The 57,671-nt window shown below is 42.6% G+C and carries 60 protein-coding genes (1 of these 60 running past the window's edge); 56 read left to right on the plus strand and 4 right to left on the minus strand.

Features of this window, described 5'->3' with window-relative positions:
- The first annotated feature begins 280 nt into the window (after positions 1 to 280).
- From E5329_RS14995 to E5329_RS15020, 6 genes are all read left to right on the plus strand, one after another.
- Positions 281 to 1,579 carry a S1C family serine protease gene (locus tag E5329_RS14995; RefSeq protein WP_135990320.1) on the plus strand — a complete coding sequence of 433 codons (1,299 nt, stop codon included), beginning with the start codon at positions 281 to 283 and terminating at the stop codon, positions 1,577 to 1,579.
- A gap of 47 nt (positions 1,580 to 1,626) precedes the next feature.
- Positions 1,627 to 2,574 carry a 3'-5' exoribonuclease YhaM family protein gene (locus E5329_RS15000; protein WP_135990321.1) on the plus strand — a complete coding sequence of 316 codons (948 nt, stop codon included), beginning with the start codon at positions 1,627 to 1,629 and terminating at the stop codon, positions 2,572 to 2,574.
- Positions 2,575 to 2,789: 215 nt separating this feature from the next.
- Complete coding sequence (gene rlmD / locus E5329_RS15005; protein ID WP_135990360.1) at positions 2,790 to 4,394, plus strand: 23S rRNA (uracil(1939)-C(5))-methyltransferase RlmD; 1,605 nt, start codon at positions 2,790 to 2,792, stop codon at positions 4,392 to 4,394.
- Positions 4,395 to 4,513: 119 nt separating this feature from the next.
- On the plus strand, positions 4,514 to 5,473 hold the full coding sequence (locus E5329_RS15010; protein ID WP_135990322.1) for a hypothetical protein: 960 nt from the start codon (positions 4,514 to 4,516) through the stop codon (positions 5,471 to 5,473).
- A gap of 12 nt (positions 5,474 to 5,485) precedes the next feature.
- A complete protein-coding gene (locus E5329_RS15015) occupies positions 5,486 to 6,298 on the plus strand; it encodes a hypothetical protein (protein WP_135990323.1) in 813 nt (270 codons plus the stop codon).
- 511 nt (positions 6,299 to 6,809) lie between these two features.
- On the plus strand, positions 6,810 to 7,730 hold the full coding sequence (locus tag E5329_RS15020) for a penicillin-binding transpeptidase domain-containing protein (protein WP_022113188.1): 921 nt from the start codon (positions 6,810 to 6,812) through the stop codon (positions 7,728 to 7,730).
- 146 nt (positions 7,731 to 7,876) lie between these two features.
- On the opposite strand, the gene E5329_RS15025 is transcribed toward E5329_RS15020, so the two are convergent.
- From E5329_RS15025 to E5329_RS15035, 3 genes are all read right to left on the minus strand, one after another.
- Positions 7,877 to 9,679 (minus strand): BlaR1 family beta-lactam sensor/signal transducer, encoded by a 1,803-nt coding sequence (locus tag E5329_RS15025; RefSeq protein ID WP_135990324.1) that lies wholly within the window; start codon positions 9,677 to 9,679, stop codon positions 7,877 to 7,879.
- 1 nt (position 9,680) lies between these two features.
- A complete protein-coding gene (locus E5329_RS15030; RefSeq protein WP_004059103.1) occupies positions 9,681 to 10,067 on the minus strand; it encodes a BlaI/MecI/CopY family transcriptional regulator in 387 nt (128 codons plus the stop codon).
- 191 nt (positions 10,068 to 10,258) lie between these two features.
- Positions 10,259 to 10,606, minus strand: a complete 348-nt coding sequence (locus E5329_RS15035) for a helix-turn-helix transcriptional regulator (protein ID WP_135990325.1) — start codon at positions 10,604 to 10,606, stop codon at positions 10,259 to 10,261.
- Positions 10,607 to 10,867: 261 nt separating this feature from the next.
- Between E5329_RS15035 and E5329_RS15040 the strand changes: the two genes are divergently transcribed.
- The 13 genes from E5329_RS15040 to E5329_RS15100 all read left to right on the plus strand — a co-directional run bounded on the left by E5329_RS15040 (position 10,868) and on the right by E5329_RS15100 (position 22,004).
- Positions 10,868 to 11,749 (plus strand): DUF3825 domain-containing protein, encoded by an 882-nt coding sequence (locus E5329_RS15040; RefSeq protein WP_244092970.1) that lies wholly within the window; start codon positions 10,868 to 10,870, stop codon positions 11,747 to 11,749.
- A 213-nt stretch (positions 11,750 to 11,962) separates the two neighbouring features.
- Complete coding sequence (locus E5329_RS15045; protein ID WP_330572195.1) at positions 11,963 to 12,301, plus strand: HTH domain-containing protein; 339 nt, start codon at positions 11,963 to 11,965, stop codon at positions 12,299 to 12,301.
- A gap of 39 nt (positions 12,302 to 12,340) precedes the next feature.
- Complete coding sequence (locus tag E5329_RS15050) at positions 12,341 to 12,670, plus strand: DUF7768 domain-containing protein (protein ID WP_243095801.1); 330 nt, start codon at positions 12,341 to 12,343, stop codon at positions 12,668 to 12,670.
- Entirely contained in the window at positions 12,667 to 12,999 is a 333-nt protein-coding gene (locus E5329_RS15055; protein WP_118412313.1) for a hypothetical protein, read from the plus strand. Before E5329_RS15050 ends, E5329_RS15055 begins: the two co-directional genes overlap by 4 nt.
- Positions 12,999 to 14,129, plus strand: coding sequence for a DUF2800 domain-containing protein (locus E5329_RS15060; protein WP_135990326.1), 1,131 nt, complete (start codon positions 12,999 to 13,001; stop codon positions 14,127 to 14,129). The genes E5329_RS15055 and E5329_RS15060 overlap by 1 nt, the downstream gene beginning before the upstream one ends.
- A complete protein-coding gene (locus E5329_RS15065; protein ID WP_135990327.1) occupies positions 14,130 to 14,672 on the plus strand; it encodes a DUF2815 family protein in 543 nt (180 codons plus the stop codon).
- 45 nt (positions 14,673 to 14,717) lie between these two features.
- A complete protein-coding gene (locus E5329_RS15070; RefSeq protein WP_135990328.1) occupies positions 14,718 to 14,981 on the plus strand; it encodes an NUMOD4 domain-containing protein in 264 nt (87 codons plus the stop codon).
- Positions 14,969 to 16,921 carry a DNA polymerase gene (locus E5329_RS15075; RefSeq protein WP_135990329.1) on the plus strand — a complete coding sequence of 651 codons (1,953 nt, stop codon included), beginning with the start codon at positions 14,969 to 14,971 and terminating at the stop codon, positions 16,919 to 16,921. Before E5329_RS15070 ends, E5329_RS15075 begins: the two co-directional genes overlap by 13 nt.
- A gap of 13 nt (positions 16,922 to 16,934) precedes the next feature.
- Positions 16,935 to 19,328 (plus strand): virulence-associated E family protein, encoded by a 2,394-nt coding sequence (locus tag E5329_RS15080; RefSeq protein ID WP_275443310.1) that lies wholly within the window; start codon positions 16,935 to 16,937, stop codon positions 19,326 to 19,328.
- A gap of 177 nt (positions 19,329 to 19,505) precedes the next feature.
- Positions 19,506 to 19,832 (plus strand): VRR-NUC domain-containing protein, encoded by a 327-nt coding sequence (locus tag E5329_RS15085; protein WP_334295744.1) that lies wholly within the window; start codon positions 19,506 to 19,508, stop codon positions 19,830 to 19,832.
- Positions 19,813 to 21,174, plus strand: coding sequence for an SNF2-related protein (locus E5329_RS15090; protein ID WP_135990330.1), 1,362 nt, complete (start codon positions 19,813 to 19,815; stop codon positions 21,172 to 21,174). The genes E5329_RS15085 and E5329_RS15090 overlap by 20 nt, the downstream gene beginning before the upstream one ends.
- Positions 21,152 to 21,637, plus strand: coding sequence for a hypothetical protein (locus E5329_RS15095; protein ID WP_275443311.1), 486 nt, complete (start codon positions 21,152 to 21,154; stop codon positions 21,635 to 21,637). The genes E5329_RS15090 and E5329_RS15095 overlap by 23 nt, the downstream gene beginning before the upstream one ends.
- A gap of 4 nt (positions 21,638 to 21,641) precedes the next feature.
- Positions 21,642 to 22,004, plus strand: a complete 363-nt coding sequence (locus E5329_RS15100; protein WP_135990331.1) for a type II toxin-antitoxin system PemK/MazF family toxin — start codon at positions 21,642 to 21,644, stop codon at positions 22,002 to 22,004.
- A gap of 52 nt (positions 22,005 to 22,056) precedes the next feature.
- Here E5329_RS15100 and E5329_RS15105 read toward each other — a convergent pair whose 3' ends face one another.
- Positions 22,057 to 22,356, minus strand: coding sequence for a hypothetical protein (locus tag E5329_RS15105; RefSeq protein WP_135990332.1), 300 nt, complete (start codon positions 22,354 to 22,356; stop codon positions 22,057 to 22,059).
- Between the two features lie 308 nt (positions 22,357 to 22,664).
- Here E5329_RS15105 and E5329_RS15110 point away from each other — a divergent pair, with 308 nt between their 5' ends.
- The 37 genes from E5329_RS15110 to E5329_RS15295 all read left to right on the plus strand — a co-directional run.
- Positions 22,665 to 23,018 carry an HNH endonuclease gene (locus tag E5329_RS15110; RefSeq protein WP_135990333.1) on the plus strand — a complete coding sequence of 118 codons (354 nt, stop codon included), beginning with the start codon at positions 22,665 to 22,667 and terminating at the stop codon, positions 23,016 to 23,018.
- A gap of 279 nt (positions 23,019 to 23,297) precedes the next feature.
- A complete protein-coding gene (locus tag E5329_RS15115) occupies positions 23,298 to 23,759 on the plus strand; it encodes an RNA polymerase subunit sigma-70 (protein ID WP_135990334.1) in 462 nt (153 codons plus the stop codon).
- Positions 23,725 to 24,990, plus strand: coding sequence for a site-specific DNA-methyltransferase (locus E5329_RS15120; RefSeq protein WP_135990335.1), 1,266 nt, complete (start codon positions 23,725 to 23,727; stop codon positions 24,988 to 24,990). The genes E5329_RS15115 and E5329_RS15120 overlap by 35 nt, the downstream gene beginning before the upstream one ends.
- Complete coding sequence (gene dcm, locus E5329_RS15125) at positions 24,968 to 26,362, plus strand: DNA (cytosine-5-)-methyltransferase (protein WP_021869619.1); 1,395 nt, start codon at positions 24,968 to 24,970, stop codon at positions 26,360 to 26,362. Before E5329_RS15120 ends, dcm begins: the two co-directional genes overlap by 23 nt.
- Positions 26,363 to 26,434: 72 nt before the next feature.
- Positions 26,435 to 27,193, plus strand: coding sequence for a phage terminase small subunit P27 family (locus E5329_RS15130; protein ID WP_135990336.1), 759 nt, complete (start codon positions 26,435 to 26,437; stop codon positions 27,191 to 27,193).
- Between the two features lie 162 nt (positions 27,194 to 27,355).
- On the plus strand, positions 27,356 to 28,297 hold the full coding sequence (locus E5329_RS15135) for an amidoligase family protein (RefSeq protein WP_135990337.1): 942 nt from the start codon (positions 27,356 to 27,358) through the stop codon (positions 28,295 to 28,297).
- A gap of 84 nt (positions 28,298 to 28,381) precedes the next feature.
- Positions 28,382 to 28,885, plus strand: a complete 504-nt coding sequence (locus tag E5329_RS15140; protein ID WP_135990338.1) for a gamma-glutamylcyclotransferase family protein — start codon at positions 28,382 to 28,384, stop codon at positions 28,883 to 28,885.
- 1 nt (position 28,886) lies between these two features.
- Positions 28,887 to 29,120 carry a DUF4314 domain-containing protein gene (locus E5329_RS15145; RefSeq protein WP_135990366.1) on the plus strand — a complete coding sequence of 78 codons (234 nt, stop codon included), beginning with the start codon at positions 28,887 to 28,889 and terminating at the stop codon, positions 29,118 to 29,120.
- A gap of 2 nt (positions 29,121 to 29,122) precedes the next feature.
- Complete coding sequence (locus tag E5329_RS15150) at positions 29,123 to 29,299, plus strand: DUF5049 domain-containing protein (RefSeq protein ID WP_135990339.1); 177 nt, start codon at positions 29,123 to 29,125, stop codon at positions 29,297 to 29,299.
- A gap of 73 nt (positions 29,300 to 29,372) precedes the next feature.
- A complete protein-coding gene (locus E5329_RS15155; RefSeq protein ID WP_021869614.1) occupies positions 29,373 to 29,852 on the plus strand; it encodes a phage terminase small subunit P27 family in 480 nt (159 codons plus the stop codon).
- Positions 29,852 to 31,399, plus strand: a complete 1,548-nt coding sequence (locus tag E5329_RS15160; protein ID WP_135990340.1) for a terminase large subunit — start codon at positions 29,852 to 29,854, stop codon at positions 31,397 to 31,399. Before E5329_RS15155 ends, E5329_RS15160 begins: the two co-directional genes overlap by 1 nt.
- Positions 31,400 to 31,480: 81 nt before the next feature.
- On the plus strand, positions 31,481 to 32,791 hold the full coding sequence (locus E5329_RS15165) for a phage portal protein (RefSeq protein WP_135990341.1): 1,311 nt from the start codon (positions 31,481 to 31,483) through the stop codon (positions 32,789 to 32,791).
- Positions 32,788 to 33,504 (plus strand): head maturation protease, ClpP-related, encoded by a 717-nt coding sequence (locus E5329_RS15170; protein WP_135990342.1) that lies wholly within the window; start codon positions 32,788 to 32,790, stop codon positions 33,502 to 33,504. The genes E5329_RS15165 and E5329_RS15170 overlap by 4 nt, the downstream gene beginning before the upstream one ends.
- Positions 33,505 to 33,518: 14 nt before the next feature.
- Positions 33,519 to 34,715, plus strand: a complete 1,197-nt coding sequence (locus tag E5329_RS15175; protein WP_135990343.1) for a phage major capsid protein — start codon at positions 33,519 to 33,521, stop codon at positions 34,713 to 34,715.
- A 17-nt stretch (positions 34,716 to 34,732) separates the two neighbouring features.
- Positions 34,733 to 35,008 (plus strand): head-tail connector protein, encoded by a 276-nt coding sequence (locus E5329_RS15180; protein ID WP_021869609.1) that lies wholly within the window; start codon positions 34,733 to 34,735, stop codon positions 35,006 to 35,008.
- Positions 35,008 to 35,322, plus strand: coding sequence for a phage head closure protein (locus E5329_RS15185; protein ID WP_135990344.1), 315 nt, complete (start codon positions 35,008 to 35,010; stop codon positions 35,320 to 35,322). Before E5329_RS15180 ends, E5329_RS15185 begins: the two co-directional genes overlap by 1 nt.
- On the plus strand, positions 35,322 to 35,753 hold the full coding sequence (locus E5329_RS15190; protein WP_135990345.1) for a hypothetical protein: 432 nt from the start codon (positions 35,322 to 35,324) through the stop codon (positions 35,751 to 35,753). Before E5329_RS15185 ends, E5329_RS15190 begins: the two co-directional genes overlap by 1 nt.
- A complete protein-coding gene (locus tag E5329_RS15195; RefSeq protein ID WP_135990346.1) occupies positions 35,750 to 36,103 on the plus strand; it encodes a hypothetical protein in 354 nt (117 codons plus the stop codon). Before E5329_RS15190 ends, E5329_RS15195 begins: the two co-directional genes overlap by 4 nt.
- Positions 36,104 to 36,119: 16 nt before the next feature.
- A complete protein-coding gene (locus E5329_RS15200; protein WP_021869605.1) occupies positions 36,120 to 36,734 on the plus strand; it encodes a major tail protein in 615 nt (204 codons plus the stop codon).
- A gap of 35 nt (positions 36,735 to 36,769) precedes the next feature.
- Complete coding sequence (locus E5329_RS15205) at positions 36,770 to 37,183, plus strand: hypothetical protein (protein ID WP_135990347.1); 414 nt, start codon at positions 36,770 to 36,772, stop codon at positions 37,181 to 37,183.
- Entirely contained in the window at positions 37,180 to 37,359 is a 180-nt protein-coding gene (locus E5329_RS15210; protein ID WP_009320836.1) for a hypothetical protein, read from the plus strand. Before E5329_RS15205 ends, E5329_RS15210 begins: the two co-directional genes overlap by 4 nt.
- A 12-nt stretch (positions 37,360 to 37,371) precedes the next feature.
- Complete coding sequence (locus E5329_RS15215; protein ID WP_135990348.1) at positions 37,372 to 39,999, plus strand: phage tail tape measure protein; 2,628 nt, start codon at positions 37,372 to 37,374, stop codon at positions 39,997 to 39,999.
- 14 nt (positions 40,000 to 40,013) lie between these two features.
- Positions 40,014 to 40,787 carry a distal tail protein Dit gene (locus E5329_RS15220; RefSeq protein WP_135990349.1) on the plus strand — a complete coding sequence of 258 codons (774 nt, stop codon included), beginning with the start codon at positions 40,014 to 40,016 and terminating at the stop codon, positions 40,785 to 40,787.
- On the plus strand, positions 40,787 to 43,330 hold the full coding sequence (locus tag E5329_RS15225) for a phage tail spike protein (RefSeq protein WP_135990350.1): 2,544 nt from the start codon (positions 40,787 to 40,789) through the stop codon (positions 43,328 to 43,330). The genes E5329_RS15220 and E5329_RS15225 overlap by 1 nt, the downstream gene beginning before the upstream one ends.
- 12 nt (positions 43,331 to 43,342) lie before the next feature.
- Entirely contained in the window at positions 43,343 to 43,543 is a 201-nt protein-coding gene (locus E5329_RS15230; RefSeq protein ID WP_135990351.1) for a hypothetical protein, read from the plus strand.
- Between the two features lie 2 nt (positions 43,544 to 43,545).
- On the plus strand, positions 43,546 to 44,127 hold the full coding sequence (locus E5329_RS15235) for a hypothetical protein (RefSeq protein WP_135990352.1): 582 nt from the start codon (positions 43,546 to 43,548) through the stop codon (positions 44,125 to 44,127).
- Entirely contained in the window at positions 44,124 to 46,592 is a 2,469-nt protein-coding gene (locus E5329_RS15240) for a glycosyl hydrolase family 18 protein (protein WP_330572199.1), read from the plus strand. Before E5329_RS15235 ends, E5329_RS15240 begins: the two co-directional genes overlap by 4 nt.
- A gap of 71 nt (positions 46,593 to 46,663) precedes the next feature.
- Positions 46,664 to 47,083, plus strand: a complete 420-nt coding sequence (locus tag E5329_RS15245) for a phage holin family protein (RefSeq protein ID WP_135990353.1) — start codon at positions 46,664 to 46,666, stop codon at positions 47,081 to 47,083.
- A gap of 1 nt (position 47,084) precedes the next feature.
- Positions 47,085 to 48,572, plus strand: coding sequence for an N-acetylmuramoyl-L-alanine amidase (locus E5329_RS30730; protein WP_275443312.1), 1,488 nt, complete (start codon positions 47,085 to 47,087; stop codon positions 48,570 to 48,572).
- A gap of 113 nt (positions 48,573 to 48,685) precedes the next feature.
- Positions 48,686 to 49,426: a DUF5986 family protein gene (locus tag E5329_RS15260; RefSeq protein WP_081021313.1), complete on the plus strand. Its 741-nt coding sequence runs from the start codon at positions 48,686 to 48,688 to the stop codon at positions 49,424 to 49,426.
- A 24-nt stretch (positions 49,427 to 49,450) separates the two neighbouring features.
- Positions 49,451 to 50,635, plus strand: coding sequence for a helix-turn-helix domain-containing protein (locus E5329_RS15265; RefSeq protein ID WP_135990354.1), 1,185 nt, complete (start codon positions 49,451 to 49,453; stop codon positions 50,633 to 50,635).
- Between the two features lie 170 nt (positions 50,636 to 50,805).
- Positions 50,806 to 51,222 (plus strand): recombinase family protein, encoded by a 417-nt coding sequence (locus E5329_RS15270; RefSeq protein ID WP_135990355.1) that lies wholly within the window; start codon positions 50,806 to 50,808, stop codon positions 51,220 to 51,222.
- A complete protein-coding gene (locus tag E5329_RS15275; RefSeq protein ID WP_135990356.1) occupies positions 51,213 to 52,493 on the plus strand; it encodes a recombinase family protein in 1,281 nt (426 codons plus the stop codon). Before E5329_RS15270 ends, E5329_RS15275 begins: the two co-directional genes overlap by 10 nt.
- On the plus strand, positions 52,438 to 53,772 hold the full coding sequence (locus tag E5329_RS15280) for a recombinase family protein (RefSeq protein WP_135990369.1): 1,335 nt from the start codon (positions 52,438 to 52,440) through the stop codon (positions 53,770 to 53,772). Before E5329_RS15275 ends, E5329_RS15280 begins: the two co-directional genes overlap by 56 nt.
- A 125-nt stretch (positions 53,773 to 53,897) precedes the next feature.
- Positions 53,898 to 55,064: an SEC-C domain-containing protein gene (locus tag E5329_RS15285; protein WP_117485830.1), complete on the plus strand. Its 1,167-nt coding sequence runs from the start codon at positions 53,898 to 53,900 to the stop codon at positions 55,062 to 55,064.
- 81 nt (positions 55,065 to 55,145) lie between these two features.
- Positions 55,146 to 56,846 carry an NACHT domain-containing protein gene (locus tag E5329_RS15290; RefSeq protein ID WP_135990357.1) on the plus strand — a complete coding sequence of 567 codons (1,701 nt, stop codon included), beginning with the start codon at positions 55,146 to 55,148 and terminating at the stop codon, positions 56,844 to 56,846.
- On the plus strand, positions 56,843 to 57,671 hold the 5' portion of the coding sequence (locus E5329_RS15295) for a hypothetical protein (RefSeq protein ID WP_117921335.1). 560 nt of this gene lie beyond the right edge of the window; the window shows 829 of its 1,389 coding nt (coding positions 1-829); it begins with the start codon at positions 56,843 to 56,845; its stop codon lies off the right edge, out of view. The genes E5329_RS15290 and E5329_RS15295 overlap by 4 nt, the downstream gene beginning before the upstream one ends.

Genomic DNA, 57,671 nt, shown 5'->3' on the forward strand with positions numbered 1-57,671 from the left:
GGGTAAATGCTGGGTCCCTCCTCAGGGTAAATGCTGGGTCCCTCCTCAGGGTAAAGGCTGGGTCCCTCCTCAGGGTAAATGCTGGGTCCCTCCTCAGGGTAAATGCTGGGTCCCTCCTCAGGGTAAAGGCTGGGTCCCTTCTCAGGGTAAGCCTTAGGGTAAATTATACCTTATAAATAAAAATCTTGCAACAAGGCGGGGAAAAACGTATAATAGTCATAGTTAGGTTTTATGAAGGGGAAAGGCGTGGACGGAACTGTAATTTATAGGAGGGCGTGCCATGAAGCAACAGGAGAAGAAGGAGCAGGAATTTGATTTTATTAAAGAGAAAATAAAAGATAAACCGATCAACAGGCGGCGGCTGCTGGTTCGTGCAGGATATAACCTTCTCTGTGCTGTGATTTTCGGGATTGTGGCCTGTTTTGTTATTGTGCTGCTGAAGCCTTATTTGGAAGGATGGCTGTACCCGGAGGAGAAATCTACTATCAGTATTCCGAAGGATGATATACCTCAGGATGGGGAGAGCCAAGAGCAGGAAGCGGAGGCGACTCCCAGCCCCGTTCCGGCAGAACCGGAAACGGAACCCGTTGTAGTGCAGGCGGAATTGGAAATTGAAGATTATCAGGAACTGCAGAATAAGCTGTATGAAATTGGAAAAGAGGCTAATAAATCCATCGTGACTGTCACAGGCGTAACAAGCGGCATGGACTGGTTTAATACGCCTTATGAAAATGAGAACCGGGCAGCGGGAATCGTGATTGGAAATAATGGCCAGGAATTGTTAATTCTCACAGAAATTAAGGTAATTAAAGATGCTCAGGCAATCAGCATAACATTTATTGATGAAACAGTTGTTTCCGCTTTTCTGAGAAAATATGACGGGAATACAGGAATTGCCATTATCAATGTTCCGCTGACAGAAATACCAAAGGAAACCATGGAGCATATTGCAGTGGCTTCTCTGGGAAATTCTTACATGATTCAGCAGGGAACAACGGTGCTTGCCATTGGAAGTCCTCTGGGAGCAAATTATTCTATTCTATGCGGAACCATTACCTCCTTTCAGAATGAGGTTTCCACTATAGATAAAAATTACACAATATTTACTACGGATATCGTAGGGAGTGCAAATGGAAGCGGTGTGCTGATTAACCTGAAAGGGGAAATTGTGGGGCTGGTGCTGCAGGGCTACAGCAGTCAGAGTGACCGGAATACCATCACAGCATTATCCATTTCAGAACTGAAGCAGATTATAGAGGATTTGTCCAATAACAGAGATGTTCCTTATGTGGGGCTGCGTTTAAGTACTGTGACAGATGATATCGCAGGAGAATACAGTATACCCAAAGGCGTTTATATCAAATCCGTGGAACTGGATTCTCCGGCAATGGCGGCAGGTCTGCAAGAAGCGGATGTGATTGTCAGAATCAATGGGGAAGAGGTTGCCACAGTAGAGCAGTATAATCAGAAAATCTATGCGCTGAATCCGGAGGATACGGTGACTGTGACTGTCAAGAGACAGAATGGAGAAGAATATGCAGATCTGGAATGTGCAGTAGTGGTCGGTGTGCTGAAATAGTCAGGGTAATAAACAGCTAATATTGAAAGGGAAGAAGGAGTAAAGTTATGAAATATATAGAGGAATTGAGAGAAGGAGAGCGCGTCGGAAGCATCTACCTGTGCAAAGTAAAGCAGACAGCGCTGACAAAGGCGGGAAAACCTTACGAGTCACTGATTCTGCAGGATAAATCAGGAACCCTGGATGCCAAAATATGGGACCCCAATTCTCAGGGAATTGATGAATTTGAGGCATTGGATTATATTGATGTGGTGGGGGATGTCACAAGTTTTCAGGGGGCGCTGCAGTTAAATATTAAGCGCGTCCGCAAAGCACGGGAAGGAGAATATGATCCAAAGGAATATCTGCCTGTCAGTGAGAAGAATATTGATGAAATGTATCAGGAGCTTGTGGGATTTATCCAGGAGATGAAGAATCCTTATCTGAAAAAATTATGTGGTGTTTTTTTTCTGGAAGATAAACAATTTGAAAAAGATTTTAAATTTCACAGCGCTGCAAAAAATGTCCACCATGGCTATGTAGGCGGTCTGCTGGAGCATACCTTAAGCGTGACAAAGTTATGTCATTATTATACCCAGGCTTATCCTGTTTTGAATAAGGATTTGCTGTTGGCAGCGGCCATGTTTCATGATATCGGAAAACTTAAGGAGCTGTCTTCCTTTCCAGAAAATGACTATACGGACGCCGGACAGCTTCTGGGGCATATCATTATTGGAGAAGAATGGGTGGGAGAGCGAATTCGCACTATTCCGGGATTTCCGGTGAAGCTGGCCAATGAATTAAAGCACTGTATACTGGCGCACCACGGAGAACTGGAATACGGTTCGCCCAAAAAGCCTGCTATTGTGGAAGCGGTGGCTCTCAGCTTTGCAGATAATACGGATGCAAAAATGCAGACAATGAAGGAAGCTCTTGCTTCGGCCGGTGAAAATAACGGCTGGCTTGGGTACAACCGGCTTTTTGAATCAAATATACGAAAAACCAGCGGAGAATAGGGAAAATGCCCATGCACAAAAATGGCTGCATGGGTGTTTTTGATAAATAATTGTTTTTTAATTGCGTTCTGGCTAATACACTATCATTTTAACCAGTAGCTTAAGGAAGTTTTAGAATAATCGCAGTAAGGAATCAGCATATGAAAAATAAACAGAAAAAAAACGGGAAACAGAATTTTTCCAGGCAGGAAGAGCAATTCCTCTTTCAAAAAGATATGGAACTGGAACTTCTGATAGAAGATATGGGAACAGCAGGAGAAGGAATCGGAAAAAAAGACGGTGTAGCATTTTTTGTAAAGGATGCAGTGTTGGGCGATCTGGTTCTGGCAAAAGTTATGAAAATGAAGAAAAATTACGGATATGCCCGGCTGATTCAGGTATTGAAGCATTCTCCTTTTCGGACAGAACCCCGGTGTCCCTATTACCGTCAGTGCGGAGGCTGCCAGATTCAAGCTTTGGATTATCGGAAGCAGTTGGAATTTAAGGAAAATAAAGTGAAGAATAATCTGAAACGAATTGGCGGGTTTCGAATGGCGGAGGATCTTTTTCAGGAAAATAAACCAGAGAACAATCTGAGACGGACTGAAGATTCTCGGAGGAAGGAAGGTTTCTCTCAGAAAAATAACCGGGAACAGTTTGACGGTTTAAGAATGGAGGCGGGTTTTTCCCAGGAAGCAAAAAGGAAAAAGGAGGATGCAGTTTCAGTGGAAGAGCAGGACATTCCAGTGCTGCATCCCATTATTGGTATGGAAGAACCCTATCATTACAGGAATAAAGCACAGTTTCCCATTGGAACCGATAAAAATGGAAACATTGTCACAGGATTTTACGCGGCCCGCAGCCATACCATTATTCCAAATCGAAAATGTTATCTTGGCGCAGAAATTAATGAAAAAATACTTAATATCGTGATTTCATTTATGGAAGAAAATGGGATTTTGCCTTATCAGGAAGCAGCAGGTATAGGACTGGTGCGGCATGTGCTGATTCGCTGCGGCTTTGTGACAGGGGAAATCATGGTTTGCCTGGTGCTCAATGGAAGAGAATTGCCCTTTGCCGGGAAGCTGGTAGATAAACTACGAAATCTTTCAGGCATGACAAGCATTACATTTAATGTTAATGAGAAAGATACGAATGTGATTCTGGGGGATGAAATTATTACTCTATGGGGACAAAATTATATTACTGATTACATCGGAAATGTGAAATACCAGATTTCTCCCCTTTCTTTTTATCAGGTTAATCCTATTCAGACCCGTAGATTATATGAAACGGCTCTGGAGTATGCAGGACTTACCGGTACCGAAACTGTATGGGATCTGTACTGCGGAATCGGGACTATTTCATTGTTCTTAGCGCAGAAAGCGAAGCAGGTGTATGGAGTGGAGGTTGTGGAGCCTGCCATCTGGGATGCCAGAAATAATGCCAGAATAAACGGGATTGAAAATGTGGAATTCTTTGTGGGAAAGGCGGAAGAAGTACTGCCGGAATTCTATGAGAAAGGGTTCTCAGAGACAAGAGGAGGGAAGCCGGAAGGAATGATTGCTCTGGAAAGCGGGAAGGAATATGGAATGCGGCATCCAGATGTGATAGTGGTAGATCCGCCGCGGAAGGGCTGTGATGAGAAGTGCCTGGAGATTATCGTAAAAATGCAGCCGGAACGGGTGGTGTATGTGAGCTGTGACCCGGCTACGCTGGCCAGGGATTTGAAGTATTTGTGTGGGAGAGGCTATGAAGTGAGGGAGGTGCAGCCGGTGGATATGTTTCCGCAGGGGGTGCATGTGGAAACAGTCTGCCTTCTGTCGAGAAAAGCCCAATAAATCAAAGGATTTCGCCATTTTGGGAATAAAATAGATGTGTGTTTCTGTTTCCGTAGAGTGATGATATAACCGGATGTTTACCCCAGGGGATAGGCTTTGGGAAATGGGAGATATACATTTTGGCGAAAGGATACTTTTTCGCAAAAGTTGTTTCACGTCATGAGGATGAGAAGATGAGTAATGATTTTGAGAATTCACAGGAGTATAGGAAAGCACTTGAGATAGCTAAGAAGCAGGAAGAATTATATAAAAATGTTACGAAAGCGATATCTCCAGAAGCGTTAGCAAAATTTCAAGAACTCAGTAACAAATTAAGCGAATGGAAGAATTCACTTAATAATATGCCGGGGCTTCTAAAGTTTGCAGAAATGCTCAAAAATTATCAGCAAGAGGTCAGAGTAACTGAAGGTTTAACTGAAGCTGAGTTTGAAGAAAAATATAGATCTGAAATTGAGTGGAGTGAAAAGTTCGGAAAAAATGGTTGGGTTATTTCTGAGCATTCAAATCCTGCAGATATTAAAAATTGGGAACAATTATTACGCGAAGGGGAAGCAAAGGTAGCAGAGTTTTTTGACGGAGAAGATATTGTAATTCTTGATGTGATTATAGAGGGATTACAAGAAAAGTATGTTTCGGACGAGATACAGTTATATTTTAAGAATGGTATGCAAGCTTTTGAAAATGAAGATTATATGACTGCAGCTATGTACTTGCTTGCATTACTTGATAATAGAGTGAATAAATTAGTTGATTTTCCGAACCAACATATGAGTTACAAAGTTAAATATTCTAATAGTGGCTTTGCAAATCAAATGGCCGAGGATTTTAGACAGCTTACCGAAAAACGAGGATTTATGTCAAAGAAAATATACTTTTTGGAAATGTATCCTTCGTTAATTGCATATTTGAATAGGATATTTATAGATGGCTCATACAAGTTCGAAAAAGGTATAGAACCTCCGTATTTGAATAGGAATTGGTTAATGCATGGTCGAATGAATAGAAGCATTGAAAGATATGAATGTATACAGATTTTGAATGCACTAAGTGTTATCGAGTTCATGTTTGGAGATAGGTAAGGAGCATTACGAATGAATAAAAGAGATGATTTTTCGCAAAAAACTATAGATACGTTGTGTGAAAGAGTGGGAGGAAAGTGTTCTAATCCAAATTGTAGAAGAGAAACAAAAGGTCCCCACAGCAATCCACAAAAAAGAGTATCAATTGGTGAGGCGGCACATATAACTGCGGCAGCTGAAGGCGGACCAAGATACAATCCGGACTTGACGCCAGAGGAGAGAAGTAGTATAGAAAATGGAATTTGGTTATGTAGGTCTTGTGCCAGATTGATAGATAGTGATGAAAGGGTATATTCGATAGAATTACTGAGAATGTGGAAGTATGCAGCTGAATACGAACAATCTTGCATTATTAATCAGACAGATAATTGGTTAAAAACAAACGTTGTATTTGAAAATAGAAAAAATATAGCGTGTAGGAAGGCAAAAGAAGCATTAGATAATTTGCACGGTATATTGCAATACGCATATGAATATTGGAAACATAATTTTGAAAATCGACATTATGGCTCATTTTTGGAAAATGAGCTGATGGAACATTGGGTTTTATATGAAGATGACTTAAGAAGAATTTATACATTTCAAGAGAAAAGAGTGCTTTTGAATGAGGTATTATTGGAGTATTCACTGGATTTAGGACCGGAGATATGTAAAGAAATAAATAATTATTGCAATTATTTGAATTTCTCTTATCAAAGTGATACTTGTGGTCTATATGATAATTATTGGAGATGCTTTTTTGAAATGTTGTCTACTTGTTTTGATATTTTAGTGGGTATCAAGAACAATGTTGATGACATATTATACCGACAATATTCTGTATAATAAGGGGATAAAATCATTACCCCACTTTGAAAACCTATTGCATACTTTCACTATGCAGTATAAAATCAAAGTTCAGGGGAATATTGAAACCGTCTGTCTGCTTTCAAGGAAACCTTGATTTTCTGCGGTTTGTGGGATATTAAGGAGCAAAAATGGATGTGTGTTTTGTAGCCTTATGAATGAATCATTTGAATATCGTAGCAGAGGGGTGTTTTGAGACTCTGCTGAATAATAGGCCTTTGCTAAAAGGTATTACTTTTGCGAAAATGTATGATACCCTCCGGCAGAAGCCTTTTTATATAAAGATAACTTGACTTCTAAATCTTACTGATGTAATATTTGCATGGATGTAACAGCCGCTCAAAAGGAAAATTTTTTTACATTGAAATCTTACACATGTAATAAAAGGAGGGTTGAGAAGATGGTTGTATTTAGAATGTTGATGTAAAAATTGTTCGTGGATTAGGAAGTAAAAGTTAAAAGAAGTTACAGAAGAAAGGAAGATTTTGTGATGAAACTAAAACGATGTATGATAATGGGTATAACTGCTTGCTTGATTATAGGAAGTATGTCAGGATGCAGTTCAAAAGAGAATGGAAACAGCCAATCAAATCAAAAGGAACAGACAATACAGACTAATCAAACCGAAGAAGAAATAAGTGAAAACGAGGATGTGAAGAATGAAGAGGAACTGCAGCCGACAACAGTCACTGTAGATTATGCGGAAGCGTTTCAATCAATCCAAGGGTGTGCAGTTATTTTGAATTCAGAAAATAATACATATACTTTTTATAATGAAGACAAATGCAGAACGAGGGTATCTCCTAATTCTTCGTTCAAAGTAATCTCAGCCTTAATAGGAATTCATAATCAAGTGATAACGTCAGAGGATAGTAAAATGGAGTATGATGGAATGAATTACCCAGTTGATGCATGGAATGCCGATTTAAGACTGGAGGATGCATTTCGAAGTTCTTGCATTTGGTACTTTAGAAAAGTAATAGATGAGGTGGGACAAGAAACAATTCAAGAGGAATTAAACAAATTGGATTATGGAAATTGTGACATATCTGAATGGAGTGGAAGTGGTGTGAACTCTTTCCCAGAACTTAATGGTTTTTGGATTGAATCATCTTTGATGATTTCTCCAATAGAGCAGGTGGAAGTTTTGCATAAGATTATGGAAGGGGAAACTATATATACAAAATCAGAGATAGAAATTCTAAAAAGCATTATGTTACTTGAGGCTAGTGATTCAAAAAAAATATATGGAAAAACAGGAACGGGAACAGACGGTACAGCATGGTTCATCGGTTTTGTCGAAAAAGAAAATACTAATATATATTTTGCTATATATTTAGATGATGATTCTTCGAATGAAATTAGTGGGATAAAAGCACAGGAAATAGCATTTAATATCCTAGAGGAGTAATCAAGAGAAGTTAAGATTTTACTATGTGTTGCTGGTATACTTATTGCAATGATAGCTGCACATTGGCTTTGCTTCGTTTATGAGACGGATTATAAAAAGACAGAAGGTAAAGGGTCAAAGTGTTTCATTTGACCCTTTACCTTTTTTCAATACCAGATATTCATGTCTGATAATATAGATAGAGCAATATCAGATGCTTTGCTTCCGGTAGCATTTTCAGTGGCTCCGATATTTAAGGCAAAGAAATATGTATTATCTGAAGTTTCGACATAGCCAATGAACCATCCGCTTATGTTCTCTCCATTAATATTTCCTGTTCCGGTTTTGCCGTATAGGTTACCGTCAGCAGTGGAAGAAAGTAATAAGGCATTCTTTACAGTCTGAATATTATCTGCATCAAAATTAAAGTCATTGATGTACAGTCGTTGGAGCATTTCGACCTGCTCAATAGGAGAAATTTTGAGGGAAGATTCTGCCCAAAAGGAAGAAACACCACCTGACAGGTCATGATTGCCATAATTAATATATGTATAGAAGTCTTCTAAAGTTTTTAATCCGGCAACTTGGTCTAATGATTGAAAGTACCAATTGACAGAGTTTTGAAATGCTGTAGTAAGGTTTTGATTGGCATTCCACTCTGCAATAGGGTATTCTTGCCCATTCCATGTCATTTCGCTTGAAGCCGAAGTTATATATCTGTTTTCCAAACCTAACAGGGCACTGTATATTTTATATGTCGAATCCGGTGAAATTCGTTTTTGTGCCATTACTTTGTTATAAATTTGCCAACTGTCGGTAGTTGCATCAAACAGGACAAAACAACCTTGATAATCGTTAAAATATGATGATAAATCAATATAAGAAATATTGCTGTCGTTTTTATTTATTTGATAGGTGTTTTCTATTTCTATTGCAGCATTGACAGAAAGCATGGGCATAAATGTTAACAAAAGGCAGGCGATCAGAAAATAGGAGCAAACGCCCTTTACTCTTTTTATAAATGTCGGCTTTTCATAAGAGGCAATGTTGATAATTCTCCGTTTCATCTGCTCCATGTTTCCACCAAGGCCGGCAGCAAACGGAAAAGGAGTAAGTGAAACCTTCTCTGCAAAGTTAATCAATGTATTGCCATAACCTTCGTAAGCATCCTCTTCAAGCATTTTCAAAACGGAAGTGTCACAGGCAACCTCTCTGTCATTACGCATTTCTTTCAGTGCGTACCAGACAAGAGGATTGAACCAATATATTACTCCGGTAAGGTTCATCAGATAACTGGCAATAGCATCTTTGTGCTTATAGTGCTGCAGTTCGTGCAACAGCATATACCGCATATCGGATTCGTTGTAATCAGAAATCAGATGAATCGGCAGATAAATACACGGTTTCAAAAGTCCCACAATAATCGGAGATTTCAAAAATGCAGTACTGTAGATAGGGATATTTCTGTGAATTCCCATTTCCTCCAAACATCGATAATATAGTCTGCGTACTTCCGGGTTCTGAAGGGGAAGTGCAGATTTCTCCAAATTGCGTAGGCGGAGTGAGGATTTGATTACTAATATAATCATTGCAAAAATGCCTACAATCCATATCCCCAATAATATGTATCCGGCAATGGATGGTGTCTCGCTATTTACAGAAAGTGCGAAATCATTCATCCAGTCTGTATTTCCGGTCGGATGAATTCCCACAGCTTCTCCCATAGCGGTTGAGGTACCAGAAGCAGGAGAGCTTCTTAAGCTACCAAGCCACGAGAAGATTTGTGGAAATCCGATGGGACGGAACGGTATAAAGGGAACTGCCAGCAACCCAAGAAGCAGGAACCACAGATTATACTGCATCCGGCTGGACAGGTTGTTTTTGAATATCCGCTTGGCTATCAAAAGAATTCCGATGATACCGCTGATAAATACATTGCATATTAAAAAGCGTATCATAAAATTAGCCACGTTAATTTCCTCCTTTTTTTGACCTCTTGGAAAGAAGGGAACGTAGGGTGTCTATTTCTGTTTCAGACAGTCTGTCATTTTCTATATAGGCAGACAGCATGGCAGTGATATCCCCGTCATAGTATCGTTCCAGAAAAGAGTTGCTTTCCTGGCCGATGTATTCGCTTTCTTTCACGACTGGGGTATAAACAAACACTCGGCTCTGTTTTTCATAAGTCAGAACGCCTTTTGTTACGAGACGTTTGATTAAAGTCTGTATCGTCTTAGGACTCCAGCTTGTGGTCTGTAATAATTTATCTGTTATTTCATTGGTACTGATCGGCGCATGTTTCCATACGATTTTCATAACTTCAAATTCAGCTTCAGAAATCTGTGGTAAATCGCTCATTTCAAATCCCTCCTTAAATCTTACGGCTGTAATAAATATATTATAGACGTTATTTATGTGGTTGTCAATTTCAGAAAAAACATATTGACTTGAAATCTTACTTGTGTAATAATTGAAATATTACAAGAGTAAGATTTGGAGATGGCAACAAAAAGAAAAGAACCAGAATCACAACGGATTAGCTGGTTCCTTTACTCGTTTGAATTACCTCTTTTATGTATGAGTGCTAAGAGGTATTCAATTGCTGGAAGAATCTCGGCTGCCTCTTGCTCATCACATTCCTGTAGCATCAATAACAGTTTTTGTTTTTTCACCCCATCCGTAGCAGTGTCAGGGTGGAAAATACGGTCTGCAGGAATGTGTAAATAAGCGATGATCTGGCACAATACTTCGAACTTGGGATTACCACGGTCGTTTTCAATATTTAGTATTGTACGCTCATCACAACCTATTTGTTCAGCTAATGCTGCTTGAGATAGATGGGCTTCTTCTCTGGCAGCCCGGACTACCTTCGCAAGATTTTTTACATAGTCATGCATTACAATTCACCTCAGTGCTAGTTTACACTACAGGGTAAATATTATGAATTACAATAGAGTACAGGTGTAAGATGAAACAAACTACACCATAAAAGGAGAAATTACATGGAAGCAAGGAAACAGCACAGAATACGATGTTTGTTGAAGTTACTGAAATTTGTTCATGGATAAAAACGCATTGATAGGTGTATCGCAATTCACAGAACGATAGAATTGCGATACACCTATTTTATATTTCAAGAGAAAACAAAAAGGAGGCTCATGATGAAAGAGATGGAAGCAAAGACAGAAAACAGATATGAGTACAGAAAACCACAGGAAAAGAGGAAACAGATGATAGCACCGGATTTATTTGAATTTGCATATGTACCGGATTGGTACGGACATTTAGCGGAACTGGAGAGATTGGCATTGCCGGAATCATGGAAGTTCCGAAAGCCGAGCCGGGAAACAAAGAATGCAGACACCCCCATTTTAGAACGTTACATACATACAATTTTTCGCAAGCAGGTTATTGACTTTAATTCAGAAAGTGATCCAAGAAAAGCAGACAGTATTTTTCATTTGGAAAACGAATGTGTCTGCTTCCATACTGGATTATACACACCTCAGTACAAGGGGATTTATGGTTATTTTGAAAGAAACAATTTTTCGGATTCTTTAAGAGATTGGTATTTTAGAGGTTTTTGTGATGAACTGTCTCCAAAGTTAAGATACATCGAGCCATTACCACAAAAGCCCGTCTATCATATGGCGCAGAGTGGCATTAACTTTAATCCAGAGTGGCCTATAAGAGTAAACGTAAATCACATATTGGGAGATGAAGAGAACCTGGAGCGTATTCCGGCTAAAATTCGGAAGGTGAAGAATCTGCCGCTATTGTTTGAAACAGCAGTAGAACTTGGGAGAAGGAAGTCGGTAATTGAACCGGGGCTTGTAGTCCCACAGGGATATCAGGGGAGAGTGCAGTATCTTCTTCCAGTTTATCTGACGAATATGCAGAAACCTGACCTTGCCATGACACTGACGGTTATGGATGGGTACTATTTGGGTAATACCTGTCTGACGTTGGAGATGGCATATTTGAATGCGAGAGTAGTTGCAAGGCCAATGGCTCCGTGGCTTACGGAACTCGTAAAATAGGAAAACAGTACATAGAAACATGGATTGAATGGAACACCCGACAAGATGCAATAGCTGAATTGCGCCTTGTCGGGTGTTTTTCGCTTAAAGGATGATGGACAGGCTTCCTCTCTGCTGCTGAAAAAAATCTCAAAAAGTTTTTTAAATAGGAAATGAACCTTCCTATTTAACTCTTATGATGATGCCACAAAGCAGAGGAAAGGAGGTGGGCAAGTGTTGAAAGCGAATGAACGCAGGCAGAAGATATTGGAAATTCTGTGTGTGCGCCGTCAGGAAACGATGGAAAATCTGGCACAGGAATTCAATGTTACAACTCGTACAATTCGGAGTGATATTGAAGAATTGACACTTGCCCACCCGATTGAAACCGTGCGTGGCAGATATGGTGGAGGCGTCAGGGTTGCAGATGGCTATTATCTTGGACGTAAGTATTTAAAACCAGATCAGCAGGAACTGTTGAAGCGGCTTTCAGAAAATTTAACAGGCGAAGACCTCGCTACGATGAACAGTATCCTTTCCGAATTTGCTTTGACAAAAAGGGCAGAGAAATAAGTCTTGTCTGAAAGATGGAGGTGAAAGGATTTGGAAAGGGTGTTTATCTGCAGTCCGTTCCGGGGAGCGGAAGAAAAGAATGTGGAGCTTGCCAGAAAATATGCCAGATTTGCTTATGAAAAAGGCTGTCTTCCGGTAGTGCCTCATTTGTATTTTCCACAGTTCCTAAAGGAAAGTGATGTTCAGGAACGGATGGCAGGGATTCAGTTTGGACTTTCATTGTTGAAAGAGTGCCGGGAAGTATGGGTATTTGGAGAAGTGATGAGTGAAGGCATGTGTATAGAGATTGCGGAAGCTGACCATGCAGGAATTCCCATCCGGTATTTCACAAAGCAAAACGGAGAATTTGTGGAAAGGAGCAGTTTATGAGCGAGGAATTGTTGAAAATTGCAGATGGTCTTTTGGCGGTTTCGGAAGGAGTCCGTGCCCTCGCAGGAAAGGCACATTCATGTAATTGTAGTAAAAATCAGGAAGAAGGACGAGGGCAGAAGGATGAAGAAAGCGGAAATGAGAAGAGTCAGGAGAAACAAGAGAATGCCGTTACCATTGAACAGGTCCGTGCGGTCATGGCATCCAAATCGCAGGATGGAAAAACGCAGCAGGTCAAAGCACTGATTCAAAAGTATGGGGCAGATAAGTTATCCGGGGTACAGCCGGAGAAATATGCAGATTTGCTTCGTGATGCAAAGGCTCTTTAATGGGACAGCATGCGATATTATCCGCATCTGCCTCCAAACGATGGATGAACTGTACCCCATCTGCATTATTGGAGAAGCAGTTTGCGGACGAGGAAAGTATCTACGCAGCGGAGGGAACTGCTGCCCATGCTCTTGCAGAGCATAAGTTGAAACGGTTTCTTAAGAAGCGTTCCAAACGTCCGGTATCTGATTATGACTGTGATGAGATGGAAGAATGCACAGATGATTATGTGTCCTTTGCGATGGAGCAGATTGAAAAGGCGAAACAGTCATGCAGTGATCCGGTAGTGATGATTGAACAGAGACTGGACTTTTCCAGATGGGTGCCGGAAGGATTCGGTACCGGAGATTTGGTCATCGTAGCTGATGATACTTTATACATTGTGGATTTGAAGTACGGAAAGGGTATTGCTGTATCTGCAGAATGGAATCCACAGATGCTTTTATATTCTTTGGGAGCATTGGAACTGTTCGATTCCCTGTATGACATTGAAAAGGTCAACATGACCATCCACCAGCCGAGACTGGAAAATGTCAGCAACTTTGAAATTACGGTTCATGACCTCATGGAATGGGCAGAGCAGGAGTTGATGCCGAAGGCAGAGATGGCAGCCAAAGGCGAAGGAGAGTTTGCAGTTGGAGATTGGTGTCGTTTCTGTAAAGCGAAAAATACCTGCCGTGCCAGAGCAGAAGAATATTTGCGATTGGCACGAATGGAGTTTAAACCACCGGAACTTTTATCAGAGGAAGAAATCGCAGAGGTTTTGAAGGTGGCGGATGAACTTGCCAAGTGGTCTGCAGATGTTTATGCCTATGCACAGGATGAAGCGATTACACACGGAAGGGTATGGAACGGATTCAAACTGGTAGAAGGCAGAAGTAACCGTAAATATGTCAACGAAGAGGAAGTGGCTGATGCTGCAAAAGCAGCCGGATATGAGGACATTTACAAGAAGTCTCTGATTGGTATTACGGAAATGGAGAAGCTGATGGGCAAAAAAGATTTTCAGAAGATACTGGGCAGTCTGGTGTATAAGCCGCAGGGCAAAATTACCTTGGTACCGGAATCCGATAAGAGACCACCAATTCAAACAGAAACCGCTGAGGCGGATTTTAAGGAGGATGAATAAATGAGCAAAAATGAAACACCGACCAAAGTAATCGTACCGTGCAGATTTTCTTATCTGCATTGTTGGGAGCCGGAAGCAATCAATGGCGGCGAGCCGAAGTACAGCGTGTCTGCCATTATCCCGAAGTCTGATAAGGAAACCATTAAAAAGATTCAGGCAGCGGTGGAAGCTGCAAAGCAAGAATCTTTGTCAAAGTGGGGTGGCAAGATTCCACCGAATCTGAAGCTTCCTTTGCGTGATGGTGACATTGACAGACCGGAGGATGAAACATACAAAGGCTGTTATTTCTTTAATGCCAACAGCAGACAGGCACCACAGGTGGTTGATAAGCAGGTACAGCCAATCCTGGATCAGACAGAAGTGTATTCCGGCTGTTACGGAAGAATCAGTGTAAACTTCTATGGCTACAACAGCAATGGCAACCGTGGTGTGGCAGCAGGACTTGGAAACATCCAGAAGTTGAAAGACGGAGAGGCACTCAGCAGCCGTACCAATGCAGAGGATGATTTTGAAGCAGTAGAGGATGAAGATTTCCTCGGCTAATGATAAGGGCGGTGTATGCCGCCCGTACATAGAGGAGTTGTTTTGATGAAAGAGACATGGACAGATATTCCCGGACTGGAAGGGAAATACCAGATCAGCAATATGGGGAGATACAAAAGGCTGTCCCGGTATATTCAGGGGAGAAGACTGCCAGAGGAGATTCTTCCTCTGAATCAGAGTCAGGTAAGGGAAGTCAAGGAAAGGCTCGGAAAAAAAGAACATGTATATGATATTGCTGACAGCATGGGGATTTCCAGAAAGACCGTCAGCAAGATTAAATCGGGAAGGAGTTACGCATGGGCGAAGTAGGATATAAAACACTGGCAATTGACATAGAGACCTTTTCCGATGTGGACTTAATCAAATGCGGGGTATATGCCTATGCGGACAGCCCTGCATTTGAAATCCTGCTATTTGCATACAGCTTTGATGATGAAGAAACAAAGATTATTGATTTGGCACAGGGGGAGCAGCTGACGGAAGAAATAAAAAATGCCCTGTCTGATGTGGGAATCATTAAGACAGCGTTCAATGCTAATTTTGAGCGTACCTGTCTTTCAAAATATATGGGAGTCCGTTTATCTCCCGAATCGTGGGTTTGTACTGCAGTACAGTCGGCTATGCTTGCCCTTCCGCTTTCTTTGGAGGGTGTTGGGGCGGTTCTGGGGCTTTCTGAGCAAAAGCTGAAGGAAGGTAAGGACTTAATCCGCTATTTTTGTGTGCCTTGCAAACCGACAAAAACAAATGGTGGCAGGAGCAGAAACCTTCCATGCCATGCACCAGAAAAATGGGAACAGTTCAAGACGTACTGCATCCGTGACGTGGATGTGGAAAAAGGTATCCGGCAAAAACTGCATAAGTTTCCGATACCGGAGTCTGAGATGGTATTTTACCGTTTGGATCAGGAAATTAACGACAGGGGAGTTTTAGTTGATAGGGAATTGGTAGAACAGTCGATTACCTGTGACCTGTTACATAAAGACATTGTGACGAACCGTGCCTATGAGGTAACGGGGCTGGAAAATCCAAATTCCGTATCGCAGTTGAAAGGATGGCTTTCAGAACGTGGAGTGGAAATCGACAGCCTATCCAAAGGAGCAGTTGCGGAGCTGATTGAGGATGCGGATGGGGAAGTGCTGGAGGCTTTAAAACTCCGGCTTCTCATGGCGAAAACATCGGTAAAGAAGTATGAAGCGATTGAACGGTCAGTGTGTTCGGACGGAAGGGTACATGGATTGCTGCAGTTCTATGGAGCAAATCGTACCGGCCGGTGGGCAGGAAGACTGGTGCAGGTACAGAACCTTCCTCAGAATCATATCAGTGACTTGGAACTAGCACGTAGTCTTGTCAGAAGAGGGCAGTTCGAGGAATTGGAATTATTCTACGAATCCACACCAAATGTACTGTCTGAATTAATCCGTACTGCATTTATTCCAAAAGAGGGATGCAGGTTTATTGTTGCTGACTTTTCTGCTATTGAAGCGAGGGTGCTGGCATGGTTATCCGGGGAACAGTGGAGACTGGATGTATTTGCTACACACGGAAAAATATATGAGGCTTCGGCATCTGCCATGTTTGGTGTTCCAATAGAGGAAATTACAAAAGGATCTCCACTGCGACAAAAGGGAAAGATTGCGGAACTGGCTCTCGGATACGGAGGAGCAGTAGGGGCATTGACTTCAATGGGAGCCTTGGCAATGGGACTTAGTGAAGAGGAACTGCCGGGACTGGTATCTACATGGAGAAATGCAAATCCGCATATTACACAGTTTTGGTGGGATGTAGATGAAGCAGCCATGAGGGCAGTCCGTGAAAGGAAAGAAACACAGGTCGGACTGATTCGTTTTCAGTATGCTTCCGGTATTTTGTTTGCCATGCTCCCGTCCGGAAGGAAACTTGCCTATGTGAAACCGAGAATGGGTGTCAACAAATATGGCAGGGATGGACTGACTTATGAAGGTGTGGGAGAAAACAAGAAATGGGAAAGGATGGATACTTACGGGCCAAAGCTAGTGGAGAATATCGTGCAGGGTACCAGCAGAGATATTCTGGCAGAAGCCATGATGCGCTTGAATAAAGCAGGATTCTCCATTGTATTTCATGTACACGATGAAGCGGTATTGGAAGTGCCAGAAGGAAAATCGTCTGTAGAAGAGGTGTGCCGGATTATGGCAGAGCAGCCTTCCTGGGTACACGGGCTTCCGCTTCGTGCTGATGGCTACGAGTGCCAATTTTATAAAAAGGATTAGGAGGGATTGCAGGATGAAACTGTATATTTCAACAGGAAATTCCCGAATGGAAAAGAAGTGGAATGGACAGGAGATGGAGTTTAGTGTGTTTTTGGAGCGTCTCTCTCATACTGTCCGTACCAGTGAAACGATGGAACAGTATCGGAAGATGAGCAAGGCAAAGCAGGATTCCATCAAGGATGTGGGTGGTTTTGTGCTTGGAAAGATGAAGGGCGGCAGGAGAAAAAAGGCGAATGTACTGTTTCGTTCAGGTCTGACACTGGATATGGACTATGCCACAGAGGATATTGCAGAGCAGATAGAGATGTTCTTTGATTTTAGATGCCTGATCTACTCTACCCATAAACACACACCGGAGAAACCAAGGCTCCGTCTGATTATTCCGTTATCAAGGACCGTATCGCCGGATGAATATGCAGCAGTGGCAAGAAAAGTGGCAGAGGATATCGGCATGGAGTTGTTTGATGATACAACCTACGAACCAAGCCGCCTCATGTATTGGCCTTCCACCTCTGCAGATGGAGAATTCTTTTTCCGTGATATTCCGGGAACATTTTTGAATCCGGATTCCGTATTAGAAAGATATGCGGATTGGAGGGACTCTTCTTCATGGCCTGTCAGCAGCAGACAAAAAGCAGTTGTCAGCAGGGAGATGAAGAAACAGGCTGATCCGCTATCGAAGGAAGGAATCGTAGGTGCGTTCTGCCGGACTTATTCGATAGAAGAGGCAATCCGTCTGTTTCTGCCGGATGTGTATCAGGAAAGCATGATGCCGGAGCGATTTGATTATATTCCGGCAGACTCACAGGCAGGTGTGGTGATTTATGAAGGGAAGTTTGCGTATTCCCACCATGCCACTGATCCGGCTTGTGGGAAGCTGCTGAATGCATTTGACATTGTCCGCATCCATAAGTTTGGGGAGCAGGATGATAAGGCAGAGGAAGGAACGGATTCAGGAAAGTTGCCATCCTTTAAGGCTATGAGTGACTTTGCGGTGTCAGATGAACAGGTAAAGATAACATTGGCAAAGGAAAGGGAGAAGGCAGCAAGTGAGGAATTTGATGCGGATACCGAGGAATGGCAGACCATGCTGGACTTGGACCGTCAGGGAAAAGTAAAAGACACACTTTCCAATATTGCAACGATTATTCGATTCGATGAGAACCTACAACCTATCGTATTTAATCAGCTGAAGAATGCACTGGATGTCATCGGGGAACTGCCGTGGGTACAGGTCAAAAAAGGATGGGGTGATGCAGATATTGCCTGTGCGAAGCTGTACTTTGAAAGGGTGTATGGGATTTGGTCACCTACCAAATTCAAAGATGCCCTGCTTGCGGTAGTGTCTTCCGAAAGGCTTTATCATCCGGTCAAGGAGTATTTTTCCACGTTATCCTGGGATGGATGCAGCAGGATTGACAGTCTGCTGATTGACTATATGGGAGCAGAAAATACACCGTATGTCCGTGCAGTTACAAGAAAAACTCTGGTAGCGGCGGTAGCCCGTATTTATGAGCCGGGTATAAAGTTCGATTCCGTGTTGGTCTTAAACGGTCCGCAAGGGTGTGGTAAGTCCACGTTCTTTGCAAAACTGGGAAAAGAGTGGTATTCGGATTCCCTTACGATTTCTGATATGAAGGATGGAAAAACTGCTGCGGAGAAGCTTCAGGGGTATTGGCTTTTGGAATTGGGAGAGCTTGCGGGTATCAAAAAGGTAGATGTGGAAACCGTAAAATCTTTTGTTACCCGGACGGATGATAAATACAGGCAGTCATATGGAACAACGGTGGAGAGTCATCCGAGGGAATGTGTGATTGTGGGAAGTACAAACTCAGAGGGCGGGTTTCTGCGTGATGTTACCGGAAACAGACGCTTTTGGCCTGTGCATGTAACCGGAAAAGGGAAGCATCGTGGATGGGATTTGACTCCTGAGACGGTAGACCAGATTTGGGCAGAAGCGATTTCCATTTATAAAGATGGGGAAGCGTTGTATCTGAAAGGCAAGGAAGCTGCAGAGGCTTATGTGGCACAGCAGGAAGCAATGGAGTCTGATGAAAGAGAAGGCATTGTGGAGGATTATCTGGAGCGATTGCTTCCGGCAGACTGGGACACAATGGATTTGTACCAGAGACGTTCTTATCTTGGTGGCGGAGAGTTTGAAGCAGAAGGAAGAACCGGAACGGTAGTCAGAGAGAGATTCTGTTTAATGGAAGTCTGGTGTGAATGCTTTGGGAAGGAGCGTCAGAATTTCCGAAAGACAGATTCTTATGAGTTAGAATCCATTATTCAAAAAATTGGTGGCTGGAAGAAGTATGAAGGGAATTCCTCCGGCAAAATGCGTATCCCCGGTTATGGTGTACAGAGGGTGTTTGTCAGAGTGAAAAAGGAAACCGCAGGAAACAAATGAGGGGTTTCCGTGGGTGATTGGTAAGACGGTAGGCAACAGATGTTGGAAACAGCCATGAAGTCAGCAGACAAAAGGGCTGTGTCGGTGCTGTTTCCAATGTTTCCACTTATATTTAATAAATGAAAATAAGTATAAGAGGACACGGATACACCCGTATATACGCATATGGGAGAATAGATGTTTTTGAAAGTGGAAACAGTAGAAGGAAACGGAGATGAGGTTTTGCGAGAAAGTGTAATTGAAAAGGCTCTGGTAAAAGAGGCAAAGAGCAGGGGCGGCATGGCGGTAAAGTTCGTGTCTCCCGGTTTCGATGGGGTGCCTGACCGTCTCGTTCTGCTTCCTGGTGGGAAGTGTGCATTTGTGGAATTAAAGACACCGGGAAAAAAGCTGCGACCGTTGCAGGAAAAACGAAAACATCAGCTGGAAACTTTGGGGTTTTCCGTATATGTGATAGATGGATTGGAACAGATCGGAGGTGTGCTGCATGGAATTCAGACCACATAAATATCAGGACTATGCCAGGGAGTTTATTATCGGGCATCAGGTATGTGCTTTGATTTTGGATATGGGACTTGGAAAGACAGTCATTACCCTTACTGCTTTGTGGGAACTGGCACTTGATTACTTTGAGGTAGGAAAGGTTCTGGTTATTGCACCATTCCGTGTGGCACGGGATACATGGAAGGAAGAACTGGAAAAATGGGATCACTTGAAAGGACTGTCAGTGTCAGTGGTAGTCGGTTCTGAAAAAGAACGATTGGATGCTTTGGAAAAAAAGGCAAGCGTGTATGTAATCAACCGTGAAAATGTGGTGTGGCTTTGTGAGAAGCATCACTGGGATTTTGACATGATTGTGATTGATGAATTATCTTCTTTCAAATCTTATCAGGCGAAAAGGTTCAAAGCACTAAGACGATACCGGCCGAAGGCAATTCGTGTGGTTGGTCTGACTGGAACACCGGGAAATCTTATGGATTTATGGGCTGAGATTGGAATTCTTGATATGGGGCAGAGGCTTGGAAGATATATTGGTGCTTACCGTGACAGGTTCTTTCTGCCGGATAAGCGAAACAGGAATATCATTTATTCCTATAAACCGAGGGATGGTGCGGAAGAAGCAATCTACAATTTGATTTCCGATATCTGCATTTCCATGAAGGCAGAGGATTACCTCTCCATGCCGGAGTGTCTTTATCATCGGGTGGAAGTTCGTATGGATGAAAAAGAGGAGAAGCTGTACCGTCAGATGGAAAAGGATATGCTTTTGCCTTTTGAAGATGGGGACGTGGATGCGGTCAATGCAGCTGCTCTTTCCGGGAAATTACTGCAGATGGCAAATGGAGCAGTCTATGATGAGAACCGCAAAGTCCGCCATATCCACGATAAGAAACTGGATGCTTTGGAAGATTTAATCGAGGCGGCAAATGGAAAACCTGTGTTAGTGGCTTACTGGTATCAGCATGATTTGGATAGAATTGTTGAGCGGTTTAAAGCTGTTCCATTAAAGGCAGCAGGTGACATCCGTAAATGGAAAGAAGGAAAAATCCCGGTGGCAGCAATCCATCCGGCATCGGCAGGACATGGTTTGAACATACAGGACGGAGGTCACATTCTGATTTGGTTTGGACTTACCTGGTCTTTGGAACTGTATATGCAGTGCAATGCCAGACTGTGGAGACAGGGACAGAGGGAAACCGTAATGATTTATCATATCATCAACAAAGGAACATTGGATGAAGATGCCATGCAGTCACTGGAACAGAAGGATTGTGGGCAGTCATCTATCATAGATGCAGTAAAGGCAAGGATTGGAGGTGTGAACGGTGCGAGCAGAAAGGATGATTAAGGAATATCCGAATTTGAAAAGGGAACTATCGGTGTTGGAATTTCAGTTAAGCCGATGTGAGGGAATTGACTATGACACCGTCATATCTTCCCTTACTTTTTCTAAGCCGGAAGGGGAAAGAGTACAGACAAGCGGTGTTTCGGATGTGACTGCAAGAGCAGCACTTGCATACCGTAAGGTGGCAGACAGGATGAGTGATGAATGGTTATCTTATCTTGCCGGACAGTATGGACAGATAAAAGAGGAACTGGATTTTTTTGAACATGCTGTACGTGGACTTTCCGGGAAATTACCGGAAATTGTATGGGATATGGCTGTGGAGCGTTTCACTTGGGAAGAACTGATGATGAAATATCATATCAGCCATACAATGGTGGCGAAATACCGGAAGAAAGCCATAAAGGAATTGGATGTGCTGTATGAGGAGAGGGACAGGCAGACGGAAAGTTTTATTTTGAGGTGAGGCAGTGAGACGAGGCGAGGTTTATTTTGTGGATTTTGGAAAAGACAAAACGACACATAAACAGTGTGGCATTCGGCCGGCAGTGATTGTGGGTAATAACCGGGGAAATGGTCATGGACCAACAGTGACGGTTGTTCCGCTTACAGGTAATATACATAAAAGACCTGAAATGCCAACCCATGTGCAGATACCGCTTTTCGGCTGTATTGGACTGAAAAGACCGAGCATGGCATTGGTTGAACAGGTCGATACTGTAGATAAGATAAAAGTAAAAGATAAAATAGGGGAAATACGGGATAACCTTCTGATGGAGCAGATCACGGTTGCCCTTCAGATACAGATAGGGGTTTTTGAAGAATATAACTGATACCGGGTGGGATTGTGTGTCCCACCCTTAAATTATGCAACAGTTTGTTTCGTTAATCTTCATCTTTCATTTCTGGAATATGGCAGGAGCCAAGAAGCAGTTCTTTGCAGTCTGAAAAGCCGAGCATATAGGCAAGTTCTCCATAGCGTACCCAATTGGCACTGCGTTCATTGACATACTGGTCGATTAAACGCATCGTTTCTTCCGGCAGATTAAGAGATGCCAGTTTGGCAGCATATTCATCTGCTTTTTCTTTTGTCTGCATAAACGCAGTATCCTCTTTTGTAATCTTGTGCAATGCTTCTCCCATTCGGGTATCCATCAGTTGATAAAGTACGGATTTGTTATCCATGTAATCGCTCCTTTCACCATGAGGTCATATTAACTCTGAATTGGTAAGTTATCAACCATAAAGATAGCATTACCGAATATTTAAAAGTTACCCCCTTTTGCTGCTTCGGTGGTGTACTAAAGGTGTACTAAGTGTGTACCGTCCGGTGTACTGACATGGAGTATTTTTCGTGGTATATTGTAGGCGTGAAAGATTAGAGGTGGACTGAACCCTGTGAGGTTTGGTCTTTTTTTCTGTCTTTTACATTGGTATGGGTACGGGCTTTATCCTTTCACCGTACCCGGTACATAAGAAAGGAGCGTGGTGCTATGCCAAGGAAACCAAAGAAACCGTGTAAGCATCCCGGCTGTCCGGAGCTGGTGGAGGGAATGTACTGTGAAGAACACGCTTTACTGCATGGGCAGGAGCGAAGGGATTCAGCAGTGCGAGGGTATGACAGTAAGTGGAGAAAGGCAAGAGAAAGGTTTCTTAAATGCCATCCTCTTTGTGTTCAGTGTCAGAGGGAAGGAAGGCTTGTAAAAGCGACTGTAGTTGACCACATCAAACCGCATCGGGGTGATCCGATTTTGTTTTGGGATGAGAGGAACTGGCAGCCGCTTTGCAAGCACCACCATGATGTGAAGACAATGACCGAGGACAGGTATCAGGAATATAAATATTGATTGTGTATCATACACAAGGGTGGGGGTATCAAATCTCCACAATCCTGTGCAGGATTGACCGCCGCCCCCTCAAACGTGAATTTTCGCAGAATTAAGCAGGGGGGATAGTCCGGCGGTGCAATATTTTTCGCAGAATGTGTTTAAATGCAAGGGAAATCCGTCAGAGAGTTTCGATAAAAAGTATAGATAAACCGTGTTTTTAATGGGTAAAAAGGCGCAAAAAGAGGTGCTTTTTTACCCATTTTTTATGCCCGTTTGAATGGAAGGATGTGAAAGGATATGACGGAGCAGCAGGCAAAGCAGATAAGGGAAAAGAGGGAGCAGGGGATTGGTTACCGTTCCATTGCTCTGATGGTAGGGCTGTCCCGTGATATCGTGAGGAACTTCTGTAAAAGCAGAGGGCTTTCCGGCTATGGTTCGGCACTGACAAAAAACATACAGGAACAGGTCATGCTTGGGAAAGCTTGTCTGTACTGCAGTAAGGTAATGAAACAGCCGGATACCGGAAGACCAAAGAAGTTCTGCTCGGATAAATGCAGACGGGAATGGTGGAAAGGACATCCGGAACGAATCAACAGAAAAGAAAGTGCCATGTACCATGCGGTGTGTGTGCGTTGCGGTAAAGAGTTCTTAAGCTACGGTAACAGGAAAAGGAAGTATTGCAGTCATGACTGCTACATCAAAGCAAGATTTTGGGAGGTAGAAGATGAAGACAGCGAAGCTATCGGTTCTGCCGATTAAGGACTTAAATCCGGCAGAGTACAATCCCCGTAAAAAATTAAAGCCGGGGGACAAGGAGTATGAAAAGATTAAGCATTCCATTGAAGAATTTGGATTTGCTGACCCTGTAGTGGTTAATTCCGATATGACAATTATCGGAGGTCACCAGAGGGTAACAGTGGCAGCTGCACTTGGTTATACGGAAGTACCGTGTGCGATTGTGGAAGTCAGTAAAACTCAGGAAAAGGCACTCAACATTGCGTTGAATAAGATTTCAGGCGAATGGAATCAGGAACTGTTGGCGGATTTGATTCAGGACTTGCAGGACTCAGATTTTGATGTAGGGTTTACAGGATTTGAACCGCCGGAGATTGAACAGCTATTTTCAAAGGTGCATGACAAAAAGGTAAAAGAAGATGATTTCGATGTAGAAGCGGAATTGAAAAAACCAACAGTGGCACGGACAGGTGATGTGTGGCTCTTGGGCAAACACCGTGTTATCTGTGGCGATTCTATTTTACCGGAAACATACAACATCCTTATGGATGGCAAGAAAGCAAATCTGGTTCTGACAGATCCACCATACAATGTAGATGTGGAGGAGACTGCCGGAAAGATTAAGAATGACAATATGGCAGATGAGGATTTTTACAGATTCCTTTTTGCTGCCTTTGTGAATATGGAACAGAACATGGAGGACGATGCTTCCATCTATGTATTCCATGCTGATACCGAGGGACTGAATTTCAGAAAGGCGTTTGCGGATGCTGGGTTCAAGTTATCGGGATGCTGTATTTGGAAAAAGAATGCACTGGTGCTTGGACGCAGTCCTTATCAGTGGCAGCATGAACCGTGTCTGTTCGGATGGAAGAAAGGCGGTAAGCATCAGTGGTATTCCGACAGGAAGCAGACCACCATTTGGGAATATGACCGTCCGAAGGCATCCAAAGACCATCCGACTATGAAGCCGATTGCTCTGATGGCATACCCGGTACAGAATTCTTCCATGATGGGATGTGTTGTTCTGGACCCGTTTCTTGGTTCCGGTTCGACACTTATGGCTTGTGAGCAGACAGGGCGTATTTGTTATGGTGTGGAACTGGAAGAGAAGTTTGTGGATGTCATCGTCAACCGCTATATGGAGATGAAAGGCTCTGCGGATGAAGTTTTTGTTATTAGAAATAATGTGAAAATTTCATATAGGGATTTAGGGAAGGAAGGTGAAGCCAATGCAACAGCTGACCTTCCTTGATTTATGTTCAGGCATAGGCGGTTTCAGACTTGGTCTGGAATCTGCCGGCCATAAGTGTATCGGTTATTGTGAATATGACAGATTTGCGAGGGCTTCCTATGAAGCAATGTACGACACGGAAGGAGAGTGGAAAGCAGATGATGTCACAAAACTTAAATCAGAAGATGTCCCCTATGCAGACATCTGGTGTTTCGGATTCCCATGCCAGGATATCTCCGTTGCAGGAAAACAGCGGGGACTTGTCGGAGAGCGAAGTGGGATATATTACAACATTATTGACCTCATCAAAGGCAAAGAAGAAAGTGATAAGCCCACATACCTTCTTGTTGAGAACGTTAAGAACCTGTTATCAATTAATTCAGGCTTCGACTTTGCCAGCGTTCTGTCTGAAATGGACGAAGCGGGGTATGACTGTCGGTGGCAGGTGCTTAATTCAAAAGACTTCGGAGTCCCCCAAAACAGGGAGCGTGTGTTCATTATCGCAAATCTTAGAAGCCGAGGTGGACGAGAAATATTACCTCTCTGCGGAGAAAACGCAGCAACTCTTAACCAACTTGTAGGTGGGATGCAGGGATACCGTGTATATGGCACGGATGGCATATCAGCTACCCTCGTTGGAAATGCCGGAGGTGTAGGTGCCAAGACTGGCTTGTATCTTATGGGTAATCTGAATCCGAGTGGTCACGGTCAGGGTGGAAATGTCTATCACGAAGACGGAATTGCACCAACGGTTACTGTAAACAAGGGCTGTGGCACAAGGATATTTATTGATCAGAGCAACCATGCTCCAAAGCTGACGGAAAATGCCAGATGCATAACTGCAAGGTATACTTCCGGGATGGTAAATCATACTGCAATGAATTCTGCGGTTATGGAAGTGCATCCGGTTCTGACACCGGAACGTATGGAGAAAAGGCAGAATGGCAGACGGATGAAAGAAGATGGAGAGCCGATGTTTACGCTTACCTCACAGGACAGACATGGCGTGTTTGTGTGTGAGAAAGTGCAGCAGAATGAGGAAACCATGCTCCGTGTCAGAAATGGTACAAAACAGGGGTATGACGAAGCACACGTTGGTGATGGTATCAGCCTTGCATATCCTGAGAGCGATACCAGAAGGGGAAGGGTTGGAAAAGGCTGTTCCCAGACATTAGATTGCTCCGGGCAAATGGGGACTCTTATGAAGTGCGGAAGAATCCGCAGGCTCACTCCGAGAGAGTGTTTCCGTCTGCAAGGTTTCCCAGATGTTTTATTTGATAAAGCGGCATCTGTTAATTCAGATGCACAGCTTTACAAACAGGCAGGGAATGCGGTGACCGCTACTGTGGCATTTGCGGTGGCAATGTCACTGCCGGAATCACGGGAAAATTAGTGAATAAATAACTTGCTATTTCCTCCATTCAGAGTGATATATGTAGTACCAAATTGAATGGAGGAAAAGCAAATGAAGGTAAAAACAACAGCAGAAAACAGAAAAGATGTTGTAAAAGCGATGGAGGAAATCCTTAATGTAAAAGCAAAATATCAGGGACCACCATCCTTTGGATACAAGGTCGGGGAGTATACAGTGGATCGTGATGGCAACGTGGAACACGAATCCGAGGAGGCAGCACTTACCATGCAGAATGAATTAGTAGCGAGAGGTCTTGCTGAAGGCGAAACAGACAGACTTAACATTGGGATTCCGATAGAGGGATTCACAGCAGAGGGTATTAAAAACCTCATTTACATGATTCACAGCAAACAGTACCTTTTGGAAAAAGCAGTCGGAAAAAAGGTGTTCAGAATTTCCGATAAGCTGGTAGAGAGATTGGATGCGGAAGAAAACATATCGCTTGAGAAAGTGATACAGATTGCGGAAGAAGAAAGTATAGAGGGGCTTGCCTTTGGGGAGGACAGAATATTTTTCTGCGGATTTCCGCTGAACGAGGATGAAGCGAGATCCTATGCTGAATTGGCAGCTTGCATGGCAAAGACGGCAAAGGAAGCAAAGAGAGTAAGTCCAAAGGCTACCATCGAAGAAAATGAAAAATATTACATGAGAGTCTGGCTTGTCAGAATCGGTCTTGGAGGTAAGGACGGAAAGGACACTAGAAAGGTATTTCTTTCCAGACTGAAAGGGCATACCGCATTCCGAACTGAGGAAGATAAGGAAAAATGGAAAGAACGAAACAGTAAGAAATCCACCGAATCTGCTGAATAGAAGAGGGGTGGATTTTGCCATAAAATACACAATTTCATATGGATATGAGCAGTAAATATTTGTGTACATTATGCCTCCGAATTAACTGGATAATATGTGCTTTTAGAGCGAATATGTACCTACCGAAAGGGAAAACAAACAGCCGAAAGGAAGGTACATAGAATGAACGAAAAAACAAGAATCCAGATTGAGAAAATGAAAAAGCAGACCATTGGGGTTGAGGTGGAGATGTACAACATCACAAGAGAAAAGGCAGCGAGAACCATTGCGGAGTATTTTCATACCGAAGAAACGGTAAAGTACATCGGAGGAAGCTACAGCGCATGGGCATGTAAGGACAATAAGGGAAGAGAATGGAAAATCACAAGAGATTCAAGTATTCAGGCAGCTTCCGATGACGAGAAGGCAGAACTTGGAACACCGATTCTTACCTACGAGGACATTCCGGATTTGCAGGAGATTTTAAGACAGCTGAGACATAATGGAGCAAAAAGCGACCCTGCCCATATGTGCGGAGTACACATTCACATCGGACTGAATGGCCACACTCCAAAGAGCCTCAGAAACCTTGCGAACATCATGGCAAGCCACGAAAGCCTTTTGATTTCCGCAATGAGACTTGACCGAAACAGAATCAACAGATACTGCAGAACAGTTGACCCTTCTTTCCTTGAAAGGCTGAACAGAAGAAAGCCAAAGACAATGGAACAGCTTGCAGACATTTGGTACGAAGGAGTATGGGGCAGCAGAAATCAGCATTACAACGATTCAAGATACAGAATGCTGAATTACCACGCTTGCTTCACACATAAGACCATCGAGTTCAGATGCTTCCAATTTGCCAATGCTGGCAACGGAAGAAAGGGCGGTTTACACGCAGGAGAACTTAAGAGTTACATACAGCTTTGCCTCGCACTCAGCCAGATGGCGAAAATGGTAGCGAGTGCCAGCCCGAAACAGCCACAGGTTGAGAATCCAAAATACGCAATGAGAACATGGCTTTTGAGACTCGGCTTCATCGGAGATGAATTTGCAACAGCAAGAGACATCCTTACCAAAAACCTTGAAGGGGATACAGCCTTCAGACACGGCAGAGCAGCTTGAAGGATTCAGCTTTGAGGCCCACCGACCGCTTCGGCGGTCTTAAGGTGGTAGAAGGGAAGAACCCTTCAGAAAGGATGGACGAATATGAATAAATATTATTTAGCCTATGGCAGCAACCTGTCAATGGCACAAATGGCACAGAGATGTCCCGATGCAGTGTATGTGGGGACAGCAGAACTTAAGGATTATCAGCTTCTTTTCAAAGGAAGCCAATCAGGAAGTTATCTGACGGTTGAGCCAAAGAAGGGAAGTACGGTTCCGGTTTTGGTTTGGCGGATTAGTGAAAGGGATGAACATCACCTCGACCGCTACGAAGGTTACCCATCATTTTATTACAAGAAAACGATGAGGGTGGAAATACAATCCTTTATTGACGAGAAGGTAAATGGTGGAATGGAAGCAATTATTTATATCATGCATGAGGACAGACCGCTCGGATGCCCGACAAATCATTATTATGATATTTGCCTTGAGGGGTACTGCCGATTTGGATTTAAACAGGCAGTTCTTGAACAGGCTCTTTACGACAGCGTTGGAAAAAGAGTCGGACAGCATTTATTGAAGGAGGTCGGATATTATTATGAGTAGCATGAGATTTCCAAGCAGAGAAGAAGTGGAGAAGGTGCGGAATGAGTATCCTAAAGGATGCCGTGTGGTTCTTGAGCGGATGGATGATATGCAAGCACCTCCAATTGGAACGGAAGGAACAGTAAGGGGTGTGGATGACACAGGCTCCATAATGGTTAAATGGGATAATGGCAGCAGTCTCCATGTAGTTTATGGAGAAGACCGATGCAGAAAAATTTCGGTTGATGAGGTATAGTAATGACAGAAAAAATAAAGGAGCAGATACTTGCTGTCAGGGCTACGGGGCGGACTAATATGTTTGACACCAATAGGGTTCAGATAATTGCAAACGAGATGAAGTTTTATGAACTTGTGATTTTCATTGAGGAATACAAGGGAGATTATGCAAAATTCATACTAACAGGCGAGTGTTAATATAACCAATTTATACATCAAAGGATTCCTACGGGAGTCCTTTTTTTGATGCCATGAAACGGAGGTGAGGACAGTGGCACAGAGAGGACGTAAGCCAAAGCCTACGGCAGTAAAGGTGTTGGAGGGCAATCCGGGCAAGAGAAGCCTTAATACGGCCGAACCGAAGCCTGAAAAGAAAGCACCACGCTGTCCGTCATGGCTTGAGGATGAAGCGAAAAAAGAATGGAAGAGGATGAGCAAGCAGCTGGAGCAGTTGGGGATTCTCACGGAGATTGATATGGCTGCCTTTGCCGGATACTGTCAGGCATATGCGAGGTGGAAAGAAGCAGAGGAATTTATCACGCAGCATGGAACGATTGTGAAGACTCCGAGTGGCTATTGGCAGCAGGTGCCACAGGTATCCATTGCACAGACCTATCTTAAGATTATGAATAAATTTTGTGAGCAGTTCGGACTTACTCCTTCTGCGAGAAGCAGAATTGTTGCAGATACAGCTGAGGACAAAGAAAGTGATGAGATGGAACTTCTCTTGATTAAGGGAGGTGGCAGATAATGTATGATGTGTCAAAAGCGGATCATGCGGTCAACTTTATCAATTGTCTGAAGCACACCAAAGGGAAATGGAGGGGAGTTCCGTTTGAACTTCTCTCATGGCAGGATGAGATTATCCGCACATTATTTGGTACGGTTAAGGAAAATGGCTACAGGCAGTATAATACCTGCTACTGTGAGATTCCGAAGAAAAATGGAAAGTCGGAACTGGCGGCTGCCATTGCATTATATATGACCTGCGGTGACTGGGAATGGGGAGCAGAAGTGTATGGCTGTGCTTCCGACCGCCAACAGGCATCGATTGTATTTGATGTGGCTGTGGATATGGTAGATCAGTGTCCTGCTCTGAAAAAGAGGATTAAACCAGTGATGTCGGTTAAAAGGCTTGTGTATAAGCCGACCAACAGCTTTTATCAGGTGTTATCAGCCGAAGCATATACCAAGCATGGTCTGAACGTACACGCTGTTATTTTTGATGAACTTCATGCACAGCCGAACAGAGAACTTTTTGACGTTATGACAAAAGGCTCCGGTGATGCCAGAACACAGCCTTTATATTTTCTGATTACTACAGCCGGAACAGACAGAAATTCGATTTGCTTTGAACAGCACCAAAAAGCTGTTGACATTATAGAAGGCAGGAAAATTGATCCGACATTCTATCCCGTGATTTATGGTGCATCCGATGAGGATGACTGGACGAGCGAAGCCACATGGTATAAAGCCAATCCTTCCCTTGGAGAAACCATCGATATTGAAAAGGTTCGAAATGCTTACATCAGTGCAAGGGAAAATGCTGCAGAAGAAAATATCTTCCGGCAGCTTCGATTAAACCAATGGGTAAAACAGTCCACTCGTTGGATGCAGATGGATAAATGGGATGCGTGTGCATTCCCCGTAAATGAGGAGGAACTTATCGGAAGAACCTGCTATGGCGGTTTAGACCTTTCAAGTACATCAGATATCACGGCATTTGTGCTTGTGTTTCCACCAAGAAATGATGAAGAAAAATACATCATTTTACCATACTGCTGGATACCAGAAGATAACATGAGACTCCGTGTCAGAAGGGACCATGTTCCTTATGATGTGTGGGCAGCAGAAGGCTGTCTTGAAACCACGGAAGGAAATGTCATTCATTATGGTTTTATAGAGAAATTTATAGAGGAACTTGGAACGAAGTACCACATAAAAGAAATTGCTTTCGACCGTTGGGGCGCAACACAGATGGTACAGGATTTGGAAGGAATGGGATTTACCGTTGTTCCTTTCGGACAGGGGTACAAGGATATGAGTCCGCCAACAAAGGAACTTATGAAGCTGACACTTGAGGAGCGAATTGCCCACGGTGGGCATAAGGTTCTCCGTTGGATGATGGACAACGTGTATGTCAGACAAGACCCTGCCGGAAATATCAAAATGGATAAAGAAAAATCCACAGAGAAAATCGATGCTGCAGTAGCAACCGTCATGGCACTTGACCGTGCAATCCGTAATCAGGGAAGTGATGGCAGTGTGTACGATGCCAGAGGAATTCTGGTGTTTTAGGAGGATGACATGATTTTGGTCAGCATATTAGGCTTCCTTCTCATAAGGGAAGCAATCAATCAGGCATTGGAGGGATAGCAGATGGGAATAAAAAGTTTGTTTGGTTTCGGTCAGGCGAGGGATAAGCCTGTACGGAATTACAGCAATGGTGAGTATACATTCAATTTCGGACGAAGCACCAGCGGAAAGAGCGTCAATGAAATGACTGCTATGCAGACTACTGCAGTTTATGCATGTGTGAGGATTTTGTCAGAAGCAATCGCATCACTTCCGATTCATGTATATCGATACAAAGACGGTGGGAAGGAAATGGTTTGTGACCATCCGCTGTATACGCTGCTCCATGATGAGCCAAACCCAGAGATGACTTCATTCGTGTTCAGAGAAACACTGATGAGTCATCTTTTAATTTGGGGAAATGCATATGCACAGATCATACGAAACGGGAAAGGCGAGGTGCTTTCTCTGTATCCGCTTCTTCCAAATAAGATGAGTGTGGAGAGGGACAGTAATGGAGTGCTGTATTATGTGTATTCCCGTTATACAGATGAGAATCCCAACATGAAAAAGATGGGAGATATCACCTTAAGGCAGGAGGATGTGCTTCATATTCCCGGACTTGGATTTGATGGTCTTATCGGTTACTCGCCTATTGCAATGGCAAGGAATGCTGTCGGTATGACAATGGCCTGTGAGGAATACGGTGCCAGTTTTTTTGCCAATGGTGCAAATCCCGGTGGTGTGTTGGAGCATCCGGGTGTGTTGAAAGACCCGACAAAGGTAAGGGATTCTTGGAATGCAGTGTATCGTGGAACGACCAATGCCCACAAGATTGCCGTACTTGAGGAAGGGATGAAATATCAGCAGATAGGTATCCCGCCGGAGGAGGCGCAGTTCCTGGAAACAAGAAAGTTTCAGATTAACGAAATTGCAAGGCTGTTTCGGATACCGCCACATATGGTCGGTGATTTGGAAAAAAGCAGTTTTTCTAATATTGAGCAGCAGTCATTGGAGTTTGTGAAATACACACTTGACCCGTGGGTAATCCGATGGGAACAGGCACTTAAAAAATCCCTTTTTCTGCCGGAAGAGAAAAAAGAGTTTTTTATAAAGCTGAATGTGGACGGTCTGCTCCGTGGAGATTATCAGAGCCGAATGAATGGTTACGCCATCGGCAGACAGAATGGCTGGCTGTCAACCAACGATATCCGTGAAATGGAAGATATGAATCCATTACCGGAAGAGGAAGGTGGCAATCTGTATCTTGTGAACGGTGCGATGACGAAGCTGAAGGATGCAGGAGCATTTGCTAAAGAGGGAACAGAAAGTACATCAGAGGAAAGCGAACCGCAGCAACCACCAGACAATAGAAACAGAGGAGGTCTACGATGAAACGAAAGTTTTGGAACTGGGTCAGAAATGAGGGGGAAAGAAACCTCTTTTTAAATGGGGAAATCTCAGATGAAACATGGTACGGGGATGAGGTTACTCCTAAGTTATTTAAGGACGAACTGTTATCCGGCGAAGGGGATATTACCGTATGGATAAACAGTCCGGGCGGTGATGTGTTTGCAGCTGCCCAAATCTACAACATGCTGATGGACTATAAAGGCAACGTGACAGTGAAGATTGACGGTCTTGCTGCTTCGGCAGCCTCCGTGATTGCAATGGCAGGAACAAAGGTGCTGATGAGTCCGGTGGCAATGATGATGATCCACAACCCGGCTACGATAGCCATTGGAGATACAGCAGAGATGAAAAAGGCAATTGAGATGCTTGATGAAGTCAAGGAATCCATTATGAATGCCTATGAAATCAAAACCGGATTGAACCGCACGAAAATCTCACATCTAATGGACGCAGAGTCCTGGTTCAATGCAAAGAAAGCTGTGGAACTTGGGTTTGCGGATGAAGTCCTCTTTGATAAGGGGAAAGAGGAAAATCCGGAAGAAAAGGAAGAAGAAAAGGAAGAGGAATTGGAAGCCATCCTGTTTTCAAGGTCGGCTGTTACCAATTCCTTTTTTAATAAGCTGATTCCCGGAAAGCCGGAGAAAAAGGTAAACATTAGCGAGCTTGAAAAGAGGCTCAGTCTGTTAAAGCCATAAGGAGGGCAATGAATATGAGTACAGTATTGGAATTAATGGAAAAGAGAAAGAAAGCATGGGAAACTGCCAAGGCATTTTTGGATTCCAGAAGGGGTAGCGATGGTCTGATTTCTGCAGAGGACAATGCGACTTACGAAAGAATGGAAGCGGATGTGGTGGCACTCGGTAAGGAAATCGAGAGATTGCAGAGACAGGCTGCCATTGATGCGGAACTGGCAAAGGCTACTTCCGAACCAATCAAGGATAAGCCGGGTATGAAGCCGGGGGATAAGGGGAGCGGACGTGCATCTGCAGAATACCAGACCGCATTCTGGAATGCGATGCGTAAGAAGAATTATTACGATGTCAACAACGCTCTTTCCATCGGGGAAGATGCCGAGGGCGGTTATCTGGTGCCGGATGAGTTTGAAAGAAAATTGGTGGAAGGATTGGAAGAGGAGAGTTTCTTCCGTTCCCTTGCAACCGTAATCAGAACTTCCAGCGGTGACCGCAAGATTCCGATTGTTACGGGTAAGGGCGAAGCAGCATGGATTGATGAGAATGGACAGTTCCCTGAATCTGATGACAGCTTTGGCCAGACATCCATCGGAGCATATAAACTTGCTACCATGATTAAAGTATCGGATGAACTTTTAAATGATAGTGTATTTGACGTTCAGGCGTATATCGTGAAAGAGTTTGCAAGACGTATCTCCACAAAGGAAGAGGAAGCATTCTTTGTTGGTGACGGTGCCGGAAAACCTGTCGGTATTTTCAATGCTACCGGAGGTGGGGAAGTTGGTGTTACAACTACTACAGCCAACATCACATTTGATGATGTCATGGATCTGTTCTATTCCTTAAAGGCTCCTTATCGTAAGAAGGCTAAATGGATTTTGAATGATTCCACAGTTAAGGCACTCCGTAAGTTAAAGGATTCTAATGGAAATTATATCTGGCAGCCTTCTGTGTCTGTAGGTGTACCGGATATGATTTTGAACCGTCCTTATTACACTTCCACATTTGCACCGGAAGTGGCAGCAGGAGCTACACCTCTTGCATTTGGTGATTTCTCATATTATTGGATTGCAGACCGTGAGGGCAGAAGCTTCAAGCGTCTGAATGAACTTTATGCAACCACAGGACAGGTCGGTTTCCTTGCAAGCCAGAGAGTGGATGGAAAGTTGATTCTTCCTGAAACTGTGAAACTGCTTGGCATGAAGTCTGCGTAAGATAGGGGGATGAGGGTATGCTTGTGACCGTGGATGAAGCAAAATTATATCTGCGTTTGGATGGCACGGAAGAGGATGCCCTCATTCAGACGCTTTTGGAGACAGCAGAAAGTTTGTGCCAGGATATTGTAAGAACAGATTTTGATGAAATGGAAGAAGTGCCGGAGATTGTGAAAGTTGGAATTCGTTATGCTGTGACCTATTTATATGAAAACAGGGAAAAGGCAGACTTTGATGAGTTGACTAGGATGCTTAAATTTCTGCTGTACAGTGTGCGGAAGGAGGAATTCTGATGCAGGTCGGAAGGATGAGATACCGCATAGAAATACAGGATTATAAAAGTACACAGGATGCAGACGGGTTTGAAACAAGGGAGTGGATGACAGTCCATACGGTATGGGCAGACATCGCTCCCGTTTCCGGTAAAGAGTATATGGCTTCCAACAGAGAGACTGCAGAAATCACAAATAAAATATACATCCGATTTCGTTCAGGAATTAAATCTACCATGAGAATAAAACACGGGGACAGAATTTTTGAAATTGAGTCCGTGCTTGGAGATAAGCGGAGCGGAATGCTTACCATTATGGCGAGGGAGGTGGCGTGATGGCAAAGATGACATTCAAACTGCCGGAAGAAACCATACGAAAGATGGAAGCACTGGGCAGCCATTATGATGCAGTCACAAGTGCGGTATTGGAAGAAGGGGTAAAGCCATTGTACGATGCTGCGAAACAGAGTCTTTCTTCCGTTATTGGTCAGGCGACAAAAGAACCATCGGAATCAACAGGTGATTTGCTTGAGTCTCTGTCTGTTACGAAACCTTACCAGTCTGCAGATGGGAATTGGAACATAAAGGTGGGCTGTATCGGTTATGACAGAAAAGGAGTGCCCAACCCACTGAAAGCTGCTGTTTTGGAACATGGTCGTTCTAATCAGCCAGCCAAGCCGTGGGCGAAGCCGGCCGGCAGAAAGGCGAAGAAGGAATGCATCAAAAAGATGCAGGAAGCATTGGATTCGGAGGTGGAGAAATTATGAGTCTGAACAGCCGAATCATAACGGCATTAGAACCTATGAAACTGAAAGTGACAGTTTCGGAGCATCCGGTTAATGATGAGGAAGGAAAACCTCAACAACCGGATACTTTTTTGGTAATCATACCCGGAACGGATGATTTCCCTGTATGTGCAGATGACCGACCAATCGTGGAGACAGAGGAAGTTGAACTGGCACTTTACTGTAAAGGAAATTATCTGAGGATGAGGGATGAGATTACCACAAGGCTCCTGGATGCAGACATTACGATTACATCCAGAAAATATATGGAGTTTGAAAAAGAAACAAAATACCACCATTACATTTTTGAAGTAATGGGAATAAGCGAATAGGAAGGAGGATTTGCCAATGGCAACCATCGGTCTTGATAAATTATTTTATGCGCCTATTACAGAGGATGAAAACGAGGAGGAAACCTATGGTACTCCGGTGCAGCTTGCAAAAGCGATTTCTGTGGAGTTGTCTGTAGAACTTGCAGAAGCAGTGCTGTATGCGGATGACGGAATTGCACAGATCATCAAGGAATTCAATTCCGGCACACTGACACTTGGTGTGGATGACATCGGGCTTTCCGCAGCATCAGAACTGACAGGTGCAGAGATTGACAGCAATGGTGTACTGGTTTCCACATCGGAAGATGACGGTAAGCCTGTAGCAGTCGGCTTCAGAGCAAAGAAGGCAAACGGAAAATACCGTTATTTCTGGTTATACCGTGTGAAGTTTGCGGTTCCGGCTACCAATCTGGAAACAAAGGGAGAATCCATCAACTTCCAGACACCAAGCATTGAAGGAACGGTAATGCGCAGAAATAAGGTGGACGGAAAGGGCAGACATCCGTGGAAAGCGGAGGTCAGTGAGGATGATTCCGGTGTAAATACAACAACTATCGGAAGTTGGTATAAAGAGGTTTACGAGCCTGCTTATACAACTGAAGCGTCAAATGTATCGGAAGAGGATGCATAGGAGCCGGGTAACCGGGATTTGAAAGGAGAAGCAGTATGTACAGTTTAGAAGATAGAAGTCAGGTTATTACAATCGGTGGTATGGAACACAAGCTGATTCTTACCACCAAAGCAACAAAGGATATTACCAAGCGGTATGGCGGTTTGGAGAAACTCGGTGACAAGCTGTTGAAGAATGCAACGATGGAGGAATCGTTGGGAGAGGTTATTTGGCTGATTGCGTTGCTGGCAAATCAGGAAATCCTCATCCATAATTTACAGCACAGGGATGAACCGAAACCGCTTCTTACAGAAGATGAAATAGAACTTCTTACCAATCCGTATGAACTGGCAGAATATAAGGATGCAATCATGGCAGCAATGTTAAAAGGCACGAAGCGTCATGTGGAATCCATGCCGGAGAAAAATGAAAAGGGAAACGCACAGACCGGGCAGAGCCACCAGAAGTGAGCTTTGCCCGGTTCGTGTATATCGGAGTAACACAGTTACGGAAACCGGAAGAGGAAGTGCTTTTGACACCGCTTGGCGAACTCATGGATCAATGGGAACTTCACAAACAGTTTCTTGGAATTGCGAAGCCTAAGAGGGAGGTTTTCATTGAGGATATCATACCGGAAGGCATCTAAGGAGGTGTTTGGATGGCTGAGAGTTTCGGTGTCAAGATGGGAGTTGAGGGCGAGAAGGAGTTTAAAAATGCCCTAAAGGAAATCAACTCCGCTTTCAAGGTGCTTGGTTCAGAAATGAATCTTGTCACATCGCAATTTGATAAAAACGATAAATCCATCCAGTCCTTAAGTGCAAGAAACGGTGTGCTGACAAAGGAGATAGAAGCACAGAAAAATAAGGTGCAGACGTTACAGGCGGCACTTGAGAATGCTTCATCTTCTTTTGGGGAAGCGGACAGCCGAACCAGAAGCTGGCAGATACAGCTGAACAATGCACAGGCTGATTTGAATAAAATGGAGTCTGAATTGAAAGCTAATGAGGATGCCATTGACAGACTGGGACAGGAGATGGAGGAAGCAGAAGAACAGACGGAGGATTTTGCAGAATCACTTTCAGACAGCGGAGATGTGGCAGAGGATTCATCTGGTAAGTTCGAAAAGGTCGGTTCTGTTGTCACAGGAGTCGGCACGGCTATCGCAGCAGCGGCAGCTGCTATTGGTGCTGCCGTGGTGGCAGCAAGTGTGGAACTGGTAAAACTGGGTGATGAATATAACAAAGCGGTCAATCAGATATCCGCATCCACGGGAGCAACAGGCACGGAATTGGAAGAACTTGGTGCAATCGCACAGAAGGTCTATACCAATAATTTCGGTGACAGCCTTGAGGATGTAGCAGAGGGTTTATCCGTTGTACAGAAAACAACCGGACTTGTGGGGGATGAGTTACAGAAAGCCACAGAGTCCGGTTTTGCTTTACGTGATACCTTCGGATATGATCTTCAGGAATCGGCCCGTGCCGCCAATGCACTGATGAAGAACTTTGGTGTGGCGGCAGAGGAAGCATATAACATCATTGCAGTCGGCGCACAGAACGGTGCAGACCAGAATGGGGATTTGCTCGACACCTTAAATGAATATTCCGCACAGTATTCCGCATTGGGATTGTCAGCGGATCAGTTTGTTACCGGACTTATCAATGGTGCAGAAGCAGGTGTTTTCTCCATTGATAAAGTCGGTGATGCCGTTAAGGAATTTAACTTAAGGGCAAAGGACGGAAGCAATACAACTATAGAAGCATTTCAGGCACTTGGGATGAATGCAGATGAAATGACGAAACGGTTTGCTGCCGGAGGAGAGAGTGCCGAGGAGGCCTTCTTCGAAGTTGTGAATGCCTTAAATAATATGGATGACCCGATTGCAAAGAACACGGCTGCGGTTAATCTGTTCGGCACACAGTTTGAAGATTTACAGGCAAATGTACTTCCCGTGCTTGCCGGGATGAAAGATGGGGCGGCTGCAAGCTATGATGCCCTGTCGCAAATCAATGAAATAAAATATGCGGATTTGGATTCTGCATTGGAGGGAACGAAACGCTCCATCGAGGGTGTGTTCCTTCCAACGGTAAGCCAGATGTCCGCAGGAATAACGGATGTATTTTCCACACTGGGAAATGCAATCAATGAAGCAAACGGAGATTTCAGTCAGATAAGTGTGGCAATCGGAACAGCCATAGGAGACGTGGCAGCCATTATCACAGAGCAGATGCCGATGTTCCTTGAGTTAGGACTTAATATCGTGACCTCTATCGGAGGTGCGATTCTGGAAAATCTGCCGATTTTGATTGAGTCTGCGACTAATATTGTACTGACCATTCTGAATTCACTGATAGCCGCCCTTCCTCAGATAACCGAGGGAGCTTTGCAGTTGGTACTGACATTAGTCAACGGAATTCTTGCGAATCTGCCACAGTTGGTCGAGGCTGCGATTCAGATGATTGTCACACTGGCAACCGGAATCGGAGAGGCACTGCCACAGCTGATTCCAACTATAGTTGATGCGGTGGTTTTAATATGCACCACTTTGCTAAACAACATGGATAAAATTCTGGATGCCGCTTTTTCTATCATTACCGGATTAGCCCAGGGACTTCTGAATGCACTGCCGAAATTGGTGGCTGCTTTGCCTCAGATTATTTCGTCCATCATCAATTTCATAACCACAAATCTGCCTAAGATTATTGAGATGGGTGTTAAATTGGTGGTTCAGCTGGCGGTTGGATTGGTTAAGGCGATACCACAGTTGGTGGCAAGTTTACCTCAAATCGTGACAGCCATTATTTCCGGTATTGGAAAAGCTGCGACCTCTATTGTGAGTGTCGGAAAGAATATCGTGACAGGACTTTGGAGTGGTGTTTCTTCCATGATTTCGTGGGTAAAGAACAAGATTTCCGGTTTTGTTGGGGATATCGTTGGCGGTATCAAGAGCCTGCTCGGTATCCATTCACCATCCCGTGTATTTGCCGAAATTGGTGACAACATGGCCAAAGGTCTTGGCGAGGGCTTCACGGATGAAATGGATAAGGTGTCAAAAGATATTAACAATGCCATTCCTACAGACTTTGATGTAGATGCGAGGGTAGGAGCAAATACACAGACTTCCGGTTCGGGAAGTGGGGGAACGGTGATTACTTATACCGGCCCGCTTGTGAGTGTGGCACAGATGGTAGTACGAAGTGAGGATGATATCAGAAAGGTATCACAGGGACTGTATAACCTGATGCAGTCAGGAACGAGGGCACAGGGAATTATACCAATCACCTAAGAAGGAGGAGAAGCATGGGATTTTCATTTCAGGGGATTCATTCAAAGGAAAAAAAGCTGAAAGCAAGAATTACGGGATATCCCATGCTTCCGGCTTTCAGAAATAATACGGAAAGCATACCGGGAAGGTCAGGGATACTGGATTTTGGAATGGAGTATTCCGAGCGTATCATTTCGGTGGAATGTTCCGTGTTCCCGGAGCAGGACTTTTCTGCTCTGGTACATAGAATAGATGAAATTAATGGGTGGCTGAATCCGTATAGAGGGGTTCAGCCATTGATTTTTGATGAATATCCGGACAGATATTTTATGGCGAGACTGAATACGGAAATCAGCATGGAAAGGGTATCACGGACAGCAGGTACGTTTTCTTTAGAATTTATCTGTCCTGATCCATTTGGTTATGCCGTGGAGGATGAGGTGTTTTCTATTGTAGCAGAGGGCAAGACCACTGTGAACAGGCAGAAGGGAAACCTCATATCTGAACCGATTTTTGAGTTAAATGCAATTATGGACAGCACTTCTTCTTATGTGGATATCGAGGTAAATGGAGAGTTGGTTCAGGTGAAAGGAAAACTTGCGGAAGGAGAAACCTTTGTGCTTGATACGGCAAAGCTGACGGCTAAAGTTGTGGATTCCAATACCGGGGAAACCTTGAGGAATGCTCTTTCACAGCTTGACGAGTTGGTGTTCCCGGAACTGAATCCTGGCGGTAATGAGGTTCTGGTTTCTGTAAGTGGTGCAACCTTTACGGGACTTACGATACAGGGAAGGAGCAGGTGGGTGTAATGGGATTAAAACTGCTTGTAAATGCAACCGAGGATTTCACGGGAGAATTTCGTAAGACAGTCAATACACAGGCACAGTGGAAGATGAATGATTCACCGAGCAGTGATGATGTAATTCTGCACGATTCATCCGGTTATGCGAGGAATTTTACTATCAATGGCTGGTCGGGAACGACAGCATCGACCCGTGACGGAAAACTGGGAAAATATTTTCGATTCAATACAGTAAACCCGGCAACGGAAAAAACACATCTTAGGGCAACGAATACGGGAGATTTTTTTACAGCATTAGGAAAGAGGTTAGTGGCAGGAGGGTGGATATACCCGACTACTTATTCGGTAGGGACAACATTTGTACCTATTTTCAGTACCAGAAGCGGTCCAGGCAATCCTCTGTTTTATATTTCCCTTCGTTCAGGAAGATTGCGAAATATGCTTTATGATTCTTCCGGTACGTTGATTCATGATGTCATTGAACCGGAGCCGATGGGAGTGGTGCTTAAAAATAATGGTGCGTATTTTATTGGAACGGTCATTGATTTGGAGAAAAAGACCGTACAGAGCCTTGTTTGTGACAGAAGCACAGGGGATGTGTTTCAGACAGAAATCCGTTCTTTTACCGGGGAACTGAACCCTTCCTGTACTGCAGATATCGTCATGGGAATGTATGCAGATAGTTACTACTTTGCCGGAGGATTTGATGACTGGTTTTACGAAACGGATTCTGATCTGACGATTGCTGATTTGGAAGCACACTTTCTTTCCGGCTTATTGGCAAATGGTGCAGATGTGGACTCGTCTGTGGATGCCATATCAAATCCGGGAAGTGTAACCTTAAAGCAGACGGATGGAGTATATGCAGAAAGCGGTGTTCTTTATACAAGGATTTTAGACCTTGGGGAAGGTGGTCTTGCCGGAGCGGGAAAGATACAGCTTGTAGGTACAGTGGATGCAGGAATTACTTCTATTTCGGAAGTTAGGACAAGAACATCGGATTCTTTGGAAGAAGCATCTTTTTCAGATTGGGAAGCGGTCGGAACGGATGGAGTGATACAATCTCCAAATTTAAGATATATTCAGATACAGATGACGCTTTCTACAACAGATACCTCTATGACACCGGAACTGAGTGCAATTCAGATATATGAAACACCAAAGGCTCCCTATTCTAAATTGGGATATGCAAGGCCGGTGGTGTTAAGTGACAGCGGTATCAGGGAAGCAGTATTGGAAAATGCTTATGACATTATTGTTACGAGTGAATTGAATGGTTCTGACTATTTGGAATTTTCCATTCCATTCAAAGATGGGAAGCGGTCATATCTTGATAATGAAAAGAAACTGCAGATTACTAAGGATATTTATCGTATCCGAACAGTCACGGATGATAAAGGTGAGGACGGAAAGACGGTAACGAGCATTTATGCGGAAGCTGCGTTTTATGACCTTGCGTATTCTGAAAAGAAAAGTGAACAGATATATGAAGCGGAAACAGCAGAAAAGCCGATGGCTTATGCACTGCAGGGAACCGGATGGAGTGTTGGGAAAATAACGGTATCAACGAAACGTTCCTGGCAGTCCACGGATAAAAATGCCCTTTCCATGCTTCGTACCATTCAGTCCATTTATGGCGGTGATTTGGAGTTTGACAATGTAAATAAACAGGTCAGCCTGCTGACACAGTCAGGCAGCAACAGCGGTGCTGTGTTTGCTTACCGCAAAAACATGAAATCCATACAGAGAGTTGTAGACACCCGAAGCCTTGTGACAAGGCTTTATGCCTACGGTGCGGATGGTATGACCTTTGCAAGTATCAATAACGGAAAGGAATATGTGGAGAATACCGAATATTCATCCGAAATCAGAGTATCTACTCTGGATTGTTCTTCTTTTACGAATCCCTATCAGATGCTTGAATATACCGAAATGAGACTGGCTGATTATTCAAAACCGAGCATTTCTTATGTCATACAGGTAATGGATCTATCGGTGTTAACAGGATGGGAGCATGAGAGTTTTGGTATTGGTGATGTGGTAACTGTGGATGACAAAGACTTGGGAATCCGAATCAGTACCAGAATTATCCGCATGGACTATAATGTGCAGGAGCCTTGGAAGACAGTTATTGAGCTTTCCACCAAATTAAAGGAACTGGGTGATTCTTCTGCTTCATGGGAGAAGGCAGCAGATACCCTCTCCTCATCAGATTTGCTGGACAGACAGGAAATGAAGGATTTGGTGGTAAACAACCATTTGTTGAATTCCAGAGCAGATGACGGATTCAGCTATTGGCAAAATTCCGGTTTTGATGTAGACGGAGAGAACGGTGCTTCCGGCAATGCAAGTTTTAAGTGTGTGGGAGCGTTGAATACCACAAAAACACTGTCGCAGGAAGTATATCCGGCTACCAGAAGCAGCTACACAGTATCGGCAAGCAGCGCAACCGAGAATCTGAAAAAGGGAGCAAATGGAAGGGTTGGCATTGAACTTATCATTGAATATGAGGATGGTTCGGAAGAAACAAGATTTGTAGAGTTGTATTAGGAGGAATGAGCCATGTATTTTACGAGGTCGGCAGGAGCGGTCAGTGTTACCGGAATAGAAAAAGTGAAAAAACTGACGGTAAGGGTAGTGGTGCAGGACTGTACAGGAACCGTGCGTTTTACGGATGTTATGCTGCAGGGTGGTTCGGTAGCAACTGCATGGGTTTCCCATGTGTCAGAGCAGAGGTACACCTTTGATGCACAGGAGGTGTGAGGATGGAGTTTATTCGATTTGCCGGAACAATCAATACACATGAAGAAAAGAAGGTGGCAAAGGCTACTGTAAATGTAATTTTAGAGAATTGTACCGGAACCTTTTATATAACAGATATCATGTTTCAGGAAGGTAAATGGCTGACCGGGTATGTGGTAAATAATCTGGAACTTTTGCAGAAAAATCGTGTGGATGGGGAGATAACACCTGTCCGCTTTTTTAATGGGATTGTCCGTTCCGGTGTTACAGCAGTGATCACTAATGACGGAGAAGTATCAGCCGGACTGAATTATCACATCATTCCAAAAGATACGATGGCAGCAGGAGACATGAGTGTGGCTCATAATTACGGAAGCCACAAGCTGACTCTGCAGAGCGTTTTTTTGGAAGATGATATTGTTGAAATTAATGCTGATGCAAGGGTGGCAACAAGGAATGGAAGCAGGATTAGGACTGATGGATTTTATTCTTATTCGGCAGCAGGGGACAGTAAACACCAGATTAAAGTAAAGGACAGGAAGTCAGCACTTGTGCGCATGTCTTTTCAGGAGATGGCATACGGGATTGGAGGAAAACGGATGTGAGAAGGGCAAGTAACCGAAATGTCATGGCATGGACATTCATGGGAAATACGAGAATGCATCAGGTGTTAAGAGAAAAAGGAAATAAGCTGTCTCATGTTGGTATTTTTACCTTTGAAGTTTCAGCAGATGGAACAATCAGCGAGACGGGAACTGCGGTCAACACCATCCTTCCTTATGTAAAGAAATGGCCACATATTAAATGGCTTCTGACCATTATGAATCATGGTACTGCATCTATTTTTACAGCACTCAGGGAGAATACGAATGGTGCACAGGATACGTTCATTTCAGAAATCGTGAGAATTATTGACAAATATCCGTGGTGTTCCGGGATAGATATTGATTTGGAACGTGGAGGGGAGTTGGCGAACCGAACAAAGGCAAATGCGCTGTTCTCACGGATTTACTCTACTGTAAAAGCAAAGGGAGCAAACCTTCATGTAAATATCTGCCTTCCGGGTATGACCAGTGTTGGCGGTTCAGTTGGCGGCGAGAATTGGTGCGTGTATGCCGATTTGGATGCATACTGCGACACAGCAGCAATCATGAGTTATGGTATGAGTTGGGCGGGTTCAGCACCGGGATCGGTATCTCCGAGAAGCTGGCTTGAAGGCATCTACAGTTATGCTGCCAATGCAATGAACCCGGACAAAATCATGATGGGGCTTCCCGGATATGGATGGAGATGGCAGATATACGATACTACGGAGAATCTTGGTACGACCTATCGGGGAACAAGTCTTACCTATTATGCTGCGAAATATTGGATGGAGGGCTTATATAATCATACAGGTGATGCACCGCCACAGCCATTTATTCCATTCTTTTCATATTGGGATTGGACGGATATGGTCCCTTGGGGACTGCTTCATGTATATGACTTTATGGAAGGATGGGATACGAGCAGGGAAACAGCAGAGCCGACAAAGCATGAAACCTATAGTGGCAGAAAATATCTCACAACTTATCTGAAGCAACAGAAGGTTACTTTCGGAGCAATAAGTGTTGATAGGAACGGTGTGCCAGATTCTTATTCAGGCAATGCAGTCATTGGAGAAGAATATGCGTCTGTTTTGGATGAAGAAGCGGTGCTGAAATACACATTTGAAGTACCAACAGCAGGAATATATGATGTGGCTGTCGAGATAGTCTATCCAAGATGGGATAAGAATAGCATCGGAATCAGTCTTGATGGGGACAGTCAGATGCTGTCGGAATCAAGGCTGTATTTCTTATATTGGAGAAAGAAATTCTGGAGGATATTAAAAAGTGGAGTCAGCTTGTCAGCAGGAAAGCACACCATTACAGTGTCCGGTGGGGTGCCTGGAGTGGTTTTTTATGGCTTTCGGGTATGTTCGGATTTTTCACAGAAAGCGACTGCCGGGGAAGTGTACTATGGATTGAAGCCAAGAAAATTCATGAATGTGACCGGAGAAATGGTACAGCCCGATAGAGCCTTTAAAGTAACTGCAGAGGTGCTTCGCAGAAAGCCGGAAAGTGCGCTTGTATGGTATGAAGATTTCTGTGATTATTCAGAAATCCCTACCAACTATTTTACAGTGCTTGACGGTTCGTGGAAGATTTGGAAAGATGAAAGTTCTGACCGTGTTCGTAAGTATTCGCAACTGGAAGGCAGCGGAAAACTGGCACTGGATTATGCCGGATTTTCTGAAATCCATGTGAGGGCGAGATTTGCCTTCAAATCATCGGGAGGCGGTAAAGCAGGAGTGTTTCTTGGAAGCATCTTCTGCTGTATAAATTACGATACCCAGTGTGTGGAGTTGTATCAGGGAAGTAAGAAACTTGGCAGTTATGCATCTTCTTTCAGTAAGACCTCAAATGCAGATTTACGGAGTGATCCAAGCCTATATACCGTGGAAATGAGAATACGAGGAAATAAGGTAAGGGTATATTCCGGTGCAGCCTACACACTGAGGTTTACAGCAACCATTACTGCAGAAACCGGATATGTGGGATTCATGGCGGAGAAGGGAGTGGTGTGTGACCTCTTGCGACTGGGTGATGCATGGTATTATGAACCTTATGAGTGTTTTGATATTACCTTCCCAGACGGAAGGCAGACTACTTTTGGAAGATGTACTCGTACCGGAATTTCATGGGATAATGAATTTGAATTGTTCCGTGTTAATTCTGATGTGGAGGAAATCAGCACAAGAAGCCAGGATATTTCTATGGATTACGACTTTTTCCATTCCCATGAAATGTCACTGGAATGTGGCAACGATTATGAAATGAAGGTAGTACCACATGATTTGAATGTCTGGCTTTCGAGGATGTATCTTGGAGATGCGGACGGTTTTTCTATTATGTATTACTCCGATGTGGACAGTATTGTCTATTGGGCAAATGAAGCAGCATACACCTATGGCGTGTCAGGGATTGCAATATGGAGTCTTGGTCAGGAAGATATGAGGTTATGGGACAGTATGCCGAATCAGATATAGTTCTGGAATCAAACAGCCTTTTGAGGGCTGTTTTTTTCATACCAAAAAACAAAGAAAGGCAGGTAACAATTATGAGACAGGCAGTAACAACAGTGCAGTATGTATTTGCAGGAATAGGAGGCTTTATGGGTTGGTTTCTTGGAGGACTGGATGGTTTTCTGTATGCACTCCTTATGTTCGTGGTCATCGATTATGCCACCGGGCTTATGGCAGCATTCGTACAGAAAAAGGTATCCAGCGAGGTTGGTTTTAAAGGCATCTGCAAAAAGGTGGCAATCTTCTGTCTGGTAGGTATCGGCCATGTGCTTGATACGCAGGTCATCCAGAACGGAAGTGTACTCCGCACCGCAGTCATTTTCTTTTACTTATCCAATGAGGGAATTTCCATTATTGAGAATGTTGCCCTTATCGGACTTCCGGTTCCAAAGAAGCTGAAAGAAGTATTGGAACAGCTGCATGAAGAAGCAGATGAGAAAAAGGAGGATGAATAACATGGCAGTAAAGGTATGTCTGGACGCAGGGCATTATGGTAAATACAACCGCAGCCCTGCGGTTTCGTCTTATTATGAGTCGGACATGACTTGGAAACTCCATAATTATCTTAAGAAGGAGTTGGAGTCATTTGGTATCGTTGTGGTAACCACAAGGACAAATCAGAATACGGACAGGGCATTGTATGAAAGAGGTGCGGCTTCCAAGGGCTGTAACCTCTTTATTTCTGTCCATTCCAATGCTGTAGGCAATGGTGTAAACGAAAATGTGGATTATCCGGTGGCATATGTTCTTTTAAATGGAAGCAGCACGGATATTGGTCTGAAGCTGGCAAAGGTTGTGGAAGCAGTGATGGGGACTGCCCAGAGTGGAAGAACCGCAACACGTCAGGGGACAAACGGAGAATACTATGGTGTGCTTCGTGGTGCGAATGCAGTAGGAACACCGGGTATTATTCTGGAGCATTCATTCCATACAAACACCAGAACAACAGAATGGCTTTCCAGTAACAGTAATTTGCAGAAACTTGCTAAAGCGGAAGCAGAATGTATTGCATCCTATTATGGAGTAAAGAAAAAGGAAGAAACCACATTTACAAAGATTATGGGTAATGCGGTGGCAACGGTGGAGCAGATGACAGCTTATATTAAAACAAAGAATCCAGATGTTACACAGTCGGTTGTTGATATGATTCCGCTTTATCTTTCGGAAGGAAAGGCAGAGGGTGTCCGTGGTGATATTGCCTTTGCACAGTCCTGTCTGGAAACAGGTAATTTTGGATTCTCCGGTTCTGCAGTTACGCTCGACCAGAACAATTTCTGCGGCATGGGAGTGACTTCCAATGGAATGAAAGGAAGTTCCTTTGATACACCACAGCTTGGTATCAGGGCGCAGGTTCAGCATTTGAAAGCCTATGCTTCCACAGTGGATTTGAAGAGTGAATGTGTTGATCCACGCTTTAAGTATGTCACAAGAGGCTGTGCCGAATATGTGGAGTGGCTTGGACAGAAAGAAAATCCAGACGGAAGGGGATGGGCAGTAGGAGCCGGATATGGTGCAAAGATTATTACAATCTTAAATGCCATGATTGGAATTAAAAACGAGACAGCAGAACCGGAGGAAGCCTGGTATCGTGTGCGTAAGACATGGACGGATGCTGCCACGCAGAAGGGTGCATTCCATAGTTTGGAAAATGCCAAGAGGTGTGCGGATGAAAATGAGGGATATTCCGTATTTGATGAATCTGGTAAAGTGATTTATTCCAATGATACATTTACACCGTATCTTGTGAGAGTATCCATCGAAGATTTGAACATCCGCAAGGGTCCGGGAACAGACTACGATAAAACAGGTAAGTACACGGGAAAAGGTGCTTTCACTATTGTGGAAGAAGCAGAAGGCAAGGGTGCGAGCCTTTGGGGGCTTCTGAAATCTTATCAGAAAAATCGTAATGGATGGATTTCTCTGGATTATGTTCACAGGATTTAGTTATTAACATTGGAGTATACAAATTAAAAAGAAAACGAAGTGCTACTTGACAAAAATAATGTTTTATGTAAAAATTAAAAACAGAATAAAGTTAGGAGGTAATTTCGTTGGACGTGAATAGAAATACTCAAATTGTAATCAATGATGATTTACTCAGAAAAATTGTTTATTGCATAGAGAAAGCTATCGGGGATGATTTGCAACAATATTTAAGAGAAAATCATCGGGAAACTAATAATGCGATTATACTTCTAAGAGGGGACAATATCAATACAAACTTAAGAACACATGTGGTGAAAGATGATATTGATCTTGTTCCTTTTCAGAGGTATGGTTGGTCTGGAAGAATGGTCATTGATCGAAAAGAGCATATTACCTATTCGATAATGACAGAAGGTACATTGTCTGGCGTTCCCAAAAAGAAAAATCGTGAAAATCCACACTATTTACAATCAGTTCTTTATGTCGAAAATAAGGATTGTATTGCGAAAGAAAGACAAATGACATTAGAAGATTTTGGAATCACGATTTTTGATACAGATGTGTTGGAACAGGATTTTGAAAAAATTAGTCAGGGAATGATTAATGTAGAAGAAGATTATAAACATTATATTATTGCATATAAAGCGGAGAATGGGGAAATCAAAGATATTAAACTGAGGTTTTTAGATAAAGATTTTAATATTGTAGATGAAGCGTCTCTTATGCAATATATTAAACCAGACTTTGCACGGCTTACAGATATTGGGCCTTCAGAAGATACAGACGAAGATGCGAAGCCGGATAAGAAGGGCTTAGTTGCTATAAAGAGTGGTATAAAGCCAAAACTTCGGGAAATCGAGAAAAAGGCCTGATAATAAATTCAGGAGATATTGATTATGATAGAAAAAAAGTTTTACGGTGAGAGATTAAGAAGTGCTAGAATGTATAGAGGGTTGACGCTTACTGAATTAGCGAAGCGGACTGAAATCAGTAAGCAGTCACTTTCTTTATATGAGAATGATAATAACACACCAGATTATATGAAAGTTAGGCTCTTGGCATCAGAGCTTAACTTTCCGTATGATTACTTTTTTCAAAAGGATAGTTATGCTGCAAAAACAGAAACAACCTATTTTCGTTCATTGGCAAGTGCTACAAAGAAAGATAGAACAGCGCAGAGTATTAAGTTGGAATATGTAGCAAAAATGTATGAGATACTTCTGGAATTCATTTCATTTCCTGAAATGAATTTACCAAGTGTTGATTTTGTAGGATGTGATGATGTATTTGAGTGTGAGAACGATGATGCAATTCAAGAAATAGAGGATATTGCTGTTCAAGTAAGAAAATATTGGGATATTGGTACTGGACCAATAAAGGATTTACAGTATCTTTTAGAAAAAAATGGAATAATTGTAACGGGATTTGATACCAACGAAGATAAAATAGATGCGTTTAGTCAGCGAACTATAGTGGCGGGAAATGATATTTATTTTATTGCAGTTGCATTAGGAAACAGACCAGAAGGCAGAATTCGCTTTGACATGGCTCATGAGTTGGGACACATATTATTGCATCCATGGAGTGAGGATCTGGAAGCTATAACAAAAGATGAGTTTAAAGCAAGAGAACGTCAGGCGAACATGTTTGCGAGTGCATTTTTGTTACCTAGAGACAGCTTTGGTAAAGACATTGCTTCATATCCTACAGATTTAAAATATTATCAGTTCTTAAAAAATAAGTGGAAGGTATCTATTCAGGCAATGATTTACCGGACACACCAGTTGGGCATTATGTCTGATAACCAGTATCAGTATTTAATGCGTCAAGTTTCAAAAAATGGGTGGAGAATTAAAGAACCTGGCGATGTACCATATTCCTTGAATGAAAATATATTTCAAGGAGCCATTGATTTACTGATAGAGCAAAATGTACTTACGGCGAAAGAAATATTGGATTTATTCAAAAAAAATGGAGTGACTTTATATCCGGAAGATATGGAGGAACTTCTTCATTTGCGTCCAGATACCTTAAAGGTAGAGGAAAAAGTTGTACCAATATTGCAGTTGCGAAAAAAATAAGTGATTAGAGTGATTAGTATGAAAAGATCAGGCGAAATGTCTGGTCTTTTTTTATTGAACAAGTTTGGATGGAGTGAAAAAAGAGAGGGTGGAAACCGCAGAATTGCTTGACTTTACAGGGGTTTAGAGTGATTTATACACTACCAAAAACGAAAGGAGTACTTATTTATATGGTGATTGCAGGAACGATAAATAGGGTGGCTTTTTACTGCAGAGTCAACCATCGTGACAGAGACTATGAAAAATATCTGGACGATGTAATGAGGCGGTTGGAAGAAGAATATGGAAAACAGAAATGGGATTTGCAGATATTCTTTGAGGAAGCTTCAGGAGCCGACCCGAACAGAAAAGAATTTAATCGTCTGAAAGCGGAAATCGCAGCAAAGAAGATAGATGTGGTGGTTACCATGAGGGCTGCCACGATTGCCCGTAACTGGGGACAGTTTATGGAGTTCATGCTGATTTGCAGTAAGAAAAATGTGGATGTGGTGTGCATTGACAAGGTAGAGGATGCACAAGCCATTTTCCGAAGGATTCAGGAGTTCCAGAAAAGGTTTTTTGAAGGAAGTGATGTAACGTGCGAGTAAAAGTGATTAACAAACGACCAGCTTCGGTCTTACAAAAGAAAATGGTTTGTGCTTATGCCAGAGTTTCCACAGATAGCAGAAGACAGGAAGACTCTCTTGAAAATCAGATGGAAACCTATGAGAGACTGATTACCGGAAATCCAGAATATGAATTTATCGGGGTATATGCTGATCAGGGTATATCCGGTTATTGTGAGAACCGCCCACAGTTCCAGAGAATGATGGAAAAGGCAAGGGCAGGAGAAATTGACCTGATTATTACAAAATCCATATCAAGGTTTGCAAGAAATACCGTCACTGTTCTAAAGTTCGCAAGGGAACTGAAGGAACTGGGTGTCGGTATTTTTTTTGAAGAACAGAACATTAACACTCTATCAGGGGACGGTGAGATGATGCTTGCCGTCCTCGCTTCTTTTGCTCAGGAAGAGAGCAGGAGCATGAGTGAAAACAATAAATGGTCCATTCGTAAAAAGTTTGAGAGAGGGGAAGTGATGATTACCACCTCCCGCTTCCTCGGTTATGACAAAAACGAGTACGGGGATTTGATTGTGAATCGAAAAGAAGCAGAAATTGTCAGTCTGGCTTTTGACCTATATCTGATGAATGTTGGCTCGTCAAGGATTGGCGAGCTGCTTGATTATTTGGGGGTAAAAACGGTGACGGGAACCACATGGGAGAGCGGGACCATTAACGGGATGCTTTGCAATGAGAAGTACAAAGGAGACTTCCATCTGCAGAAGTATTACACCCCTGAAAACAAAAGAAACCATACAAAGAAAAACAATGGAGAAGTGCAGAGTTATTACATTTCGGAAAATCACGAACCTATCGTATCGCCGGAAGTATGGGAAAGGGTGCAGGAGGTAAGGGAGCAGAGAAAGCGTGACAGGAACATTGGGCAGGACAACACAATGAAGTTCCAGAACCGCTACCCCTTAAGTGGAATGCTGATTTGCCCTTATTGCGGAAAAACGCTCCGGCGCAGACAGGTTTATAAAAAGAAAATCCAGTGGCTCTGCAGTACCTACATCGAAAAGGGTGTCAAGGCATGTAAGGGGATAAGGATTGATGATACCGAATTGCAGGGATTGAACATTACGGAACAGACAGTAGTGGAGGAGGTGATTCAGAATGGCAAGAAGCATTACTGTTATACCAGCAAAGCAGATTTCGACTGCGGAATCAGGAACAGCGCAAGCAGTACAGAAACTGAGAATGGCAGCGTACTGCCGAGTGTCAACCGACCAAGAAGAACAGTTATTAAGCTATGAGAATCAGGTCAATTATTACACCAATTACATCAGTGAAAATCCTCTTTATGAATATGCAGGGACTTATGCGGATGAGGGGATTTCGGGAACTAACACAAAGAAGAGGGATGAATTTAACCGCATGATTGTGGACTGTAGGGCAGGGAAAATTGATATGATTATCACGAAGTCCATTTCCCGATTTGCACGAAATACGCTGGACTGCCTGAACTATGTGCGAGAGCTGAAGGACCTGGGGATTGGAATTATTTTTGAAAAGGAAAATATCAATACCCTCGATGCAAAAGGTGAAGTGCTTCTTACCATTCTTTCCTCGCTGGCACAGGACGAGAGCCGCTCCATTTCAGAGAACTGCACATGGGGAATCCGCAGGAGGTTTGAAACAGGAAAGCATAAAATGAGTACCAAGCGTTTCCTTGGCTATGATGCGGATGAAACGGGTAAGTTGGTAATCAACAGGCTGCAGAAGCCGATTGTAGTGCGGCTGTATCAGGAATTTCTGGATGGAAAAACAACGGATTACATTAAAAGGATTTTTGAAAAGGAAGGGATTAAGAACTGGGATGGAGGCACAAAGTGGCAGGCTACAACCTTAATGAGCATGTTGGAAAATGAAAAGTACAAAGGGGATGCTTTGCTGCAGAAAAGTTATACGGTGGATTTCCTCACCAAGAAACGGACGCAGAACAAAGGGGAAATTCAGATGTTTTATGTGGAGGATGACCATGATGCCATCATTTCAAAGCGGATATGGGAATGTGTACAGCTTGAAATAAAACGCAGGAAAAAGTATCTGGAGGAGCATGGGACAAACTCCTATTCCCACCGGCCGGAAAGCAATCCATTTGCATCCAAGATAATTTGCGGAGACTGCAGTAAGGTTTTTGCACGGAAAGGCTGGCGGAGCAGCACGGGTGTTGACCGTAAGGTATGGCAATGCAGCGAACGCTACAAGGTCAAAGGAGTCATGGGATGTGCCAACCGTCACGTAGAGGAAGAAACGCTGATAAAGGCTTATCTGATGGCTTGGAACGCACTGGTGGAGAACAGAGAGGATTTCATGGAGCAGTGGACGGAGCAGCTTCAGAGCGAGAACCTATTGGAAGGTTATCGAGCAGAGAAGTTCATAGAATACACCGATGGAGCAGAACCTTTGACACAGATGGATACGGACTTCATGCTGAAAACACTGGACCACATCAAGGTTTTTGAGGATGGAACATTGTTGGTGGTGTTCTTGGACGGAACGGAGATTGAATGTAAAGATGAAGAGGAGTAAGAAAAGATGCCGATTGGGAGTTGCGATTCCTGATCGGCTTTTTTTCTTGCTCTTTTTCGGATAGTAAAATGTAGGTGGATGTGGTAAAATATATAGCGTATTTGAAGTGAATAGAGGTGAGTCGGATGAATCCGTTAGCATATTTTAAGATATCTAATAATGAAGATTGCCCATGTGGAAGCGGAAAAAAATTTAAAGAATGCTGCAAAGGAAAACCAGATCAGCAGCTTATACAGAGCAAGAAACCTCCAGAAGTACAAATTATGGAGCAGATGAGAAAAGCTATGGTTAAATGCTGTATGCATCCCGACCAAAGCAATTGTAATGGTAAGATAAAAAATGCTCATGCACTGCAAAATAATAAAATCATATCATTACTCGCAGGGACTGAACGCCATGTATATACTATGGATAAAAAACGACAACCACTTATTATACCTATTGAGGGCGAGGAACCGGAAGTGATGGTGGAGTTCTCCAAGGTTAGTGCGAATGATGCTACAACAGAAACTTGTTTTTGCGATAGACATGACAATATTGCCTTTGCTGTTATTGAAAAAGGAGCGCCAGATTTTGATGTAAATAGCGAACCAATGAAATTTGTCTATGCATATAAAGCCTTTATTTTTGAATACTATAAGCAGGAAGTTTCACATAAAATTTTTCAGCAATGTTTTAAGAAAAGACCACCTGTTTTTCAACTACCGCAGATGGTTGGCTTATATAGAGTGTCGCAATTACGCTTGAAAGAGTTTGAACCTGTAAAGAGGCATTTCGATTCAGAGATATTGTCTGGCACATACAATGGAATAGAAACTTGTGTAATAACTATTCCAGAAAGAATTAATTTTGCGAATTATGCATTTATAGCACCGGATTATGATTTGAATGGTAGAAGGATAAAGCATACTAAAAAAGGTGTCATGCATCGAATTGCTATAACTGCTTTTCCAGAGGATACAAAGTCATACATACTGTTGAGTTGTTTATCTACTGAGAAACATATTTATGCCAAGTTTTTTGAACAAATAAATAATGCACCTTTAGAAAAAATCAAATATTATTTTTCAATGATTTTACCTTTATTTTCGGAGAATATGGTGTTAAGTCCGGTTCTTTGGAATAAGTGGGATGATGAAATAAAAATGGCGTTTACTTTTTATGCAAATCTGAATGGACAAACATTCAAAAGATACAGTATTGCAATAGGAATGGGACTGAGAAATGCAGCAAATAGTAAAGTTCCATTTGATTACAGTAAAAGAGGAAAAATAGATTTGTTTAAGAAATAAAAGATTTTATTATCAAGAAACTTTCATAGCATGGATTATAATAAAAATACTTGCAGAAAATAATAGTTGGAAAGGAAAAACATGGATAGAAATACAATTGGAAATGAAATCGAGGCTGAAATAAATGCAAGCTATAGATATAAAAATTTGAGAGAACTTATAGATATACTGCTTTCAGTAATTATTCTGAAAACAGGAAAAAAGGAATTGGTAGGTATTGAAGAAAGACTGTATGTTTCCTTAGGTAAAATTTTTGATGGGGAGACTACTATAAATGATATAAAACTGTGTTTGTCTAATGTCATCAAGATAGAACCTCTTTTGAAAAAAATGATTTTACTTATTGATGAAGATGAATACGATAAGATAGTACAAGAGAATTTGGGTTTAGCACATGTAATTACTCAATTAGGTCTTAATCCAGATAATAAGAAATTAGATCGAAAGCCAGAGGACTATTTGTGCGATGGTAATTATATGGAACATGTAGCAAGATCATATGCATTAAGAAATAGTGAGTCGCACACATATGTAGGTTGGACACGAAGAGAAATATATACCAATTTGGATAGTGTGCTGATAACTTGTTTAAGAGCAGTAGAAATAAATAAAAAGGCATTGATCAGTAATCTGAAAAAGAAGAGTATTAATAATGAATTGAATATTGAAAATTACTTAAATGAGATTACACAGCAATTAAAAAAAAGAATGTCTAGATTTATTCATATAAGGGGAGAAGAGAATTTTTCTGTATTGGGTAGCTATGTTATCGAATATCAGGATGATACATCTGATTCTAGGAGGAGAAAAGGTACTGTTGAATACTTAAGAGATAATAGTATACCAGAACGAAGGATGATGATATGGGGCGAAGCTGGTATGGGAAAGACTACGACATTAGAATATTTAACATACATGGATGCAAAAAAAAGATTGAAAGATTCAAACTATAATATTCCCGTATTAGTTTTATTGGGAGTTATGACAAAAGCCACGTATACAATAAAACAGTATATATGTGATAAACTTGATATTGGGGTAGATATATGTGAATCTCTTTTAGAAGAAGGAAAAATCAATCTATTTTTGGATGGTTTAAATGAAATACCAGCTGATGCAGGCGGCAATTTAAAAACTTTAAGAATGCGCGAGATAAAGCAATTACTTAGAGATTATCCCAAAACATTTATTATAATTACTAATCGTCCACAAGATACTAGGGATTTTAATAATGTGCCAATTTTTAATTTGATAAAATTATCTAAAGAAGAAATGAGAGATTTTATTAAAAAAAATGTAGATGAAGAAGACGTGAAAGAACTTTTGTTTACCTCAATTAATGGAAGTGAGAGATTTGTGCAAATAATAAATACGCCATTGATCTTATCGAGGTTAATAGAGATTGTGCGATATAAGAAGGAAATTCCACATAGTGAAGGTGAAATTATCGCTGAATTTCTGAACTGCTTATTGGCAAGGGAAAAAGAAGAAAAACAGGATGCACGATTGGATATAAAGCGAATAATATACCTTTTGAGAATGATTGCATTTGAGAGTCTTGAAAAGAAAGAAGCAAATTCAGGAATGACAGAGTCAGAGGTACTGAAGTATTGTTCTAAAAGTATGGATACATATAGATTTCAGTATGATGCATTATATGCATTAGATATAGTTTTGCAATTAGGTATATTAGAAAAAAGAGAAGATTTATATGTATTTTCGCATCAGGCATACCAGGATTACTATTATGCTATGGAAGAATTGGCGGTGATACAGTCTTGAAAATAAGAAAAAATCAAATTAGAGATAAGTGTCAATCAGACAAGTATTATGCCTCAATAAAATATATGGCACACAGTTTACGTGGTAAAGATAGAGAAAATTTTATTATTACCGTTTGTGACCTTAATATTTATTTGGGGTGTATATGTGCTTTGACATGTGAAAAAAATGCAACGGTTGAGGAATATATCTGGAAAACTTTAAATAATTATTTTGAGCCAAGAAAAATAAAATTTTATGATAAATCTAGTGGGATATGGAAAGAAAATATAAAAAAACTGAATAGTAAAGATATTACATATTACCTTCTTGCATGCAATGTGATGGGTAATATGAAAGCGATAAAATGGTATATTTACAATCATGAAGTTGACAAAGCTATTATAATTCAGTTGGCAAAAAATATGAATGAAGAACAACTGGTAGATTTAATATACACACTTTATAGATCTTCTCAAAATTGGGATAAAATAAGAGGCATTGGTTCTACTAAAAGTTTGTTTCTGTATAAAAATGATCCGAGAATAAAAAAGATTCTTAGTGGGTTATGGTATAAAGATAGAGATGCATTTATACAATTAGCATACGATACAGGTTGGTTGGGAGATTTGGGAAAAAAGGCTCGCAAAGGAAACCGTATTTTTATCGAGTGTTTGGTTGGAGCAAATAAACTGCTGCTAACTATTGAGTTAATAGAAGAAGTGTTATGTGATTTGGAAAGTGATGAGAGTTCATATGATACTTTATTAAAATTAGTTTTAAAGGAAAAAGGTGAGAGAAAACAATTTGCATATATATTGTATATTCAAAAAATAAATAATGGAT

It is taken from the genome of Petralouisia muris (genome assembly GCF_004793545.1).
GTDB classification, from domain to species: domain Bacteria; phylum Bacillota; class Clostridia; order Lachnospirales; family Lachnospiraceae; genus Petralouisia; species Petralouisia muris.

Bases quoted from the DNA above. Each gene is read 5' to 3' on its own strand.
- E5329_RS14995 (WP_135990320.1), top strand. From the start codon at position 281: ATGAAGCAACAGGAGAAGAAGGAGCAGGAATTTGATTTTATTAAAGAG.
- E5329_RS15000 (WP_135990321.1), top strand. From the start codon at position 1,627: ATGAAATATATAGAGGAATTGAGAGAAGGAGAGCGCGTCGGAAGCATC.
- rlmD (WP_135990360.1), top strand. From the start codon at position 2,790: ATGGAACTGGAACTTCTGATAGAAGATATGGGAACAGCAGGAGAAGGA.
- E5329_RS15015 (WP_135990323.1), top strand. From the start codon at position 5,486: ATGAATAAAAGAGATGATTTTTCGCAAAAAACTATAGATACGTTGTGT.
- E5329_RS15020 (WP_022113188.1), top strand. From the start codon at position 6,810: ATGAAACTAAAACGATGTATGATAATGGGTATAACTGCTTGCTTGATT.
- E5329_RS15030 (WP_004059103.1), bottom strand. From the start codon at position 10,067: ATGAGCGATTTACCACAGATTTCTGAAGCTGAATTTGAAGTTATGAAA.
- E5329_RS15035 (WP_135990325.1), bottom strand. From the start codon at position 10,606: ATGCATGACTATGTAAAAAATCTTGCGAAGGTAGTCCGGGCTGCCAGA.
- E5329_RS15040 (WP_244092970.1), top strand. From the start codon at position 10,868: ATGATGAAAGAGATGGAAGCAAAGACAGAAAACAGATATGAGTACAGA.
- E5329_RS15055 (WP_118412313.1), top strand. From the start codon at position 12,667: ATGAGCGAGGAATTGTTGAAAATTGCAGATGGTCTTTTGGCGGTTTCG.
- E5329_RS15060 (WP_135990326.1), top strand. From the start codon at position 12,999: ATGGGACAGCATGCGATATTATCCGCATCTGCCTCCAAACGATGGATG.
- E5329_RS15065 (WP_135990327.1), top strand. From the start codon at position 14,130: ATGAGCAAAAATGAAACACCGACCAAAGTAATCGTACCGTGCAGATTT.
- E5329_RS15070 (WP_135990328.1), top strand. From the start codon at position 14,718: ATGAAAGAGACATGGACAGATATTCCCGGACTGGAAGGGAAATACCAG.
- E5329_RS15075 (WP_135990329.1), top strand. From the start codon at position 14,969: ATGGGCGAAGTAGGATATAAAACACTGGCAATTGACATAGAGACCTTT.
- E5329_RS15080 (WP_275443310.1), top strand. From the start codon at position 16,935: ATGAAACTGTATATTTCAACAGGAAATTCCCGAATGGAAAAGAAGTGG.
- E5329_RS15085 (WP_334295744.1), top strand. From the start codon at position 19,506: ATGTTTTTGAAAGTGGAAACAGTAGAAGGAAACGGAGATGAGGTTTTG.
- E5329_RS15090 (WP_135990330.1), top strand. From the start codon at position 19,813: ATGGAATTCAGACCACATAAATATCAGGACTATGCCAGGGAGTTTATT.
- E5329_RS15105 (WP_135990332.1), bottom strand. From the start codon at position 22,356: ATGGATAACAAATCCGTACTTTATCAACTGATGGATACCCGAATGGGA.
- E5329_RS15110 (WP_135990333.1), top strand. From the start codon at position 22,665: ATGCCAAGGAAACCAAAGAAACCGTGTAAGCATCCCGGCTGTCCGGAG.
- E5329_RS15115 (WP_135990334.1), top strand. From the start codon at position 23,298: ATGACGGAGCAGCAGGCAAAGCAGATAAGGGAAAAGAGGGAGCAGGGG.
- E5329_RS15120 (WP_135990335.1), top strand. From the start codon at position 23,725: ATGAAGACAGCGAAGCTATCGGTTCTGCCGATTAAGGACTTAAATCCG.
- dcm (WP_021869619.1), top strand. From the start codon at position 24,968: ATGCAACAGCTGACCTTCCTTGATTTATGTTCAGGCATAGGCGGTTTC.
- E5329_RS15130 (WP_135990336.1), top strand. From the start codon at position 26,435: ATGAAGGTAAAAACAACAGCAGAAAACAGAAAAGATGTTGTAAAAGCG.
- E5329_RS15135 (WP_135990337.1), top strand. From the start codon at position 27,356: ATGAACGAAAAAACAAGAATCCAGATTGAGAAAATGAAAAAGCAGACC.
- E5329_RS15140 (WP_135990338.1), top strand. From the start codon at position 28,382: ATGAATAAATATTATTTAGCCTATGGCAGCAACCTGTCAATGGCACAA.
- E5329_RS15145 (WP_135990366.1), top strand. From the start codon at position 28,887: ATGAGATTTCCAAGCAGAGAAGAAGTGGAGAAGGTGCGGAATGAGTAT.
- E5329_RS15150 (WP_135990339.1), top strand. From the start codon at position 29,123: ATGACAGAAAAAATAAAGGAGCAGATACTTGCTGTCAGGGCTACGGGG.
- E5329_RS15160 (WP_135990340.1), top strand. From the start codon at position 29,852: ATGTATGATGTGTCAAAAGCGGATCATGCGGTCAACTTTATCAATTGT.
- E5329_RS15165 (WP_135990341.1), top strand. From the start codon at position 31,481: ATGGGAATAAAAAGTTTGTTTGGTTTCGGTCAGGCGAGGGATAAGCCT.
- E5329_RS15170 (WP_135990342.1), top strand. From the start codon at position 32,788: ATGAAACGAAAGTTTTGGAACTGGGTCAGAAATGAGGGGGAAAGAAAC.
- E5329_RS15175 (WP_135990343.1), top strand. From the start codon at position 33,519: ATGAGTACAGTATTGGAATTAATGGAAAAGAGAAAGAAAGCATGGGAA.
- E5329_RS15180 (WP_021869609.1), top strand. From the start codon at position 34,733: ATGCTTGTGACCGTGGATGAAGCAAAATTATATCTGCGTTTGGATGGC.
- E5329_RS15185 (WP_135990344.1), top strand. From the start codon at position 35,008: ATGCAGGTCGGAAGGATGAGATACCGCATAGAAATACAGGATTATAAA.
- E5329_RS15190 (WP_135990345.1), top strand. From the start codon at position 35,322: ATGGCAAAGATGACATTCAAACTGCCGGAAGAAACCATACGAAAGATG.
- E5329_RS15195 (WP_135990346.1), top strand. From the start codon at position 35,750: ATGAGTCTGAACAGCCGAATCATAACGGCATTAGAACCTATGAAACTG.
- E5329_RS15200 (WP_021869605.1), top strand. From the start codon at position 36,120: ATGGCAACCATCGGTCTTGATAAATTATTTTATGCGCCTATTACAGAG.
- E5329_RS15205 (WP_135990347.1), top strand. From the start codon at position 36,770: ATGTACAGTTTAGAAGATAGAAGTCAGGTTATTACAATCGGTGGTATG.
- E5329_RS15215 (WP_135990348.1), top strand. From the start codon at position 37,372: ATGGCTGAGAGTTTCGGTGTCAAGATGGGAGTTGAGGGCGAGAAGGAG.
- E5329_RS15220 (WP_135990349.1), top strand. From the start codon at position 40,014: ATGGGATTTTCATTTCAGGGGATTCATTCAAAGGAAAAAAAGCTGAAA.
- E5329_RS15225 (WP_135990350.1), top strand. From the start codon at position 40,787: ATGGGATTAAAACTGCTTGTAAATGCAACCGAGGATTTCACGGGAGAA.
- E5329_RS15230 (WP_135990351.1), top strand. From the start codon at position 43,343: ATGTATTTTACGAGGTCGGCAGGAGCGGTCAGTGTTACCGGAATAGAA.
- E5329_RS15235 (WP_135990352.1), top strand. From the start codon at position 43,546: ATGGAGTTTATTCGATTTGCCGGAACAATCAATACACATGAAGAAAAG.
- E5329_RS15245 (WP_135990353.1), top strand. From the start codon at position 46,664: ATGAGACAGGCAGTAACAACAGTGCAGTATGTATTTGCAGGAATAGGA.
- E5329_RS30730 (WP_275443312.1), top strand. From the start codon at position 47,085: ATGGCAGTAAAGGTATGTCTGGACGCAGGGCATTATGGTAAATACAAC.
- E5329_RS15265 (WP_135990354.1), top strand. From the start codon at position 49,451: ATGATAGAAAAAAAGTTTTACGGTGAGAGATTAAGAAGTGCTAGAATG.
- E5329_RS15270 (WP_135990355.1), top strand. From the start codon at position 50,806: ATGGTGATTGCAGGAACGATAAATAGGGTGGCTTTTTACTGCAGAGTC.
- E5329_RS15280 (WP_135990369.1), top strand. From the start codon at position 52,438: ATGGCAGCGTACTGCCGAGTGTCAACCGACCAAGAAGAACAGTTATTA.
- E5329_RS15285 (WP_117485830.1), top strand. From the start codon at position 53,898: ATGAATCCGTTAGCATATTTTAAGATATCTAATAATGAAGATTGCCCA.
- E5329_RS15290 (WP_135990357.1), top strand. From the start codon at position 55,146: ATGGATAGAAATACAATTGGAAATGAAATCGAGGCTGAAATAAATGCA.